General features: G+C 65.1%; 50 protein-coding genes and 4 tRNA genes (2 of these 54 only partly in view). 16 read left to right on the top strand and 38 right to left on the bottom strand.

Translation table 11 applies throughout. The annotated features are described in order from the left end of the window. On the top strand, window positions 1–739 hold the 3' portion of the coding sequence (gene xseA / locus H4O11_RS12030) for an exodeoxyribonuclease VII large subunit (protein WP_182339663.1). It extends 605 nt beyond the left edge of the window; 739 of the gene's 1344 nt are visible here — the last part of the coding sequence; the start codon falls outside the window, past its left edge; the stop codon is at window positions 737–739. Window positions 740–805: 66 nt separating this feature from the next. Here the strand turns inward: xseA and H4O11_RS12025 are convergent, their stop codons facing one another. Beyond that, on the bottom strand, window positions 806–1693 hold the full coding sequence (locus H4O11_RS12025) for a M48 family metallopeptidase (protein WP_182339662.1): 888 nt from the start codon (window positions 1691–1693) through the stop codon (window positions 806–808). Window positions 1694–1748: 55 nt separating this feature from the next. Beyond that, window positions 1749–3623, bottom strand: coding sequence for a formylglycine-generating enzyme family protein (locus tag H4O11_RS12020; protein WP_425506047.1), 1875 nt, complete (start codon window positions 3621–3623; stop codon window positions 1749–1751). An 84-nt stretch (window positions 3624–3707) separates the two neighbouring features. On the opposite strand from H4O11_RS12020, the gene rnd reads away from it, so the two are divergent. Beyond that, window positions 3708–4781 carry a ribonuclease D gene (gene rnd / locus H4O11_RS12015; RefSeq protein ID WP_182339661.1) on the top strand — a complete coding sequence of 358 codons (1074 nt, stop codon included), beginning with the start codon at window positions 3708–3710 and terminating at the stop codon, window positions 4779–4781. 61 nt (window positions 4782–4842) lie between these two features. Here the strand turns inward: rnd and H4O11_RS12010 are convergent, their stop codons facing one another. Further along, window positions 4843–7143 (bottom strand): TonB-dependent receptor, encoded by a 2301-nt coding sequence (locus H4O11_RS12010; RefSeq protein WP_182339660.1) that lies wholly within the window; start codon window positions 7141–7143, stop codon window positions 4843–4845. A gap of 172 nt (window positions 7144–7315) precedes the next feature. Between H4O11_RS12010 and H4O11_RS12005 the strand changes: the two genes are divergently transcribed. After that, window positions 7316–7391: transfer RNA gene (locus tag H4O11_RS12005), tRNA-Ala, on the top strand. A gap of 62 nt (window positions 7392–7453) precedes the next feature. Here the strand turns inward: H4O11_RS12005 and H4O11_RS12000 are convergent. Further along, complete coding sequence (locus H4O11_RS12000; protein ID WP_182339659.1) at window positions 7454–7624, bottom strand: hypothetical protein; 171 nt, start codon at window positions 7622–7624, stop codon at window positions 7454–7456. A gap of 171 nt (window positions 7625–7795) precedes the next feature. On the opposite strand from H4O11_RS12000, the gene H4O11_RS11995 reads away from it, so the two are divergent. Continuing rightward, window positions 7796–8245 carry a hypothetical protein gene (locus tag H4O11_RS11995; protein ID WP_182339658.1) on the top strand — a complete coding sequence of 150 codons (450 nt, stop codon included), beginning with the start codon at window positions 7796–7798 and terminating at the stop codon, window positions 8243–8245. Between the two features lie 19 nt (window positions 8246–8264). Here the strand turns inward: H4O11_RS11995 and H4O11_RS11990 are convergent, their stop codons facing one another. Continuing rightward, entirely contained in the window at window positions 8265–9293 is a 1029-nt protein-coding gene (locus H4O11_RS11990; RefSeq protein ID WP_182339657.1) for an NADP-dependent oxidoreductase, read from the bottom strand. Between the two features lie 282 nt (window positions 9294–9575). Here H4O11_RS11990 and H4O11_RS11985 point away from each other — a divergent pair. Next, a tRNA-Phe gene (locus tag H4O11_RS11985) sits at window positions 9576–9651 on the top strand. A gap of 167 nt (window positions 9652–9818) precedes the next feature. On the opposite strand, the gene H4O11_RS11980 is transcribed toward H4O11_RS11985, so the two are convergent. Continuing rightward, window positions 9819–10175 carry a YkgJ family cysteine cluster protein gene (locus H4O11_RS11980; RefSeq protein ID WP_182339656.1) on the bottom strand — a complete coding sequence of 119 codons (357 nt, stop codon included), beginning with the start codon at window positions 10173–10175 and terminating at the stop codon, window positions 9819–9821. A 241-nt stretch (window positions 10176–10416) separates the two neighbouring features. Between H4O11_RS11980 and H4O11_RS11975 the strand changes: the two genes are divergently transcribed. The 5 genes from H4O11_RS11975 (at window position 10417) to dxs (ending at window position 16716) form a co-directional block, all read left to right on the top strand. After that, complete coding sequence (locus H4O11_RS11975) at window positions 10417–10968, top strand: lipocalin family protein (protein WP_182339655.1); 552 nt, start codon at window positions 10417–10419, stop codon at window positions 10966–10968. Between the two features lie 192 nt (window positions 10969–11160). After that, a complete protein-coding gene (locus H4O11_RS11970) occupies window positions 11161–11637 on the top strand; it encodes an LEA/WHy family protein (protein WP_182339654.1) in 477 nt (158 codons plus the stop codon). Window positions 11638–11697: 60 nt separating this feature from the next. Beyond that, a complete protein-coding gene (locus H4O11_RS11965) occupies window positions 11698–13488 on the top strand; it encodes an acyl-CoA dehydrogenase C-terminal domain-containing protein (protein ID WP_182339653.1) in 1791 nt (596 codons plus the stop codon). A 550-nt stretch (window positions 13489–14038) separates the two neighbouring features. Continuing rightward, window positions 14039–14704 carry an HNH endonuclease gene (locus H4O11_RS11960; RefSeq protein WP_182339652.1) on the top strand — a complete coding sequence of 222 codons (666 nt, stop codon included), beginning with the start codon at window positions 14039–14041 and terminating at the stop codon, window positions 14702–14704. A gap of 104 nt (window positions 14705–14808) precedes the next feature. Beyond that, the gene (gene dxs / locus H4O11_RS11955) at window positions 14809–16716 is read left to right on the top strand and encodes a 1-deoxy-D-xylulose-5-phosphate synthase (RefSeq protein WP_182339732.1); all 1908 of its coding nucleotides are present in this window, start codon (window positions 14809–14811) and stop codon (window positions 16714–16716) included. 99 nt (window positions 16717–16815) lie between these two features. Here dxs and H4O11_RS11950 read toward each other — a convergent pair whose 3' ends face one another. Both H4O11_RS11950 and H4O11_RS11945 read right to left on the bottom strand, forming a co-directional pair. Beyond that, the gene (locus tag H4O11_RS11950; RefSeq protein ID WP_182339731.1) at window positions 16816–17376 is read right to left on the bottom strand and encodes a DUF3011 domain-containing protein; all 561 of its coding nucleotides are present in this window, start codon (window positions 17374–17376) and stop codon (window positions 16816–16818) included. 147 nt (window positions 17377–17523) lie between these two features. Then, the gene (locus tag H4O11_RS11945; protein ID WP_182339651.1) at window positions 17524–17727 is read right to left on the bottom strand and encodes a hypothetical protein; all 204 of its coding nucleotides are present in this window, start codon (window positions 17725–17727) and stop codon (window positions 17524–17526) included. A 457-nt stretch (window positions 17728–18184) separates the two neighbouring features. Here H4O11_RS11945 and H4O11_RS11940 point away from each other — a divergent pair, with 457 nt between their 5' ends. Beyond that, the gene (locus H4O11_RS11940; RefSeq protein WP_182339650.1) at window positions 18185–18418 is read left to right on the top strand and encodes a DUF1653 domain-containing protein; all 234 of its coding nucleotides are present in this window, start codon (window positions 18185–18187) and stop codon (window positions 18416–18418) included. 86 nt (window positions 18419–18504) lie between these two features. Beyond that, on the top strand, window positions 18505–18837 hold the full coding sequence (locus H4O11_RS11935) for an SMR family transporter (protein ID WP_182339649.1): 333 nt from the start codon (window positions 18505–18507) through the stop codon (window positions 18835–18837). A gap of 324 nt (window positions 18838–19161) precedes the next feature. Here the strand turns inward: H4O11_RS11935 and H4O11_RS11930 are convergent, their stop codons facing one another. The 10 genes from H4O11_RS11930 to thrS form a co-directional block, all read right to left on the bottom strand. Then, window positions 19162–20499, bottom strand: coding sequence for an MFS transporter (locus tag H4O11_RS11930; protein WP_182339648.1), 1338 nt, complete (start codon window positions 20497–20499; stop codon window positions 19162–19164). Window positions 20500–20833: 334 nt separating this feature from the next. Beyond that, window positions 20834–20910 (bottom strand) — tRNA-Pro (locus H4O11_RS11925). Between the two features lie 68 nt (window positions 20911–20978). Next, a complete protein-coding gene (locus tag H4O11_RS11920) occupies window positions 20979–21335 on the bottom strand; it encodes a MerR family transcriptional regulator (protein ID WP_182339647.1) in 357 nt (118 codons plus the stop codon). Further along, a complete protein-coding gene (locus H4O11_RS11915; RefSeq protein ID WP_182339646.1) occupies window positions 21316–21615 on the bottom strand; it encodes an integration host factor subunit alpha in 300 nt (99 codons plus the stop codon). The genes H4O11_RS11920 and H4O11_RS11915 overlap by 20 nt, the downstream gene beginning before the upstream one ends. Before the next feature lie 28 nt (window positions 21616–21643). Beyond that, window positions 21644–24025: a phenylalanine--tRNA ligase subunit beta gene (pheT, locus tag H4O11_RS11910; protein WP_182339645.1), complete on the bottom strand. Its 2382-nt coding sequence runs from the start codon at window positions 24023–24025 to the stop codon at window positions 21644–21646. A gap of 86 nt (window positions 24026–24111) precedes the next feature. Next, on the bottom strand, window positions 24112–25107 hold the full coding sequence (gene pheS, locus H4O11_RS11905) for a phenylalanine--tRNA ligase subunit alpha (RefSeq protein WP_182339644.1): 996 nt from the start codon (window positions 25105–25107) through the stop codon (window positions 24112–24114). A 192-nt stretch (window positions 25108–25299) separates the two neighbouring features. Then, on the bottom strand, window positions 25300–25659 hold the full coding sequence (gene rplT, locus H4O11_RS11900) for a 50S ribosomal protein L20 (RefSeq protein ID WP_182339643.1): 360 nt from the start codon (window positions 25657–25659) through the stop codon (window positions 25300–25302). A gap of 10 nt (window positions 25660–25669) precedes the next feature. Continuing rightward, the gene (rpmI, locus tag H4O11_RS11895) at window positions 25670–25867 is read right to left on the bottom strand and encodes a 50S ribosomal protein L35 (protein WP_002811096.1); all 198 of its coding nucleotides are present in this window, start codon (window positions 25865–25867) and stop codon (window positions 25670–25672) included. Window positions 25868–26221: 354 nt separating this feature from the next. Continuing rightward, complete coding sequence (gene infC, locus H4O11_RS11890) at window positions 26222–26764, bottom strand: translation initiation factor IF-3 (RefSeq protein ID WP_182339642.1); 543 nt, start codon at window positions 26762–26764, stop codon at window positions 26222–26224. Between the two features lie 48 nt (window positions 26765–26812). Continuing rightward, window positions 26813–28714 (bottom strand): threonine--tRNA ligase, encoded by a 1902-nt coding sequence (gene thrS, locus H4O11_RS11885; protein ID WP_182339641.1) that lies wholly within the window; start codon window positions 28712–28714, stop codon window positions 26813–26815. 395 nt (window positions 28715–29109) lie between these two features. Here thrS and H4O11_RS11880 point away from each other — a divergent pair, with 395 nt between their 5' ends. The 4 genes from H4O11_RS11880 to H4O11_RS11865 are packed head-to-tail and all read left to right on the top strand — an operon-like array spanning window position 29110 to window position 33424. Continuing rightward, a complete protein-coding gene (locus H4O11_RS11880; protein WP_182339640.1) occupies window positions 29110–31233 on the top strand; it encodes a TonB-dependent siderophore receptor in 2124 nt (707 codons plus the stop codon). A 22-nt stretch (window positions 31234–31255) separates the two neighbouring features. Next, window positions 31256–31570, top strand: a complete 315-nt coding sequence (locus H4O11_RS11875) for a hypothetical protein (protein ID WP_182339639.1) — start codon at window positions 31256–31258, stop codon at window positions 31568–31570. Next, complete coding sequence (locus tag H4O11_RS11870) at window positions 31570–31833, top strand: hypothetical protein (protein WP_182339638.1); 264 nt, start codon at window positions 31570–31572, stop codon at window positions 31831–31833. The genes H4O11_RS11875 and H4O11_RS11870 overlap by 1 nt, the downstream gene beginning before the upstream one ends. A gap of 10 nt (window positions 31834–31843) precedes the next feature. Further along, a complete protein-coding gene (locus tag H4O11_RS11865) occupies window positions 31844–33424 on the top strand; it encodes a PepSY-associated TM helix domain-containing protein (protein ID WP_182339637.1) in 1581 nt (526 codons plus the stop codon). A 69-nt stretch (window positions 33425–33493) separates the two neighbouring features. Here H4O11_RS11865 and H4O11_RS11860 read toward each other — a convergent pair whose 3' ends face one another. The 20 genes from H4O11_RS11860 to H4O11_RS11765 all read right to left on the bottom strand — a co-directional run. Beyond that, window positions 33494–34687: a glycoside hydrolase family 18 protein gene (locus H4O11_RS11860; RefSeq protein ID WP_182339636.1), complete on the bottom strand. Its 1194-nt coding sequence runs from the start codon at window positions 34685–34687 to the stop codon at window positions 33494–33496. A 138-nt stretch (window positions 34688–34825) separates the two neighbouring features. Beyond that, window positions 34826–36934: a polyribonucleotide nucleotidyltransferase gene (gene pnp, locus H4O11_RS11855; RefSeq protein ID WP_182339635.1), complete on the bottom strand. Its 2109-nt coding sequence runs from the start codon at window positions 36932–36934 to the stop codon at window positions 34826–34828. A gap of 147 nt (window positions 36935–37081) precedes the next feature. Then, a complete protein-coding gene (rpsO, locus tag H4O11_RS11850) occupies window positions 37082–37342 on the bottom strand; it encodes a 30S ribosomal protein S15 (protein WP_182339634.1) in 261 nt (86 codons plus the stop codon). A 170-nt stretch (window positions 37343–37512) separates the two neighbouring features. After that, on the bottom strand, window positions 37513–38421 hold the full coding sequence (gene truB, locus H4O11_RS11845) for a tRNA pseudouridine(55) synthase TruB (protein WP_182339633.1): 909 nt from the start codon (window positions 38419–38421) through the stop codon (window positions 37513–37515). Window positions 38422–38544: 123 nt separating this feature from the next. Then, a complete protein-coding gene (rbfA, locus tag H4O11_RS11840; RefSeq protein WP_182339632.1) occupies window positions 38545–38928 on the bottom strand; it encodes a 30S ribosome-binding factor RbfA in 384 nt (127 codons plus the stop codon). Between the two features lie 92 nt (window positions 38929–39020). After that, window positions 39021–41663, bottom strand: a complete 2643-nt coding sequence (gene infB, locus H4O11_RS11835) for a translation initiation factor IF-2 (RefSeq protein ID WP_182339631.1) — start codon at window positions 41661–41663, stop codon at window positions 39021–39023. Window positions 41664–41755: 92 nt separating this feature from the next. After that, window positions 41756–43267 carry a transcription termination factor NusA gene (nusA, locus tag H4O11_RS11830; RefSeq protein ID WP_182339630.1) on the bottom strand — a complete coding sequence of 504 codons (1512 nt, stop codon included), beginning with the start codon at window positions 43265–43267 and terminating at the stop codon, window positions 41756–41758. Window positions 43268–43271: 4 nt separating this feature from the next. Continuing rightward, entirely contained in the window at window positions 43272–43856 is a 585-nt protein-coding gene (gene rimP / locus H4O11_RS11825; protein WP_182339629.1) for a ribosome maturation factor RimP, read from the bottom strand. A 389-nt stretch (window positions 43857–44245) separates the two neighbouring features. After that, window positions 44246–44322: transfer RNA gene (locus H4O11_RS11820), tRNA-Met, on the bottom strand. Between the two features lie 123 nt (window positions 44323–44445). Next, window positions 44446–45906, bottom strand: coding sequence for an NADH-quinone oxidoreductase subunit NuoN (nuoN, locus tag H4O11_RS11815; RefSeq protein WP_182339628.1), 1461 nt, complete (start codon window positions 45904–45906; stop codon window positions 44446–44448). 36 nt (window positions 45907–45942) lie between these two features. Further along, a complete protein-coding gene (locus tag H4O11_RS11810; protein WP_182339627.1) occupies window positions 45943–47451 on the bottom strand; it encodes an NADH-quinone oxidoreductase subunit M in 1509 nt (502 codons plus the stop codon). 23 nt (window positions 47452–47474) lie between these two features. Then, the gene (nuoL, locus tag H4O11_RS11805) at window positions 47475–49673 is read right to left on the bottom strand and encodes an NADH-quinone oxidoreductase subunit L (RefSeq protein WP_182339626.1); all 2199 of its coding nucleotides are present in this window, start codon (window positions 49671–49673) and stop codon (window positions 47475–47477) included. Window positions 49674–49680: 7 nt separating this feature from the next. After that, entirely contained in the window at window positions 49681–49986 is a 306-nt protein-coding gene (nuoK, locus tag H4O11_RS11800) for an NADH-quinone oxidoreductase subunit NuoK (RefSeq protein WP_182339625.1), read from the bottom strand. Next, window positions 49983–50654 carry an NADH-quinone oxidoreductase subunit J gene (locus tag H4O11_RS11795; RefSeq protein WP_182339624.1) on the bottom strand — a complete coding sequence of 224 codons (672 nt, stop codon included), beginning with the start codon at window positions 50652–50654 and terminating at the stop codon, window positions 49983–49985. Before H4O11_RS11795 ends, nuoK begins: the two co-directional genes overlap by 4 nt. Window positions 50655–50663: 9 nt before the next feature. Next, on the bottom strand, window positions 50664–51152 hold the full coding sequence (gene nuoI, locus H4O11_RS11790; RefSeq protein ID WP_182339623.1) for an NADH-quinone oxidoreductase subunit NuoI: 489 nt from the start codon (window positions 51150–51152) through the stop codon (window positions 50664–50666). Window positions 51153–51156: 4 nt separating this feature from the next. Beyond that, a complete protein-coding gene (nuoH, locus tag H4O11_RS11785; protein ID WP_182339622.1) occupies window positions 51157–52251 on the bottom strand; it encodes an NADH-quinone oxidoreductase subunit NuoH in 1095 nt (364 codons plus the stop codon). Further along, window positions 52248–54482, bottom strand: coding sequence for an NADH-quinone oxidoreductase subunit NuoG (gene nuoG / locus H4O11_RS11780; protein WP_182339621.1), 2235 nt, complete (start codon window positions 54480–54482; stop codon window positions 52248–52250). Before nuoG ends, nuoH begins: the two co-directional genes overlap by 4 nt. Then, window positions 54479–55819 (bottom strand): NADH-quinone oxidoreductase subunit NuoF, encoded by a 1341-nt coding sequence (gene nuoF / locus H4O11_RS11775; protein ID WP_182339620.1) that lies wholly within the window; start codon window positions 55817–55819, stop codon window positions 54479–54481. The genes nuoG and nuoF overlap by 4 nt, the downstream gene beginning before the upstream one ends. Window positions 55820–55822: 3 nt before the next feature. After that, a complete protein-coding gene (nuoE, locus tag H4O11_RS11770) occupies window positions 55823–56350 on the bottom strand; it encodes an NADH-quinone oxidoreductase subunit NuoE (RefSeq protein WP_166924619.1) in 528 nt (175 codons plus the stop codon). Window positions 56351–56447: 97 nt separating this feature from the next. Next, window positions 56448–57413 carry the 3' portion of an NADH-quinone oxidoreductase subunit D gene (locus H4O11_RS11765; protein WP_182339619.1) on the bottom strand. Its footprint extends 342 nt past the window's final position, so only the last 966 of its 1308 coding nucleotides appear in the window; its start codon lies beyond the right edge, outside the window — the gene reads right to left on this strand; it ends in the stop codon at window positions 56448–56450.

The raw sequence follows: 57413 nt of genomic DNA, 5'->3' as shown, positions 1-57413 counted from the left end.
GACCCGTGGTGGTGGTTCGCTGGAAGACCTGTGGGCATTCAACGACGAAACCCTGGCCCGGGCCATCGCTGCCAGCCGCACGCCGGTGGTATCGGCAGTGGGCCACGAGACCGACTTCAGCCTGTCCGATTTCGCCGCCGACCTGCGCGCGCCCACGCCCTCGGTGGCGGCTGAACTCCTGGTGCCCGACCAGCAGGACCTGGCACGCCGCCTGCGCCGTGATGCGGCCCGGCTGCAGCAACTGCACCGGCATGCACTGGCCCAGGCCATGCAGCGCGCCGACCGCCTGCTGCTGCGGCTCAATGCCTGCAGCCCGCAGGCCCGGCTGCAGTTGCTGCTGCGCCGCCATGCGGATGTCGGCCGACGCCTGCAGGCAAGCTGGCAACAACAGCAACAGCAGCGCACGGCGCGGCTGCGACATGCCGCAGCCATGCTGCGCGGCGGCCACCCGCAGCGCCAGCTGGAGGCGCTGCAACGCCGGCTGCTGGGCCTGCGTGGCCGGCCGCAGGCCGCCATGCAACGCCAGTTGCAGCGTGATGCCCTGCGCCTGCGCGGATTGGCGCGCTCCATGGAAGCCGTCAGTCCGCTGGCAACGGTGGCACGCGGTTACAGCATCCTCACCCGCGCCGACGATGGCCAGCTGGTGCGCAGCGTGGCGCAGGCACGGCCGGGCGATGCGCTGCAGGCCCGCCTCGGCGATGGCGTGCTGGACGTACAGGTGACCAAGGCCACGCGGTAACGGCGGCGTGGTAGCGCCGGACCATGTCCGGCGACATCATTGCAGCTCGCCGGGCATGGCCCGGCGCTACCTGCAGAACGTCTGCCGGTATTGCATGGCTTTGGGCATCAAGGCCTGCAGGTTCTGGATGCGCGTGCCCGGGTTGGGGTGCGTGGACGAGAATTCCGGCTGCGCGCGCCCACCGCTGGCCTGCCCCATCCGTTCCCACAACGGTACCGCTTCACGCGGGTCGAAACATGCCGCCGCGGCAAGCATCAAGCCCACTTCATCGGCCTGGGTTTCGTGGCCGCGTGCATACGGCAGCAGGTAGCCGTATCCCATCGCCGCCATCACCATCTGCTGTTGCTGCGGGTCCATGCCACTGGCCGCCCCGGCCATCTGCCCGATCTGGGTCAGCTTCTGCTGCGCCATCCGCTGCGCACCATGACGCAGCAGCGCATGGGCGATCTCATGCCCCATCACCACCGCCATCGCATCACGCGTGCGCGCCACCGGCACCAGCCCGGTGTAGACGGCCATCTTGCCGCCCGGCAGGCAGAAGGCATTCGCCTGGTCGGACTCGATGACGTTGACTTCCCAATCGAAACCACGGGAAAAATGCGCGGGCTGCAAGCCGTGCTCCTTGGCCAGCGCGGCCTCCACCACGTCCACCTTGGCAATCAGCCGCTGGGCGATATCGCGTACGTCGCGCGATACCTGTGCGTTGGGATCCAGCGGCCGCTCCTGCGCCAGTATCTGCTGGTAAGCCTGCAGGCCCAGCGCTTTTTCCTGCGCTGCATCCAGCGAGCTGTCGATCAGCACCGATTCGCCGGTATACGGATCCACCGCACGGTTGGAGAACCAGTAGTAGGCGGCATAGCCGGCGAATGCCAGCAGCACCCACCAGCGGATGTTGCCGAACAGGCCGCGACGCGGACGCTGCTGCGGGGAACGGGAGAATGGGTCGTTGCGCATCGGCATGCGTCCTGGCCAGGCCCGCCGGGGCAGGCAGGCACGCCGCCATCCTAGCTCAGATACCACGCACCAGGCGGAAGCCGATGCGCCCGCTGGTGGTATCCGAATCCTGCGATTGCCGCCATGCCGCACGGGTCTGTTCCGGGGCGTTGGCCCAGTTGCCGCCACGGATCACCCGTCCCCGGCAGCCGGGGTTGAACCATGCCACGCCGTCGCTCGGCGCCCGCCGGTAACTGGCATGCCAGCAATCGGCCACCCATTCGCTCAGGTTGCCGCTCATGTCGTGCAACCCCCAGGCATTGGGCCTGAAGCTGCCGACCGGCGCAGCTCCCCAATACCCATCGCCATAACCGATGAAGGCATTCGCCCAGTGCCGGCCGGACGGCGATACATCCTGGCTGCCGGTGAAATTGCCCGAGTCTTCCGGCGGCAGGCCGGCATCGCCCCACGGAAACCGCCCTGAAGATCCGGCCCGCAGCGCATACTCGAATTCGGCTTCACTGGGCAGCCGATACGAGCGCCCTGTCTGCTCGGACAACCAGTTGGCATACGCCTCGGCATCGCGCACGCTGACATGCATCACGGGATGGTTGGCCAGTGCACGCCCACCGTCGTAATCCGATTGCCAATCCACGCCGCTGCGGCGGATGAAGTTGCCGCTGCGCTCGTCATACACGATGGAATGGCCACGCCGGGTCGCACGCGGTCGCGCGTTGGCGGATTTCACGAAGCGGGCGAAGTCCGCCACTGTCACCTCGGTGATCGCCATCGCAAAGCCGCGCTCGAAGCGGACATAGTGCGATGGCCGCTCAGCGTCGCTGGCACCCGGCTCGGAGGGACCTGCGCCCATCTGGAAACCACCGTGGGGTACCACGGTCATCTGCGGGCCACGGCCCCCATCGCGCAGTGCATCGCTGAATACCTGGCCGGGCCGGAAGCTGCCGTAATGGGTAGCCAGTTCGATGCGCCCACGCAGCAGTGCGACCGCCGCATCGCCCGGCAAGGCGATGCGCATGGCCGCTTCCAGCTTCTCGCGAGCAGCCTTCAAGCCCTGTGGCGTGGCCAGGTCGCGCAGTCCCTGGTCGCGCAGGCGTGCCAGCGTCGCGGTGCGGACCGCCTCGATCCGCTCGAAGGCATCGGCAATGGTGGGCGATGCATCGCGTACCTTGCTGGCTTCGGCCAGCCAGGTGCCGGCGGTGGCGAAATCACCCGCGCGCGCGGCATTCTCCGCGCGCGCGATCAACCCGCTTTCGGCCGCCGCCAGGCCTTGCCGCGCACGTGCATTGTCCGGGTCCAGCGCCAGTGCCTCACGGAAATTATCAAGCGCGCCATCGCCCTCCTCGCCGATACGCCCGGCGCGCAGGTCGTCCTCGCCTGCACGGTTGAATGCCACGGCGCGCTGCGCGGTTTCCACCTGGCGTTGCAGGCGGCGCACCTGCTCGTCTTCCGGCGCGATCGTCAACAGCACCAGCGCGATCCCGGCGGCCTCGGCCAGTGCCTGGCGCTGCTGCAACTGCTGCTGCAGCAATGCATCGGCCTGCGCAAGCAACGCCGTGCGTGCCTGCCGCAATCCAGCGCGCGCGCGCTGGTCCCTTGGATCCTGCTCCAGCAACGCCAGCCAGATCGGGATGGCATCATCGCCGGTGGCATACAGCCGGCCTTCGCGCAGCGCCGCCTGCGCAGCACGCCGGGCCTGCGCACGCTGGTCGGGATCGATCTGCACCGAAGGTGGCGTCCAGCGCTGGACCGTCTCGGCCTCGTCCTGGCCCTCGATGGTCACCGTTCCCTCCCCGGGCTCTCCAGCCGGTTGCCGCGGCGTGGCGGAGGGACTGGACGGTACCGGTGCCGGCGGCTCGGCGGGCGCACCGCAGCCGGTCACCCCCAGCAACCACAGGGCGGGCAACAGCAGGTACAGGCGCGGCAGACGCAAAACCGACTCCTTCAGGCCGGGGGGTGCCGGCCGACGTTAGGCTATTCTCCCCTTCCTGAGCAAACGCGAGAAGTCAGACGCCCCGTGGCAACCTGGATCAACACCCCCGCAGAACTGCAGGCGTACCATCAGCTGCGCCCCACCCGCATCGGCCTGGACACCGAGTTCATCCGCGAGCGCACCTTCTGGCCGCAACTGGCCCTGGTGCAGATGGCCGTCGGCGAAGACGTCCTGCTGATCGATCCACTGGCACCGGGCATGGCGCAGGCACTGGCACCGTGGCTGGCCGATACCTCCATCATCAAGGTCATGCACAGCGCCAGCGAGGACCTGGTGGCGTTCAAGCACACCTGCGGCGAGCTGCCGCGCCCCTTGTTCGATACCCAGATCGGCGCCTCGCTGGCCGGCATCGGCGGCGGCATGGGATACCAGAAGCTGGTGCAGGAAATCACCGGCGTGGCGTTGGCCAAGGGCGAAACACGCTCGGACTGGATGCGGCGCCCGTTGTCCGACTCCCAGCTGCAGTATGCCGCCGATGACGTGGAGCACCTGTTCGCCCTGCACGATGCCATCGACATGCGGCTGCGGGAACAGGGACGCCAGCAGTGGCTGGCCGACGATGCCGGGCGCCTGCTGGCCAGCGTTGCCAATGATGAAGATCGCTGGCCGCACCTGGGCATGCGATCGGCACAGTTCCTCGACAGCAGCGCACAGCTGCGCCTGTTGCGCCTGTTGCGCTGGCGCGACCAGCAGGCGCGGGCCAGCGACCGGCCACGCAGCTGGATCCTCGACAACGAACTTGCCGTTACCCTGGCGCGCACGCCGCCCGCTGACGCGGCGGCGCTGGGAAAGCTGCTCGAACGCTTCCCCAAGGCACCGCGCAAGCTGGCCGACGCTCTCTGGCAGGCGCTGGACACGCCACTGGAAGACGAGGACCAGGCACCGCAGATGCTGCCAGCCACCGATGCGAACAAGCAGGCGCTGAAGAAGCTGCAGGATGCGGTGGCGCAGTGCAGCCGCGACCTGGCGCTGCCCGATGGCGTGCTGGCCTCGCGCAAGCACCTGGAGAACTACCTGGAAAGCCGGCGCTGGCCGGCAGCATTGGCCGGTTGGCGGCAGCCGCTGCTGGAACCGAAGCTGCAGCCGCTGCTGCCCTAGGCCGCCGATGGTGCCAGGGCCTTGCCCCGCAGTGACGGACCAGGTCCGTCACTGCCGGCCATCACCAGTTCATGTCCAGGGAAATGCCAATGGTGCGCGGCTCGTTGTAGACCGCTGCCATATAGTTCTCGATCACGCCCTTGAGGTTTTTCTCGTTGGTGATGTTGCGTGCGAACAACGCCACTTCGTAGGCGCCATAGTTGCCTGAGTAACCCACCTTCAGGCCACCTTCGAAATCGCCCTTGGCGTTGAACTCGGCCGAATCGTAAAGCACGAAGCTGGTGTAGCCCTGCTTGTTCCAGTCGGTGGAAATGAACATCGTGCCTGCATCGTTGATCGGGAAATCGTAACGGGCAGCCAGGTTGATGTTGTACTTCGGCGCGTTCGGCAACGGGTTGCCGTCGATCTGTGCGAAGGTGTTCGCGCCGACCATGATGGTCGGATCGGTCACCGTGCAGACCACGGCGCCATTCAACGCACAGACCTGCGCATACACGCGGTCATCCTGCACTTCGCTGTGCAACAGGCTGAGGCCCGCGCTCAGGCTCAGGTTCGGGACCGGGCGCAGTTCCATGTCCGCTTCCAGGCCGTAGGCGCGTGCCTTGTCGGCGTTGAACAGCACGCCATTGCCATCGGAATCGTTACCGTTGAGCTGGATGTCACTCACCGCATAGGTGAATGCCGTCGCGTTCAAGCGCAGGCGATTGTCCCACAGCGTGCTTTTCACGCCCGCTTCCCAGGACAGGATGGTTTCCGAATCGGCCGTGGTGAAGTCCGAATTGAACACTGCAGAACGGCCCTGGATGGTCGGGCCACGGAAACCGCGCGCGACCTTGGCATACACCCCGACCTGGTCGTTGACCTGGTACATCGCGCTGAGGTCCCAGCTCGGCGTGGTGTCGCTCATCTCCACGTCGGTGCGGCCGCGGTAGGTCACCGCGCCGGCAGCGGTATCGGCGGTCTTCAGCAGGCGGGTACGCTTCTCATCGCGGGTCTGGCGCAGGCCTGCGGTGACGGTCAGCTTGTCCGTCACCGCATAGCTGAGCTGGCCGAACCCGGCCCACGACGTATTGGTGTTGCGCAGGCGTACCCAGTTGTTCGGGTTGCGCCCAGCGCCCTGCAGGAACCACGCGCGCTGGTAGAAATCGGTGGTATCGCGGCCATCGAAGTAGAACGCGCCAAGCTGCCACTTCAGGCGGTCCTCGCCGGTGCTGGCCAGCCGGAACTCCTGCGTCCACTGGTCCAGGTCGCGTACCTGGCCCATCGATTGGCCGTAGCCATTCGGTACGCCATTGACCGGAAAGTCGAGCGCCGCGCCGCCGTCGGTATCCCCGCGGCTGTAGCCTGAGGTGGTCTCGTAGGCGGTGATCGAGGTCAGTTCGGTAGCGCCGAAATCGTAGGTCGCCTTCACCGAACCGCCATAGGTCTTGTAGGCCTGCGGATTGTTGGCGGCCTCGTCGTAGGACACCCGGTCGCGCGGTGCATTGGGCCGGTTGGATCCCTTGGTGATGGCGTTGCGCAGGAACAGCGTGGAAGTCCCCTCATAGTCGCGCGCATGCGCCGACGCCAGCACCGAGAACGCATCGGTGGGCGTCAGCAGCAGTTGTGCGCGCACGTTGCGGTCGTCGAAACCGCCCATCGCATTGCTGCGCGGGGCGACCGTGCCGTCGGCGCTGGGACCGTCGTAGGTGTTGTCGACGTAATCGTCGCGATGCTGGTACAGGGCCGAAACACGGAACGCGGCGATATCGTTGATCGGCGCGCCAAAGCCTGCATCCACTGCGACGCTGCCATGGGTGCCATAGCTGGCGCTGACCCGGCCGCCCGGATCCTGGCTCGGCTTGATGCTGTCGAACTTGACGATGCCCGCCGTGGTGTTGCGGCCGAACAGCGTGCCCTGCGGGCCGCGCAGCACTTCGATCTGGTCGACGTCATAGACCGGATTGGACTTCAGCACCACGTGCTCCAGCACCACGTCGTCCTGGATGATCGACACCGGCTGCGAGGCCCCCAGGTAGAAGTCGATGTTGCCCAGGCCACGGATATAGAAGCGCGGGAAGATGCGCCCGGTGGTGGTCTCGGCGTAGAAGCTGGGCACCTTGCCGGACAGCGCCAGCAAGGTGTCGTCGCCACCGGCGGTGTAGTCGCGGATCTTCCCACCCTGCACCACGCCGACCGAAACCGGCACCTCCTGCAGGTTCTGCTCGCGTCGTTCGGCGGTCACGGTGATGGCATCCAGCGCAACGGCGTCGGGTGTTCCAGCCGTTTGCTGGGCAAGGCCAGGGCCAGCCAGGCAGAGCGACATCGCGGCACAGGCCAGCGCCAGCGGATGGCGACGGAGAACTGGGGATCGAGGGGGCATAGGGTCGACTCGGGAAGCGTCCGTGCGGCCTGCGCGAGCCGGGCGGAGAGGAAACAAAAGCGCGCAGCGGCACAGTATGGATGCAGCGTTTCAGTTTGGTGGCAGCCACCCGGCCCTCTCCCGGCGAGGGTTGGCAATGCATTTCCGGTTGGATAGACTATTCCCCTGCCGTGGGGCCATAGCTCAGCTGGGAGAGCGCGTCGTTCGCAATGACGAGGTCGGGAGTTCGATCCTCCCTGGCTCCACCACGACATGAATGAAAAGGCCCCGGGAGCGATCCCGGGGCCTTTTCATTCCAGCATTCGCCGGCTCAGGCCGGCTCGCCGCTACCGTCCTTGCGCGGCGGCTTCCTGGTATGCGCATCGTGCACCTCCTGGTCCCGCTGGTCCTGGCGCTGCCTGGCCACGTCGTCCTGGTGTTTGTCCTGCCGGCTTTCCTGCACGCCGGCGGTCTCGTCCTGGTTCTTGCGCTCGTCCACCATGATGGCTGCCTGTCGTCCGCTGCGGCGGCACCGCGCCACCACCCACGACCCACGCTAGCGGCAGGGCCGTGATGTACGGATCACGAAAGCGCCATCGCGGCGGCCAGTACGGTTGGCACTGCAACACTGCGCAGGCCAGAATGGGAGGCCGCCATCGAACAAGGATGTCCCATGCGCATTGCCCTGCTGTTCCCTGCCCTGCTGCTGTGCGCCGGTTGCGTGCATCGTGCGGCCGTTGTCCCGCCGATGGTTCCCGGCTGGATTTCCCCGCCCGAAGCAGTCCACGCCGCCAACGACGATCCCCACCGTGGCATCCGTGGCAGCTTCGTGGTCACCGTACAGGCGGTGGGCGAGGATGAGCGTCGCATCTACCTCAATACCGAACGCGACTATCGCCACCAGTTGAACCTGACCATTGCCCTGGACCGCAGCCTGCGCGATGCCCTGCAGGCGCAGCTGGGCTTGCCGCTGGAACAACTGCACAACCATCGCCTGCTGGTACAGGGCACCGCGCGCCGGGTCAGGATCGACTTCACTCCCGATGGCAGGCCGTCCGGCAAGTACTATTTCCAGACGCACGTGGACGTGACCGACCCACGGCAGGTGCGCCTGGCGCCCTGACCGCGCGGCACGGCATCGTTCAGCCCAGGTCGACCACCAGCTTGCCGAAGTTGCGGCCCTGCAACAGGCCGAAGAATGCGTCAGGCGCAGCATCCAGCCCCTGCACGATGTCTTCGCGGTACTGCACGCTGCCGTCGGCCATCCACTGTGCCATCTGCTGTTCGAAACGCGGGAACAAGGCAATGAAATCCGACTGGATGAAGCCACGCACGTCCAGGCGCTGGCGCAACACCTGGCTGAAGAAGGCCGGCAGCCGATCAGGCCCGGGCAACTGCGCACCGCGCGCGTTGTAGGTGGCGATGGTGCCGCAGACAGGGATGCGCGCAAAATCATTGAGCAACGGCAACACGGCATCGAACACCTTGCCGCCTACGTTCTCGAAATAGACATCGATGCCGTCGGGGACGGCCGCCTGCAACTGCCCGGCGAAGTCCTCGGCACGATGGTCCAGCGCCACATCCGCGCCAAGAGACCGCACGTAGGCACGCTTGGCCTCACCACCGGCGATGCCGACCACGCGCGCGCCCTGCATCTTCGCGATCTGCACCACCGTGGCGCCGACCGGCCCGCTGGCTGCGGCTACCACCAGGGTTTCACCACGCTGCACGCGGCCAATCTCATGCAGGCCGGCATAGGCGGTGAAACCGGGCATGCCATGCACCCCCAGCGCCGTGCTCAGCGGCGGACCATCGGGATCCAGCGTGCGGGTAATTGCCACCGCATCCACTACCGCATGGGTCTGCCAGCCGCCTGGAGCCACCACCAGCGTGCCGGGCGGCAGCGCGTCATGGCGCGATGCCACCACTTCACTCACCGTGCGCCCTTCCATCACTGCGCCGATCGCCACGGCAGGCGCATACGAAGGGCCCTCATCCATGCGGCCGCGCATATACGGATCGAGCGACAGATAGCGGTTCCGCAGCATTACCTGGCCTGGCTGGAGCGCGGGCAGATCCACCTGCTCGCGGCGGAAGTTGCCTGCAACCGGTGCACCCTGCGGGCGCGAAGCCAGCACGATGCGATCAGTGGTGACGGGGGTGTCGCTCATGGGGCGGTTTCCAGAAAGAGACGGAGAAGACCATCGACGGTACGCGCTTCACCCTCGCAACGGGGCGCATGAAAACAGTGTTCCGCGGATAGGCGGATGCACTGATCCCTCCCTCGCCCCGCAGTGCGCGAGGCGTTCGCGGACGGAAGATCAAGCACTTGCACAGACCCTTCCACCGCGGAGACACAAATGTGAAGTTTTTTTAGCGAAATGCTTGCCGAACCGGGATGACCTCCGTAATATGCGCGTCCTTGGCAGCGACATCGCTGCAACGAAACAAGTGGCCGAGTAGCTCAGTTGGTAGAGCAGGGGATTGAAAATCCCCGTGTCGGCGGTTCGATTCCGTCCTCGGCCACCATTTCAGAAGGGTCTGCATGCTTGCAGGCCCTTTCTTTTTTAAAGTTGCACGGATTCTGCACGGCCTGGCCTCATCCGCCCTGCGCGATCCCGCCACGCGGCATCCTCGGCACCGGGCAGGGCGCAAGCCGACGCGCCACCGCCTGGCATCCCGCCGCGACGCCTCTCCTAGAGAAGCACCTGCCGGGTGCTGCGAAGGAAACGATGGATTTCCTCCTCGGCATCAGTGTCGATCATGTAGACCGGTCGCTGGCCGTTGGGGCACAGCATCCTTGGCGTGGTGCCAAAAAGACGGCAGATCAACGGGCGCTCCTGATACACCTCACAACCGTCCTTCCCCAGGTACGGGCAACTGAGCTCGGCCAGGGCCGCAGCGTGCTCAGCTTCCGTCTTGACCGGCAGTCGGGCCATTTCCTCTGTCGCCACGGTGACCGGGCCACAACAATCATGGCAACCGACGATGCAGCGGAAGGAAGGAATGCGCCTGCGCAACGCCTCCATCGTGTCGATATTCGTATAAGGCATTGCGATAGCTGTACTTGGCAAGGAATCCTGCGGTGGCCGTCATTTTACGGCCCATCGCCCCTCAAGGGGTCCAATCCCACGGGCCGGGTGATGCCCCGGACGTTCGATTCCTGCGATACCTGCGTGGCGGGGGAGTCCACGGCCGCAGCTGTCGCCTTGCACACCGGCCTGCGCACCGCAGGTGCGCATTCGTGCGCCAGCGCCTAAGCTCGACGCCTGCCCACTGCTGGAGGCACATGCCATGCCTGCCTTCCCCACCCTGCTTCGCCCGCTCGCGTTCGGCCTGCTGCTGGGCGCATCGGCTGCCGGACATGCCGCCGGACCGGTGCGTGCAGTGGATGCCCTGGACATGGACCGCTACGCCGGCCAATGGCATGAAATCGCCCATCTCCCCGTGTCGTTCCAGAAGAAGTGCGTGGGCGACATCACCGCCACCTACAGCCTGCGCAGCGATGGACGGATCAGCGTGCTCAACCGTTGCCGCATCCAGGACGGCAGCCGCCTCCAGGCCGAAGGTGTCGCACGGCCGGTAAGCGGCCAGCCAGGCCAGTTGCAGGTGCGTTTCGCACCGGACTGGTTGTCATGGGTTCCGCTGGTCTGGGCCGACTACTGGGTGATCGCACTGGATCCGGAATACCAGTGGGCGATGGTCGGCGAACCTGACCGCAGGTACCTGTGGATCCTGTCGCGCTCACCGAGCATGCCGCGCGCGCAGCTGGAAACGCTGAAGACACAGGCCGAAGCCATGGGGTACGACCTGGCCCCGCTGCGGGTGATGGCGCCGGTCGACTGATCGGCACCTGCAACAGGGCATGGCCCTGCCCTGCCGGTCGTTTCCCGCCCCCCCCCCCTGACGGCACCCCACGGCCAGCCAGCGGTCATCTCGCCACGTTAATCTTGGCGTTCAGGCAACCCGCCTGTTCACGACACCATACGCCGTAGTATCTTTCATCCCACGCACTCTCTTCCGCGAGGAACTGCGCCCATGCTCCGCCGCTTCCGCTCTGCCCTGATCGTCCTGTCCGTCCTCGCCCTGGCTGCCTGCGGCGAAGGCGTGGTCAAGCGCGTTTCCGAACCCGCCACCAGCCTGCAACAGCTCACCGTCAACGCCGACGGCAGCTGGAAGGTGGCACTGCGGCTGCAGAACTTCAGCTCGATGCCGATGCGTTTCGACGACCTGGCGCTGACCCTGACCATCGGCGATGCCGCCGCCGGCACCCTGGCCGCCAAGCCGGGCGTGTCCATCAGCGGCGTATCGGCCGATGTGATCGAACTGCAACTGCAGCCCAGCGCCGAGGCCCGCCTGGTGGTTGCCGGCGCACTGGCTGACAACCACACCCTGGCCTATACGCTGGAAGGCTCGGTGTCGGCAACGCCGGAAGACAAGAAGCAACGCACCTTCCAGGTCAAGAACCGCAGCAACCTCAACCATGCCCCGGGCCTGCCCGGCGTGCTGCGCTGAGGCGCACCCACCGCCGGCCTTGCCCGTCGCCCTCCCCGCCCCTGATCGAGACGCTTCACGATGAGCAGCTATTCCGCCCCGCTTTCCGACCTGCGCTTCGCCCTGCATGACGTGCTGAAGGTCGAACCGTTGTTCGCCCGCCTGGGCTTCACCGATGCCACGGCCGACGTGGTCGATGCCGTGCTGGAAGAAGCTGGCCGCTTCAGCGCATCGGTGCTGGCGCCACTGAACAGTGTCGGCGACGAAGTCGGCTGCGTGCTGGACCAGGCCAGCGGCGAGGTCACCACCCCGCCCGGCTTCAAACAGGCCTACGAGCAGTTCGTCGAAGGCGGCTGGACCGGCCTGACCGCTGCGCCGGAGGTCGGCGGACAGGGGCTGCCGCACACCCTCGGCGTGCCGCTCAATGAAATGATCAATGCCGCCAACCTGGCCTGGGGCAACTTTCCGCTGCTGTCGCACGGCGCCATCGAGGCCCTGAAGCAGCACGGCGAGGCCTGGCAGCACGAAGCGTTCCTCAAGCCGCTGATCGACGGCCGCTGGACCGGGACCATGTGCCTGACCGAACCGCACTGCGGCACCGACCTGGGGCTGCTGAAGACCAAGGCCGAGCCAAATCCCGACGGCAGCCATTCCATCACCGGCACCAAGATCTTCATCACCGCTGGCGAGCATGACCTCACCGACAACATCGTCCACCTGGTGCTGGCCAAACTGCCCGATGCGCCGCCGGGAGCGAAGGGCATCTCGCTGTTCGTGACCCCGAAGTTCAAGGTCGACCGCGAAGGCAAGGTAGGCGAGCGCAATGCGCTGCGCTGCGGATCCATCGAGCACAAGATGGGCATCAAGGGCTCGGTCACCTGCGTGATGAACTTCGATGGCGCCGAAGGCTACCTGGTTGGCCAGCCACACAAGGGCCTGCAGGCCATGTTCACCATGATGAATACCGCGCGCCTGGGTGTCGGCCTGCAGGGCATCGGCCTGTCCGAACGCGCTTACCAGAACGCGCTGGCGTATTCCCGAGAGCGGCTGCAGTCGCGCTCGCTCAGCGGCGCGAAGTTCCCCGACAAGCCGGCCGACCCGATCCTGGTGCATCCGGACGTACGTCGCATGCTGCTGACCATCAAGTCGCTGGTCGAAGGCAGCCGCCTGCTTGCCCTGCATGCGGCCACGCTGATCGATATCGCGCACGCCTCCACCGACGCGGCCGAGCGTGAGCGCGCCGACACCCTGGTGAGCTTCCTGACCCCGATCTCCAAGGCCTGCCAGACCGAGTGGGGTATCGAGAACACCTACAACGCCCTCCAGTGCTTTGGCGGCCACGGCTACATCCGCGAACACGGCATGGAGCAGCTGGCGCGCGATGCCCGCATCACCACCCTGTATGAAGGCACCACGGGCATCCAGGCGCTGGACCTGATAGGCCGCAAGACCGCCTCCAGCCAGGGCGCCGGGCTGAAGCTGCTGCTGGCCGAGATCGAGGCGTTCGCCAAGGCCCACGAAGGCGAAGAAGGGCTGTCCGAATTCATCGTCCCGCTGCGCGCCAAGGCCGCCGAGTGGGGCAAGCTGACCCTGGACGTGCTGCAACGCGCAGCCGGCAACCCGGACGAACTGGGCGCGGCCAGCCATGACTACCTGTTCTATTCCGGCTACGTGGTCCTGGCGTACTGGTGGGCACGCAGCGTGGCCGCGGCCGATGCCAGCGCGCAGACGGCTGCATTCAAGCAGGCCAAGCGGGAGACGGCGCGCTTCTACTTCGCCCGCGTGCTGCCGCGCACGCTGGCCCATGCGGCCGCCATCCAGGCCGGCGCCGGATCGCTGATGGCGATGGACGACGCCCGCTTCGGCGCCTAAGCCGGGCTGCGCCCGGCACCCGCAGGGGCAACAGCTGGAGCAATAGCAACAGCTGGCTTCCTGCGGGATGGCGGGGGATTAGGAAGAATGTGCGGACCTGAATCATTGCGATTCGGGTGTCGCCGCCTTTGGCGATACCCACCCAGATCCCTCTGGAGAAAAGCCCCCTTGTTGTTCAAGGGGGCGCGCCGAAGGCGCGGGGATAAGGAAGAATGCGCGGACCTGAATCATTGCGATTCGGGTGTCGCCGCCTTTGGCGATACCCACCCAGATCCTTCTGGAGAAAAGCCCCCTTGTTGTTCAAGGGGGCGCGCCGAAGGCGCGGGGATAAGGTGGAATGCGCGGACCTGAATCATTGTGATTTGGGTGTCGCCGCCTTTGGCGATACCCACCCAGATCCCTCTGGAGAAAAGCCCCCTTGTTGTTCAAGGGGGCGCGCCGAAGGCGCGGGGATAAGGTGGAATGCGCGGACCTGAATCATTGCGATTCGGGTGTCGCCGCCTTTGGCGATACCCAAATCGCAATGATTCAGGTATAAGCTGTTTTCCCGATGGAGACAGACACTACACGCTTGGGTCTGATCGATACCGGAGCTGCGCCATCTGCTCTGGACGCCATATCGTCGCCCTTTGCCAGCCCGCTGCATCGTCCCGGCACTGTCCGGCTGCTGTCACTGGACGCCCACGGTCGCGTCCTGGACTGGATCAACTGGCAGGACGCTTCCTGCCTGTATGCACGCGGTGCGGTGGCCTGGACCCTCGGCGACCCTTGCCTGCATATCCACGGTGGAACCAACCGCGCCAGCGGCCTGCGCAGCGGCCTGGACCTGCACCCGATCATCGCCACGCGTGGCCACGCCCGTTCACGGGCCCCGGACCCTACCCCGAACCTGACCAACGCCGCGCTGTTCGCGCGCGATGCGCACCTGTGCCTGTACTGCGGGCAACAGTTTTCCCGCCCGGTCCTGACCCGGGATCATGTCAAACCGCTGTCCAAAGGCGGGCTGGACTGCTGGGAAAACGTGGTCACCGCCTGCTTCCACTGCAACTCGCGCAAGAGCAACCGCACCCCGCAGCAGGCCGGCATGCCCTTGCTGGCCGTGCCTTTCCGCCCAAGCTGGATCGAACACCTGATCCTGTCCAACCGCAACATCCTGGCCGACCAGATGGCCTTCCTGAAGGCGCAATTGCCGAAACGTTCCAAGCTTTCGGCCTGATCCCGCTGCCGCGCACGATCACCGCGCGATCACGCGTGTCGGGGTCTGCTTGCTCCACCCCGCATTGGGCGCGAAAATAGACGGTCAGCACAAGTACGAACATGATGATCGATCCTGCCCGCTATCCTCGCCTCTCGCGCATCCAGACACCGGATGAACTGCGCACGTTCGACGAATCCGAACTGGGGGCGGTCGCCGATGAACTGCGCGCCTACCTGATTGAATCGGTCGGCCGCAGCGGTGGTCACTTTGCCGCAGGCCTGGGCGTGATCGAACTCACCGTCGCGCTGCACTATCTTTACCAGACCCCGCACGACCAGCTGGTGTGGGACGTGGGCCACCAGACCTACCCGCACAAGATCCTGACCGGCCGTCGCGACGAAATCCATTCGGTCAAGCAGAAGGACGGCGTGGCGCCCTTCCCCAAGCGCGAGGAAAGCGCGTACGACACCTTCGGCGTAGGCCATTCGTCCACGTCCATTTCCGCCGCGCTGGGCATGGCCATGGCCCGCCAGCGCGAGGGCGACGACCGCCGCATCGTCGCGGTGATCGGCGACGGAGCGATGACTGCCGGCATGGCGTTCGAGGCATTGATGCACGCCGGCGGCATGGAACCGGAACCGAACCTGCTGGTGATCCTCAACGACAACAACATGTCGATCTCCGAGGCCGTCGGCGGACTGACCAAGGTGCTGGGCCGCGCTACCGGCAGTCGCACCCTGAACGCACTGCGCGAGGGCGGGAAGAAGATCCTCGGTGACAAGAAGAACAATCCCGCACGCTTCGTCAAACGGTGGGAAGAACATTGGAAAGGCATGTTCGTGCCCTCCACCATGTTCGAAGAAATGGGGTTCCATTACACCGGCCCCATCGATGGCCACGACATGCCCGCACTGCTGTCCACGCTGAAGACCCTGCGCACGCTGAAGGGCCCCAAGCTGCTGCATGTACTGACCACCAAGGGCAAGGGCTACGAGCCAGCCGAGGATGACCAGATCGGCTACCACGCCGTTGGCCCGTTCGACCCTGTGAAGGGACTGGTGGCCAAGGGAGGCGCGAAAAAACCGACCTACACCGATGTCTTCGGTGACTGGTTGTGCGATGCCGCTGCGGCCGAGCCACGCCTGCATGGCATCACCCCGGCAATGCGCGAAGGCTCCGGCCTGGTGCGCTTCAGCCGTGAATATCCCGAACGTTATTCCGACGTGGCCATCGCCGAGCAGCACGCGGTGACCCTGGCCGCAGGCATGGCCACGCAGGGGGCCAAACCGGTGGTGGCGATCTATTCCACCTTCCTGCAGCGCGCCTACGACCAGTTGGTGCACGACGTGGCGATCCAGGGCCTGGATGTCCTGTTCGCCATCGACCGTGCCGGCGTGGTCGGGCCGGACGGGGCGACCCATGCCGGCAACCTGGACCTGAGCTACCTGCGCTGCGTCCCCAACATGCTGGTGATGGCACCGTCCAACGAGGCCGAGTGCCGACAGATGCTCAGCACCGGCCTGCAGCATCCGGGTCCGGCAGCGGTGCGCTATCCACGTGGCAGCGGCACCGGCATGGCGGCCGGCACCGACCTGTCCACCTTGCCGATCGGCAAGGCCGAAGTTCGCGTGCAAGGTACCCGCGTGGCACTGCTGGCCTTCGGCAGCACCGTTCCAGCCGCCGAAGAGGTGGGGCGCGCACTGGGCCTGACCGTGGTCAACATGCGCTTCATCAAGCCGCTGGACCGCACGCTGGTACTGGAGCTGGCGGCGCGCCACGATGCCCTGGTGACCATCGAAGACAACGTGGTGGCCGGTGGCGCCGGTTCGGGCGTGGCAGAGCTGTTGAGTGCAGAGGACGTGCTGAAGCCATTCCTGCACCTGGGCCTGCCCGATGCCTTCCAGCACCATGCCAGCCGCGAGGACCTGCTCAGTGAAGCCGGCATCGATGCCGCCGGCATCCGCGCGGCAGTGCTGAAGCGGTGGCCGAAACTGCTGCCGGGTGACACCGCGCTCAGCGCCACGGGCTGATCGTCCGGGTAGTGACGGGCCATGCCCGTCACCGCCGCCCGCGCACTGCAAGGCACGAAGTGGCACGAAACAGCCACCCATGCCTCCCGGCGGAATGGATCAACGCACCTGAAACTGCCCACGGCAGCCGTTGCTGACCCATAGCCCGTTGCGGTCCCAACCCCAGCTCTGGCCTTCGATGCAGGGCGAACCGGACTTCTGCCGGACCAGGCGCGCATCGCGGCGAATGGTGACGTTGCAGCGACGCTGGCGGCGGTCGTTGGAGTCACAGTCCACCACCTGGCCCGTTGACCCCCAGCCATTACCGCCGCCGTGGACGGGGCGCGACGGACGGCCACGCTGTTCCCCGACGAACTCCGCGCGGCAACCATGGTTGACCCATACGCCATCACGCGACTGCCCCCAACTGCGTCCTTCCACGCACGCCGCACCGGAAAGCTGCCGCACCAATCGCGCGCGCCCATCAAGGCGGCATTCCTTGCTGCGGTTGCGGATGGATTCGCAGCGCACGGTGTGGATGCCGCCGCTGTAACCATTGTCATGGTGGCGGCCATCGCCACGCGACTGGGCCTGGGCGGATCCGGCCAGGCCAGCGCCAAGCAGCAGTGGAAGGCACAGCGCGGACAGCCAGAGCGGGCGGTGCGACAAGAGGGAGTCCATGGTCATCGTCAGTCTTCCTGAGGGTGCGGGATGCGCCGAGCATCGCCTATCCAGGCACGTTCGCCCAGCAGGGAAACCCTCTGGCAGTCGTCCGGGATTCAACTACCCTTGCCGTTGCTGAATGGGCACTACCCTCCCGCCGTGGGATCAGCCATAGCTGACCGTATCGACGAAGGCGTCACTGACCTCGACCCGCACGCCACAGGGTTCACCGGTACGGGCATGGAATTCGCGCGCCAGCGCGTCGGCAAAATCGAACGCCGCGTTACCGTCATGGAAGGCGATGCTCTCGGCCTGGTCGGGATGCAGCACGCGCCAATGGCGCTCTTCGCTCTGCACGCGGATAAACATAGCAACTCTCTCCATGAGATGGCGGAATGCCACGAAGATGGTCACGCCGGACAGCAACCCTGCCGCCCGCGCTTTGCCCACCCTCTGGCTTCAATGGCCCCCGCCCTCGCTGAAAGTAGAGGAAGTTGCGTCAACGCTCCATCAGGGTTTTCTGATTTTTCACGCGCCGGCACAGCCTGGGCGGCATCGACTTCATCACATCGCTGAGTCGATTTACCCCCCACATTCCGTGACGCTTGTCACGAAGCCACTTCCATTTCACACTATGTACACCTAAGGGGGCCCCTTCCACATGCGCACCTTCCTGTACCGGCGACCTTCGCTGATCAAATTTTACTTCGTCGCCAGTTACGTGATCCTCGTTGAGGAAGTGATCCGCGCTGCAATGTTCTGACAATACGCCCCACGTACCGGACAATGGCTGCTGCCCAGTCCCTTTGCCCGCCGCGTGATGCCCATGTCCGACCTGCCCGCCCTGCCCGTCCTGCCACCTGGCCGTTACCGCCACTTCAAGGGCGGCCTGTATGAAGTGCTCGACGTGGTGCGCAGCAGCGAGACCCTGCAGCCGATGGTCCTGTACCGGGCGCTGTATGGCGAAGGAGGGCTGTGGGTTCGTCCATATGCCATGTTCGTCGAACCGATCGCCGCCACCGATGGCGTGCGCCCACGCTTTGCCCCCGTCGAAGACTGACATGACCGGCACTCGATGAGCCCTGGCGGCACGCCATTCACTAACGGGCATGGCCCGTCACCACATTCAATGATGGGCGGATCCGGATGAACCCTTATGTCTACCTCGCTGCCGCGATCATGCTGGAGGTCATCGGCACCTCGCTGCTGAAGGCGTCCGATGGCATGACCCGCTGGCTGCCGGCAACCGGCTCGCTGCTCAGCTATGCCGTGTGCTTCTACCTGCTGTCGATCACCATGAAGTCGATACCGACCGGCATCGCCTACGCCATCTGGTCGGGGGTCGGCATCGTGCTGATCTCACTGATAGGCCTGTTCGTCTTCAAGCAGCGCCTGGACGCACCCGCATTGATTGGCATCGCGCTGATCTGTGCTGGCGTGCTGGTCATCAACCTGTTCTCCAAGGCGAGCACGCACTAAGCCCGGCATGCAGCTGCCTGGCCAGCGTCACCACGGCGCGAACAGGGTGATCAGTACGATCGCCAGCACCACGGCCAGCGCGATCAGCAGGTAATGGCGCTGGCGCCAGCTCGGTTTCGGCTTGCCGGGTGTGTTCATGCGTGCTCCAGTCGGTTCGAATCGGCCGCATGGGGCTGCGGGCCCTGACAGAATGCGCGGTTACCAGCATCGGCAAGGTGCAGGCCGCGTGGAAGGCGCGTCAGCATCATGGGCAAACATGCGCCGGAAACGACAAGGCCCGCGCATCGCTGCGCGGGCCCTGCGTCCAAACCGATCGCGGATGGATCAGCTGCGCGTGCCATCGAGCCAGTTCGGCCCCTTGTTCTTCAGGAAGAAGATGTACACGAACAGCGATACGGCGATGACTGCCGTGATGTAGATGACGAACTGATCGACCCGGCCGGTTGCCAGCGCCCCCTGGTACAGCAGCGGTGCGGTGCCGCCGAACAACGAGTTCGCCAGCGCGTAGCCCAGGCCCACGCCGAGCGCGCGTACATGCGCGGGGAACAGTTCGGCCTTGACCACGGCATTGATGGACGTATAGCCGGTCAGGAAGACGAAGCCGATGGCGAGGATCAGGAACGCCGACCAGGCGCTGGTCGCCTTGGGCAGGGCGTCGATCAGGTACCAGGTATAGAGCACTCCGCCCACGCCGAAGAACACCAGCAGGCTCTTGCGTCCGATACGATCAGAGATCAGCCCTCCCAAAGGCTGCAGCAGCACCAGGAAGGTCAGCACGCCCAGGTTGATCAGCGTGCCGGTGATCACGTCATCGCCCGCAAAGGCGGTCTGGATCATCTTCGGTCCGTTGATGGTGTAGGTGTAGAACGCCACCGTACCGCCGGCAGTGATCAGGAAGCACAACAGCAGCGGACGCCACTGGTTGACGAACAGCTCGCGCAGCGAGCCGCTGGCCTTGGCCTTGCCTTCCTTCGCCGCTTCGATCGAATCTTCGCTCAGTGATTCGTCCATCGTGCGTCGCAGCCAGAACACCACCAGCGCGCCGACACCGCCGATGCCGAAGGCGACACGCCAGCCCCATTCGGCCACGTGCGTGGCATCCCAGGACAGCAGCATCACCAGCAGCACCGCCTGCGCCAGCACATGGCCGCCGACCAGCGTGACGTAATGGAACGACGACAGGAAACCGCGCCACCCCGGCACGGCCGCCTCGGACATGTAGGTGGCGCTGGCTCCATACTCGCCGCCGGTCGCAAACCCCTGCACCAGGCGTGCGATCAGCAGGACCACGGCGGCCCAGATGCCGATGGACGCCGCAGTCGGCGTGATGGCAACCATGAACGAACAGGCGGCCATCACGCTGACCGACACCGTCAGTGCCAGTCGTCGACCGTAACGGTCGGCGAAGCGGCCGAAATACCAGGCGCCGATGGGGCGCATCAGGAAAGTCGCGGCGAAGATGCCCCAGATATACATCGTGGAGTTCTTGTCATCGGCCGAAAAGAACTGCGATTCAAAATATTTCGCAAACACCGAATAGACGTAGACGTCATACCACTCGACAAGGTTGCCGGCGGATCCTTTCAGGGTGTTGGACACCGAACGCCGCAGATCGGCGGGGACCGTGGCGCGCGGCGCCGCGGAGGTGTGAGGATTGCTCATGGGGGACCGTGCTCTCAGGTTGTGACGCTGGTGGTACGTTTCAGCCGGTGCGTCGCCGCGTCCAGGGACGGCAGCGCGCAACCTGCTCTGACGGCGTACCTTACCGCACGGACGTGACTGCTGTCCGATGAAGAATGAGACTTGCGCTGCGCCGCCGCATGCTGCAAAGAGGCAAGTGCAATCCAGCCCGGCACCCTGAGTCGCATCCGGCACTCTTCTCCGCGCTGGTTACGGCCGTATTCTTCGCCGGAGCATGCCCGGATGCAGGCCGCACCGAAAGCTGGAACGAAAAAGGCCCGCGCATTGCTGCACGAGCCTTGATCGTTGATCACAGTGGTCGGGACGGCCGGATTCGAACCGACGACCCTCTGCCCCCCAGGCAGATGCGCTACCAGGCTGCGCTACGCCCCGAATGACTGCGATATTGCCCCGCCGTTGAAGCGGGCCGTGAAGTATAGCGGATCAACGCGAAAAAAGGATCAGCGACGAAGCAGTTGCAGCACTTCTTCCAGTTCCATGCGCACCTGCTTGACGATCTGCTGGCTCAGCGCGGCTTCCTCGCGCGCATCCGGCCCATCCAACCGCAGCCGTGCCCCGCCGATGGTGTAACCCTGTTCGTACAGCAGGCTGCGGATCTGCCGGATCATCAGCACGTCGTGGCGTTGGTAGTAGCGTCGGTTGCCACGGCGCTTGGCCGGCTCAAGGCTGGGGAATTCGGTTTCCCAGTAGCGCAGCACGTGCGGCTTGACGTCGCACAGCTCGCTTACCTCACCGATGGTGAAGTATCGCTTGGCCGGAATCGGCGGTAGTTCTCGGTTACTGCCCGGATCCAGCATATGCCTCCACCCTTTCCTTGAGCTTCTGGCCCGGGCGGAAAGTGACCACCGTACGGGCCGAAATCGGGATTTCCTCACCGGTCTTCGGATTGCGTCCCGGGCGCTGGTTCTTGCGCCGCAGGTCGAAATTACCAAAGCCGGACAGCTTCACCTGGCGTCCCTGCTCCAGGGCATCCCGCAGCACATCGAAGAACGCATCGACGAATTCCTTGGCTTCACGCTTGTTCAGCCCTACTTCGTCGAACAGTTTTTCGGCCATCTCGGCCTTGGTCAGTGCCATCGCCTGCTTATCCCTGGGTGCTGCCTGCTCAACCGCGGATTCGGGCGTGGTGTTCACGCCCGATGGCGGCAACCACCTCGGTCACCACCGCATCCACGTCGCGGTCCGTCAGAGTGCGCGACTTGTCCTGCAAAATCAAGCCCATAGCGAGACTCTTGAAGCCAGGCTCGACCCCTTGGCCGACATAACGGTCAAACAGGTTCAGCTCGCGCAGCAGCGGCCCGGCGGCCAGGCGCACGCTCGCAGCCAGGTCGGCCCAGGCCACCGCGTCCGGGGCCAGCACGGCCAGATCGCGACGTACCGCCGGGTAACGCGACAGTTCGGTGGCGCGCGGCAGCTCGCGGGCAGCCAGCGGTGCCAGGTCCAGCTCCAGGCCGTACACGTCCACGTCGATCTCCATGGCCTTGGCCAGGCGCGGATGGATCTGGCCGATCCAGCCCAAGCGGACCTCGCCGCGATAGACATCGGCCGAACGGGCCGGGTGGCCGAAGGGCTGGCTGGAGGGACGGAACGCTAGTATCGCGCCACTGGCGGCCGCCAGCGCCTCAAGATCACCCTTGAGGTCATGGAAGTCGACCTTGCGCGCACCCACGCCCCACTGTTCGGCATCTGCATCGCCACACACCACCGCCGCCACGCGCTGGGTTTCCAGCGGCGCCGGCGCACCCTCACCGGCCTGCGCGGAGAAGGCGCGGCCGATCTCGAACAGCCGCACGCGGCCGGCCTGCCGGGCCACGTTGCGGCCCAGCGTGGCGACCAGGCCCGGCAGCAGCGCCGGGCGCATCACCGCCAGTTCGGCCGACAGCGGATTGGCCAGCGGCACCAGGTTGTCGTTGAGCTGCCACTGCTGCAGCAACTGCGCATCGACGAAGGCGAAATTGAGGGTTTCCTGCAGTTCGCGCGCCAGCAACTGGCGACGCACGCTCAGCTCTTCCAGGCGGGTTTCGCTGGGCATCGCCACGCGCGCGGCCCCGCCCGGCAGCGTCGTCGGGATCCGGTCATAACCGTGGATGCGCGCCAGCTCCTCGATCAGGTCCTCCTCGATGGCGATGTCGAAGCGGCGGCTCGGCGCGGTGACCTGCCAGCCCGCGTCAGCGGACGCCACCTGCATGCCCAGCGCGCCCAGGATGCGCTCGATTTCAGCATCGTCGATCTGGATGCCAAGCACGCGGCTGATGCGCGCACGGCGCAGGCCGATGACGGCCGGCTGCGGCAGGTCGCCGGCACGCACCGCCTCGGTCACCGGCGCAGGCGTACCGCCGGCCAGCTCCAGTACCAGGGCCGTTGCATGTTCGATGGCCGCCCGCGGCAGCGCCGGGTCCACGCCACGTTCGAAGCGGTGGCCGGCATCGGTATGCAGGCCCAGCTTGCGGCCCCGGCCCATGATCGCCGCAGGCGCGAAGTGCGCGGCCTCCAGGAACACGTCGGTGGTGGCATCGGTGACACGGGTGTCGAAGCCCCCCATCAGGCCAGCCAGCCCGATCGGACGATCGGCATCGGTGACCATCAGGAAACTGTCGTCCAGCACGGCATCGCGACCATCCAGCAGCTTCAGTGCCTCATCGCCGCGCGAACGGCGCACGCCGACCGGGCCCTGCAGCGTGCCCAGGTCATAGGCATGCATGGGCTGGCCCAGCTCCAGCATCACGTACTGGGTGATGTCCACCAGCAACGACACCGGGCGCACGCCACTGCGGCGCAGGCGCTCGGCCATCCACAGCGGGGTCTTCGCGGCAGCATCGACGCCTTCGATGACACGCCCGAGGTAACGCGGTGCCTCGGCCCCGGCATTGAGTTCAATGGCCAGTTCCCGCGTGCCCACGGCAGCCACGGCTTCGGCGGCGAATGGCACCACATCGCTGCGGGTGGCGGCAGCCACGTCGAAGGCGATGCCGCGCACGCTGAAACAGTCGGCGCGGTTGGGGGTCAGCTTGATCTCGATGCTGGCGTCGGGCAGGCCCAGGTAGTCGACCAGCGACTGACCGACCGGTGCATCGTCCGGCAGCTCGAACAGGCCGGAAGCATCACTGTCCAGGCCCAGCTCCTTGGCCGAGCACAGCATGCCGTTGGAGTCCACGCCGCGCAGCTTGGCCGGCGCGATCTTCAGCGTGCCGATCTGCGCGCCCACCAGGGCGAGCGGTGCGACCAGGCCCGGGCGGGCGTTCGGCGCACCGCAGACGATCTGCAGGTGTCCGCCCTGCCCTGCGTCGACCTGGCAGATCTGCAGGCGGTCGGCTTCGGGATGGCGCTGCGCCGAAACGATCCGCGCCACCACCACCTGTTCCAGGCCCGCGCCAAGCGCGTCGACCTCTTCCACTTCCAGGCCGATCGCGGTCAGCACCGCGCTGAGTTCATCGCGCGAAGCGGTGGTTGGGACGTGGCTGCGCAGCCAGTTTTCGGAGAATTTCATTTTGGGTCACCCTGGTGAGGCCGGCGCATGCGCCTGGGCCTTGATGATCGAAGCCGCCGGGCAGGGCCCGACGCTACAGCCGGTACTTATGCGAACTGGCGCAGGAAGCGCACGTCGTTTTCAAAGAATGCGCGCAGGTCGTTGACGCCGTAACGCAGCATCGCAAAACGCTCCACGCCCAGCCCGAAGGCAAAGCCGGTGTAACGCTCCGGATCGATGCCAACGCTGCGCAGCACGTTCGGATGCACCATGCCGCAGCCCAGCACTTCCAGCCAGCGAGTGCTGCCATCGGGCTGCTGCCAGGCGATGTCCACTTCCGCGCCGGGTTCGACGAACGGGAAGTAGCTGGGACGGAAACGCATTTCGAAATCGCGCTCGAAGAATGCACGCACGAACTCGGACAGCGTGCCCTTGAGATCGGCGAAATTGGAATGCTCGTCCACCAGCAGGCCTTCGACCTGGTGGAACATCGGTGAATGGGTCTGGTCGCTGTCGCTGCGATAGACCTTGCCGGCGGCGATCATGCGCAGCGGCGGCGCGTGTTCGCCCATGTAGCGCACCTGCACGCCAGAGGTATGCGTGCGCAGCAAGCGGCCGTCACCGAAATAGAAGGTGTCATGCATCGCGCGCGCAGGGTGGTGCGGCGGGAAGTTCAACGCCTCGAAGTTGTGCCAGTCGTCTTCGATCTCCGGGCCTTCGGACAATTCGTAACCGAGGCGGCCGAAGATCTCGGTGATGCGCTCCAGGGTACGGGTCACCGGGTGCAGGCCGCCGCGTCCACCACGACGCCCCGGCAGGGTGATGTCGATGGCTTCGGCAGCCAGGCGCGCGTCCAGGGCCGCATCTTCCAGCACCGCCTTGCGTTCGGCCAGCGCGCTGGTCAGCGCGTCACGGGCACGGTTGATCGCTTCACCGGCTGCCTTGCGCTGGTCAGCCGGCAAGGCGCCGAGCTGCTTCAGCTGCGAGGTGATGCTGCCACTTTTGCCCAGCAGAGCCACGCGCAGCTGCTCCAGCACGTCGGGACTCTGCGCGGCGGCCACGTCGGCCAGTGCCTGGGCGGTCAGGGATTGGATGTCACTCATCGGTCGACGAAACCTCAGGTCGGGTTTGCCATCGCGATGCGCGAAGGGCCGACCCCCGTCGCCACCGCTGTCCGGCCGCCGCGCCTCGCGCTGGCCACCGCACAAAAAAGAATGGGGAAGGACTTGCGCCCTTCCCCATGCATGCCTTACCCACAGCCGTTGCGCGTGAACGGCAACGGCAGGGGATTGGACTTATGCCGCCAGTGCGCCCTTGGCCTTCTCGGCCAGCGCGGCAAAACCGGCCGCGTCGTGCACGGCAATGTCTGCCAGCACCTTGCGGTCCAGGGTGATGCCAGCCTTCAGCAGGCCGTTCATGAAACGGCTGTAGCTCAGGCCGTTGATGCGGGCGGCCGCATTGATGCGGACGATCCACAGCGAACGGAAATTACGCTTCTTCTGCTTACGACCGATATAGGCGTACTGCTGTGCCTTGATGACGGCCTGCTTGGCAACGCGGAAGACCTTGCGACGGGCATTGTAGTAGCCCTTCGCCAGAGTCAGGATTTTCTTGTGGCGGCGACGCGCCTGTACGCCACGCTTTACTCGTGCCATGGTTCAGTCCTCAGAGGTAAGGGAGCATGCGGTCCAGACGGCCGGCGTCTTCTGCACGGACGTGATTCGTCTGGCGCAGGTTACGCTTCCGCTTGGTCGCTTTCTTCGTGAGGATGTGGCTACGGTTGGCGTGGCCGCACTTATACTTGCCCGAGGCGGTCTTGCGGAAACGCTTGGCCGCCGCCCGGTTGGTCTTGATCTTGGGCATTGCAATGTCCTTGATGGGATTTGACCCTGGTTTCTGACTGATCTGGCGGTGGCCTGGGCCACGCTTTCCGTCCTGCCATGATCGGCTTACGACCCGTCCTGGGTGGGTCGAGCCGGAAATCATACAGGGGAAACCGCCGCCAGGCAACGCTCCCTGGCCCATCGTCCCCTCTGCGGCGCCGGGCCATGCCGTGTAGCGCCGGGCCATGCCCGGCGGCTTCTACCGCTACAGGGCGCACGCCGGACATGGCCCGATCCTGCACCGGATGCCGGAAAAGCAGAAAGGCGCCCTGGGCGCCCCTCTACCGTGACAGGTTCAGCCGCCAGGCGCCCACGAAGGGCAGCCCGTCAGGCCTTATGTCTTCTTCTTCGGTGCAATCATCATCACCATCTGGCGGCCTTCCAGGCGCGGACGGGATTCGATCACGATGTCTTCGCCCAGATCGGCTTCGATCCGGCCGGCCATTTCGCGGCCCAGCTCCTGATGGCTCATTTCACGGCCACGGAAGCGGATGTTGACCTTGATCTTGTCGCCCTCTTCGAGGAAACCGCGCATCTTGCGCAGCTTGATCTGGTAGTCGCCCTCGTCCGTGACCGGACGGAACTTCACTTCCTTGATCTCGACCTGCTTGCTCTTCTTCTTGGCCTCGCTGGCCTTCTTCTGCGCTTCGAACTTGAACTTGCCGAAGTCCATGATCTTGCACACCGGCGGATCGGCCTGCGGCTGGATCTCTACCAGGTCCAGGCCCTCGTCTTCGGCCATGGACAACGCTTCGTCTCGCGTCAACACGCCAATCATTTCACCATCGCTGCCGATCACGCGGACGCGCGGCACACGGATTTCCTGATTCTTGCGGTTCTGTTTGTTGTCAGGGGTACTGATATTGCAATCTCCCAAGGGTGTCGAACCGGCCCGGGCGCCTTTGCGCACGGGCCGGACCTTTGATTACGCGCCCTCGGCCTGCAGCCGTTCAATGAAGGCCTGGAGACTCATGCTGCCCAGGTCTTCGCCGGAACGCGTACGCACCGCCACGGCGCCGTTTTCCTTTTCGCGGTCACCGATGACCAACAGGTACGGCACGCGTTGAAGCGTGTGCTCGCGAATCTTATAACCGATCTTCTCGTTACGCAAATCGGCGCTGACCCGGAAGCCTTGATCCGCAAGGGATTTCCGGACTTCGCTGACATATTCAGCCTGGGCGTCGGTGATATTGGCCACCACCACCTGGGTTGGCGCCAGCCACGTCGGGAACTGGCCGGCGTGGTGTTCGATCAGGATGCCGATGAAACGCTCCATCGAGCCGACGATGGCCCGGTGCAGCATGACCGGATGCTTCTTCTGGCTGTTCTCGTCCACGTACTCGGCACCGAGGCGACCGGGCATCATGAAGTCCACCTGCATGGTGCCCAGCTGCCAGGTACGGCCGATGGCATCCTTCAGGTGGTATTCGATTTTCGGGCCATAGAACGCACCTTCACCCGGCAGTTCCTGCCATTCCACGCCGCAGCTGGACAGCGCCGAACGCAGCGCCGCTTCGGCCTTGTCCCAGGTCGCATCGTCACCCAGGCGCGATTCCGGGCGCAGCGCGATCTTGATCTGGATGTCTTCGAAACCAAAGTGCTGGTACACCGCCAGCGCCTGCTGGTGGAACGCGGTCACTTCCGCTTCGATCTGGCCTTCGGTACAGAACACGTGGCCGTCGTCCTGGGTGAACCCGCGCACGCGCAGGATGCCGTGCAGCGCGCCGGACGGCTCATTGCGGTGGCACGAGCCGAATTCGCCGTAACGGATGGGCAGGTCGCGGTAGCTGTGCAGGCCCTGGTTGAACACCTGGACGTGGCCCGGGCAGTTCATCGGCTTGACCGCGTAGGTGCGCTTCTCCGACTCGGTGAAGAACATGTTTTCCTTGTAGTTGTCCCAGTGACCGGACTTCTGCCACAGCGACACGTCCAGGATCTGCGGGCAGCGCACTTCGCCGTAGCCGCTGTCGCGGTACACGCGGCGCATGTACTGCTCCACCACCTGCCACAACGCCCAGCCCTTGGGGTGCCAGAACACCAGGCCCGGCGCTTCTTCCTGCAGGTGGAACAGGTCCTGCTGCCTGCCGATGCGGCGGTGGTCGCGCATTTCAGCTTCTTCGATACGCTTGATGTACGCATCGAGCTGCTTCTTGTCGGCCCAGGCGGTGCCGTAGATACGCTGCAGCTGTTCGTTCTGTGCATCGCCACGCCAGTAGGCGCCGGAGATGCGGGTCAGCTTGAATGCCTTGAGGAAGCGCGTGTTCGGCACGTGCGGGCCACGGCACATGTCCACGTATTCCTGGTGGTAATACATGCCCATTGCCTGGATGTCGTCGGACATGTCATCGATCAGGCGCAGCTTGTAGTCCTCGCCACGCGCCTTGAATATCTCGATGACCTCCGCGCGCGGGGTCACCTTCTTGACCACGTCGTAGTCCTGGGCGATCAGCTCGCCCATGCGCTTTTCAATCGCCACCATGTCCTCGGGCGTAAACGGGCGCTCGGAGTAGATGTCGTAGTAGAAGCCTTCGGCGATGACCGGGCCGATCACCATCTTGACGTCCGGGTACAACTGCTTGACCGCGTGGCCGACCAGGTGGGCGGCGGAGTGGCGGATGATCTCCACGCCCTCCTCGTCCTTGGCGGTGATGATGCGCAGGCTCGCGTCATGGTCGATGACATCGCTGGCATCGACCAGCACGCCATCGACGGAACCCGCGATGGTGGCCTTGGCCAGGCCGGCGCCGATCGACTGGGCGACGTCCATGACACTGACGGGATTTTCGAACTCACGGCGGCTGCCGTCGGGGAGGGTGATCGTGATCATCGCTGTGGGCTTTGTGCAGAGGCCTGCGCGGGCAGGCTGGGAAGCGGATCCGGGGCGGCGCCCGGGCAATAAAAAAGCGCCGCGAGGCGCCTTGGTCAAGGGCCTTCGGGGACGGTCAGCAGTGGGCGGTGGTAGTGCTCATGTCACACGCTCGGCCGGCGCACGGCGCGGGCCACCTTGTTCCGTACAGATAAGGCTTCCGATAGTAAACCAACCTCAGGCAAAGCCCAAGGTTCCTCCGGCACGGGGCATCGGGCGGCCGGGAGGGCCCCTCTCTTACGGCCACCGGCCGCAGGTGAATGGCCGGCGCTGGCGGCCACAAATGGCAATGATTACCATACTCAGATGAAACCGTGCCGTGGTGCGCGGAAGTGCCCTCCTTCCAGGATGACGTGATGACCGCCCTCCCTTCCCCGGCCCCGTCCGACCGCGTGAACACAGCGCGCTCGCTGCTGGCCCTCGCGCTGGCTGTCGCCCTGCCTGCCGTCGCCCATGCGCAGGATGCCCGCACACTGGACGCCGTACAGGTAACCGCTCCCATCGCCACCGACAGTGGCAGTGCGACCAAGACCGCGACGGCGCTGCGCGAGATCCCGCAGTCGATCTCGGTCATCACCGACCGCCAGATGCGCGACCGCGGCATCCATGGCGTGGAGGAAGCGGTGTGGTACACCGCCGGTGCCCAGGGCGGCCAGTATGGCGACGACACGCGCAGCGACTGGCTGCTGGTACGCGGCTTCAAACCAGCGCGCTACCTGGACGGCCTGGCCTCCGTGGAAGGCACCTGGACCGGCGAGTCGCGGATCGAACCGTATGGTCTTGAACGCATCGACGTGCTGAAGGGCCCAGCCTCGGTGAACTACGGTGCGATGCCACCGGGTGGGCTGGTCAACTTCGTCAGCAAGCGCCCACGCGCCGACCAGGCACAGGAAGTGGAACTGCAGGTCGGCAGCGATGCCCTGCGACAGGCCGCGTTCGACCTCGGCGGCAGGCTCAACGACAGCGGTACCGTGCTGTACCGCCTGACTGGCCTGGCCCGCAACAGCGACAACGTCATCGACCATGTCCACGATGACCGCTACTACTTCGCCCCGGCCATCACCTGGACGCCGGACGAAGCCAATACGCTGACCGTGCTGGCCCGCTATCAGAAGAACGATACCGTGGAAGCCGGCGGCTTCCTGCCTTACGAGGGCACCGTGGTACCGGGTGCCAACGGCCGCTACATCTCCCGCCACTTCTTTGGTGGCGAGCCGGGTGTGAACGACTACACCAAGGAAACCTCGTCGCTGGGCTATGAGTTCGGCCATGACTTCGGCGATGGCACCGTGTTCCGCCAGAACGTGCGCTATACCTGGGCCGAGGTGGACGCCAGCGCCGGCACCCTGGGCCTGTTCGGCCTGGCCGCCGCGGACAGTACGGAACTGGTGCGTTACTACTACCCACGCATGAACAAGTCCGAAAGCTTCGCCATCGACAACAACCTGACGTTCCAGTTCAACACCGGCATCGCCCAGCACACCCTGCTGGCCGGGCTGGACTACCGCCGTTCCCGCGACGATTACGCTTCGGCGTTCCTGTTCGGCGCACCGCCTATCGATGCGTACGACCCGGTCTACGGCGCCCCGGTGGAGATCCCGGATTACACCTCGCGCCAGTTGCAGACCCAGGGCACGTTGGGCGTATACCTGCAGGACCAGATCCGCCTGGACCGCTGGCTGGTCACCCTGGCTGGCCGCCAGGACTGGGTAGGCACCGATACCCGAGAACGGTATTCCGGTTCATTCCAGCATCAGAGCGATGACAGGTTCTCCGGCCGCGTCGGCGTGAACTATCTGTTCGACAACGGCGTGACCCCATATGTGAGCTGGTCGCAATCGTTCCAGACCACCATCGGCACCGACTTCAACGGCAGTGCCTTCAAGCCGACCACCGGCGAGCAGCTGGAGGCAGGGGTGAAGTACCAGCCCGCCAACGGTAATGTGCTGTTGACTGCGGCGGTTTACCAGATCGACCAGGAAAACAACCTGACCGTCGATCCCGAACACGCCCTGTATTCGATCCAGCAGGGACAGACCCGCGTGCGTGGCGGCGAACTGGAAGGCCGCTGGAACATCGGCCAGGGCCTGAGCGTGTATGGCTCCTACACATACCTGGATGCCAAGGTGCGGCAGAGCACCGACCTGGCGTCACTGGGCAAGCGCGTGGCGCTGGTGCCGGAGCAGATCGCATCGCTGGGCGCGGACTACACCATCACCCGGGGCCTGCTGGCCGGCCTGGGTTTCGGCGCTGGCGTGCGCTACAACGGCGGCATCTACGGTGACATCTATAACGAGTGGTACACGCCCTCGTTCACCCTGGTCGACGCCGTGGTGCATTACGACCATGGCCCGTGGCGCCTGCAGCTCAACGCCAGCAACCTTGCCGGCAAGGAATACATCTCCGCGTGCAACAGCGCCACCTGGTGCTATTACGGCTATCCGCGCACGGTGACCGCCAGCGCACGGTACCAGTGGTGAGCCCGGTGCGGGTGCCTGTGCGATGACCGTTCCCACCATCGGCCTGTCCTCATTGGGCTTCTGCACGCTGGCCCTGCTGGCCACGCTGCTGTCGGCCATTGCCTTCTATGCGGCCTCGCCGCATTGCCGCTGGCCACGCCTGCGCCGCGCTGGCCGGCTGGGGCGTGAGGTCGGCACCGTTGCCGCAGCCGCCTCGCTGTGGCTTTGGATGGCCAATCTCGGCGTGGGTGCGGGGCTGGTGGTGATGCTGTGCAGTTGGATGGCCGCAGCGATGCTGCTGCCGTGCCTGGCCGCATGGCATCGGCCGCTCACCGCGCCGGCGCGGGAGCGACGCTGATGTGGTCGCGCGCGCTTGCCGGCCTGGTGGCAGGCTTCCTGCTGGCTGCCGCGGCCACCGGCCTGGTGGCCTGGTTGCCGCCCGGCCCATGGCCTACCGCCCTGGTGCCGAGCCTGATCGCTTTCATCCCGTTCTGGATGCTGGCCGCGGTGTGGGCTTTCAGCTTCCGCAACGGCCTGCGTGCCTGGGCCGGCATGGGCGCCAGTGCACTGGGGGGCTTCCTGTTGTTATGGCTGCTGCGCCTGTCCGGCGCAGTGCAATGAGATCGCCCGCATGAAATTTTCCTCGCAGACCCTGCGCACCTTCACCACGCTGCATACGTGGGTCGGCCTGGTGGCCGGCTTCGCGCTGTTCGTCGCCTTCTATGCCGGCGCCCTGACCGTGTTCCATCACGATGTGCCGCTGTGGCAGACGCCGCAGGCCGTGGACGCGGCACCGGCCACGCTGGCCGATGCGCAGCGCCTGCTGGACGGTGTCCTGGAACGCCATCCCGCCGCGCGCAACCACCTCGGCATGACCTTCCCCGGTGGCGACCATCCACAGCCCATCGCGTACTGGCAGGACGCCGCCAGCATCTGGCAGTACGCCTGGCTGGACCACTACGATGGCAGCGTGACGCCTCCGCAGGCGGGCCTGGCCGAACTGGTCAACGAACTGCATTACACGCTTGGGCTGCCGGTGGCCGGCATCTACCTGATGGGCATCGTCAGCCTGCTGTATGGCGTGGCGCTGCTGAGCGGGCTGGTGATCCACCTGCCGAAGCTGGCCGGCGATCTGTTCGCGCTGCGCCCGGGACGCAACCTCAAGCAGTTCTGGCAGGACGCACACAACGTGGTCGGCGTGCTCAGCCTGCCGTTCCACCTGATGTTCGCCGTCACCGGTGCGCTGCTGTGCCTGGTATTCATCCAGATGGCGCTGCTCAATCCACTGGTATACGACGGCAAGCTGATGCAGGCGGTGCCAGCGGCGATGGACACCGCGCCGGTGCGCGCGGCCACCGGTGTCGCGGGCAATCCGGTGAACCTGGCCGAACTGCACGCCCGCTCGCTGCAGGTAGCCCGCGACCAAGGCATACAAGGCTTCGAACCGGCGTACCTGAAACTGGCCAATGCCGGCGACGCCAACGCCACCATCGAGATTACCGGCGAATCGGAAGGCACCCTCGGACCGGCTGGCGCGGTGGCGTTCGACGTGGGCAGCGGCGCGCTGCTGGCCAGCCAGTTGCCGGGCCAGCGCGACGCCAACCATGCCACGCTCAGCGCCGCCTATGCGTTGCATTTCGGCGAGTTCGGCAACGGCGTGGTGGCCTGGCTGTATTTCCTGCTGGGCCTGGGCGGTGCCTTCCTGTTCTATTCCGGCAACCTGCTGTGGATCGAATCACGCCGCAAGCGGCGACAGGTGCAGCAGGGGCGCGCGCAGGTGAACATGGCGCGGGCCACGGTCGGCGTATGCATCGGCCTGGTGGTGGCGATCTCGGCGGCATTCGTCGCCGCCCAGGTGCTGGAACGGTTCGCTCCCCAGGCGGTCGATGCCGGCATCCGCTGGGTGTGTTTCCTCGCCTGGGGCGGGTGCGCCCTGTGGGCCGCCCTTCGACGCCCCGCACAGGCGGCGCGCGAGCTGCTGTGGGCTGCGGCAATGGTCACCGCACTGGTGCCGGTGGCGCATGGCGCACTCACCGGCTACTGGTGGTGGACCAGCGCTGGCCACGGTTACTGGCCACTGTTCTGGGTGGATGCGGTAGCGCTGGCGATGGCATTCGGCTTTGCGGTACTGGCGCGCGCCACCGCGCGGCGCGCGCGCGACGGTGACCCCCACAGCGTCTGGGCCGACCCAAAAGGGGACGGAGGGGATTAAGTCGCTTTCCCCCTGCCCTGCCCGCCCGTACCCACACACATCTGGCCTGCGATCCAGGCCGGAAACGACTTAATCCCCTCCGTCCCCTTTTGGGTCGTAGGGGGACAGCATGGCGTCCAGCAGGCTGGCCTGTTCGTCATCTCCGGTCAGTTCCCACATGAACACACCGCGCAGGCCTTCGCTGTGGGCGTAGTGCGAGCGGATGGCGATCGAACGCGGGTCTTCGTAGCTGATGAAGACCTTCTCGCCGGCGTTGTACAGCCACGGGCTCTGCGCCTGCGGCTGCCAATGGCTGGCCCAACCCGGCTGGCCCAGGTAACGCGCCTTGATCAACCGCCAGTCGCCGGCGTCGGCCGGTGCGCTGTACGCCTGGAACAGGCCGTCGGGCGCATCACCGGCCACCTTGAAACCACGCCCATAGAACGGCACGCCCAGCACCAGCTTGTCGGTCGGGACACCATGCCCGCGGTAATACTGCACGGCACCGGCGACGTTGTTCCAGCGCCGCAAGGATGGCTCCAGTGGATCACCGTCGACCGCGTTGAGCGGCGCGTTGAAGGTGGACACGGAGGAGAAGCCGGTGCCCATGTCGTAGCTCATCAGGTTGATGAAATCGAACACCTTGGCCAGTGCCGGCAGGTCATAGCTTGCCGCCGGGTCATACGGGCCACCCGTCTGCAGGCGACCGGCAGCCAACGCTGCTGTCAGCAGCATTGGCTGCCCGACCTTGCGGCCACGTGCATCCAGCGCAGCACGGAAGTCCTGCGCCAGACGGGTCAGGTTGTCGCGGTCCTGCGGGCGATGGACGATCTCCTCCGGCCCACCGCTGACGGGGAATTCCCAGTCGATGTCCACGCCGTCGAACGTGCCGGCATGGTGGTCGAAAAACAGCGCCATGCACGAATCGACGAAACGCTTGCGGCTGGCCTCGGTCAGTGCAGCATCGGAAAAGCCGCCGGCACCCCAGCCCCCTATGGAGATCAGCGTACGCAGGTGTGGGTGCGCATGCTTCAGCTCGGCCAGCGCGGTGAAGTTCGCCGGCGCTTCGTCACCGACGATGCAGCGCCCGTCCTTGATGGTGGAAAAGGCATAGAACAGATGGGTCAACCGGTCGGCTGGAATTGCCGAGACGGGGTAGCGCGGGGCAGAACCGCCCGGATAGTAGGCGCCCAGCACGGTAGGCGCCCTTTCCGCAGCCGTCGCGGCAAGGGGCACGACGCTGGCAAGCAGCACGACGAGTACAGCCGCAGTCTGACGGAACATGGGAGCTTCCCGGTTGAAGGCCCGGCCACGTTAGCAAAAGTCGCCGGACATGGCCCGGCGCTGCCAGCGCATTGCAACGAGGCAAAGAAAAAGCGGGCACAAGGCCCGCTTCTTCATTCCAGCATGGGCAGCAGCCGATTACTCGGCAACCACGCCCTCGCCTTCTTCGACGGCCTTCATCGACAGGCGGATACGGCCCTGCTTGTCGACTTCCAGCACCTTGACCTTGACTACATCGCCTTCCTTCAGCTTGTCGCCGACCTTTTCCACGCGCTCGCTGGAAATCTGCGAGACGTGCACCAGGCCGTCCTTGCCCGGCAGGATGGTCACGAACGCACCGAAGTCCATGATCTTGGCGACCTTGCCTTCGTAGATGCGGCCCGGCTCGACGTCCGAGGTGATCTGCTCGATGCGGGCCTTGGCAGCCTGCGCAGCGATGGCATTGACCGAAGCGATGACGATGGTGCCGTCATCCTGGATGTCGATCTGGGTGCCGGTTTCCTTGGTGATGGCCTGGATGGTCGAGCCGCCCTTGCCGATCACTTCGCGGATCTTGTCCGGGTGGATCTTGATGGTCAGCAGGCGCGGGGCATAATCCGAGAGTTCCTGGCGCGGCGCGGACAGGCCGTTGGCCATTTCGCCCAGGATGTGCAGACGGCCAGCCTTGGCCTGCTGCAGTGCCTGCTTCATGATCTCTTCGGTGATGCCTTCGATCTTGATGTCCATCTGCAGGGCGGAGATGCCCTCGGCAGTACCGGCCACCTTGAAGTCCATGTCGCCCAGGTGGTCTTCGTCACCCAGGATGTCGGACAGGACGACGAAACGCTCGCCTTCCTTGACCAGGCCCATGGCGATACCGGCCACCGGCGACTTGACCGGCACGCCGGCGTCCATCAGGGCCAGCGAGGAACCGCAGACCGAGGCCATCGACGAGGAGCCGTTCGACTCGGTGATTTCCGACACGACGCGGATGGTGTACGGGAAGGCTTCCAGCGACGGCATCACGGCCAGCACGCCGCGCTTGGCCAGGCGGCCGTGGCCGATTTCGCGGCGCTTCGGTCCCATCATGCGGCCACACTCACCCACCGAATAGGGGGGGAAGTTGTAATGGAACAGGAAATTTTCCTTGTACTCACCGGACACGGCATCGATCACCTGGCCGTCGCGGGCGGTACCCAGCGTGATGGTCACGATGGCCTGCGTTTCACCGCGGGTGAACAGCGAAGAACCGTGGGTACGCGGCAGGATGCCGGTCTTCACGGAGATCGGGCGGACGGTGTCCAGCGCACGGCCATCGATGCGGACCTTGGTGTCCAGCACCGAGTTGCGCATGGTGCTGTACTCCAGCTCGCCGAACTCCTTCGACAGCTCGGCCGGGTTCCAGCCTTCGGCGGCAACACGGCCCGCCAGGGACTCGACCACGTCCTTCTTGATCGCCGAAATGGCGTCGCGACGCTGCAGCTTGTCACGCACCTGGAAAGCCTCGCCCAGGCGCGGGCCGACGGCTTCCTGCAGGGCGCTGATCAGCACATCGTTCTTCGCCGGGGCCACCCAGGTCGACGGCTTGGTGCCGGCTTCGGTGACCAGCTCGTTGATGATGTGGATGACCTTCTGCATCTCGCGGTGACCGAAGGTCACGGCGCCCAGCATCACGTCTTCGGACAGCAGCGCGGCTTCGGATTCAACCATCAGCACGGCATTGGAGGTACCGGCGACAACCAGTTCCAGCTCCGAATCCTTCAGTTCGGTCACGGTCGGGTTGAGGAGGTACTCACCGTTCTTGTAACCCACCTTGGCGGCGGCGATCGGACCCTTGAACGGGGTGCCGGCCAGGGCCAGCGCGGCGGAGGCACCGATCAGTGCCGGGATGTCGCCGTCGATGTCCGGGTTCAACGACATGACGGTGGCGATGATCTGCACTTCGTTCTTGTAGTCTTCCGGGAACAGCGGACGGATCGGACGATCGATCAGGCGCGAGATCAGCGTTTCCTTCTCGGTCGCGCGGCCTTCACGCTTGAAGAAGCCACCCGGGATACGGCCACCGGCGTAGAACTTCTCCTGATAATCGACGGTCAGCGGGAAGAAGTCCTGGCCCTCACGCGCGCTCCTTGCGGCAACGGCGGAGACCAGCAGCACGGTGTCGTCGAACTTGACGATCACGGCACCGCCGGCCTGGCGGGCGATTTCGCCGGTCTCAAGCGTGACGGTGTGTTTGCCGTACTGGAAGGTTTTGGTGATTTTTGCCACGGAGGGTGTCCTTGGAGATGCTGTTCGCGAATGGACCAACGTCGACCCGTGCCGCCGTTGGGTGACCGGTCGTTCCGGTCCGGATGCGTATTACGGTGCTACAAAACAAAACCGCGGCGCATCGCTGCGCCGCGGGGGATTCGTTGCTTAGCGACGCAGGCCAAGCTTTTCGATCAAGCCTTTGTAACGCACGACGTCCTTCTTCTTCAGGTAGTCGAGCAGGCTGCGGCGACGGTTGACCATCTGCAGCAGGCCACGGCGGCTGTGGTGATCCTTCTTGTGGGTCTTGAAGTGGCCGGTCAGCAGTTCGATGCGGGCGGTCAGCAGGGCGACCTGGACTTCCGGGGAACCGGTGTCGGCGGCGCTGCGCTTGTTATCTTCAATGACCTTCTGGGTGTCGATCGACATATCTTTTCTCTTGAGATGCGGGGCCAGCAGGAACGCATGCACGCACCGCTTGGCTCGCCGTAGGCTGATGATGGACCTGCAGGGCGCAGGTTACCCCTGAAAGGGCCGCAAAATTGTAACGGGAGCAGCCTCCAGGAACAAGGACCGGGACTGAACAGTCCCGGGGGACGTCACAGGTTGAACCGCCGCTGGGACGCCAGCAGGCCGCTTTCGTCGACCCGGCCCAGGCCGCGCACGCCACCGGCCGCGTCGTATACCGCCACCACCCCGGCCGGCCAGGACGAATCGCGCAGCCGTTGGCCCATGCAGAAGCGCTCGGCCTGCCCGGCATCCAGATCTACCCGCGGGTAGCCGACCAGGCCAGCGGCCAGCGGCAGCAGCAGCCGGTCCATGCCATTTTCGTCACCTGCTTCGGCCAGGGCACGCAGCTGGTCCAGGCTGACCATCGCCGGTTCAGCAAATGGCTCCACCCACAGCCTGCGCAGGGCGCTGATATGCGCGCCACACCCAAGTGCCTCGCCAAGATCCCGGGCGATGCTGCGGATATAGGTTCCCGAGCCACAGGTAACCCGCAGCCGCAGGCGTTCGGGCTGCTGCTCCAGGACCTCGATGGCCTGCACGTGGACCTCACGTTCGGGGGCCTCGATGGCATCGCCGCGGCGCGCCTTCACGTAGAGCGGCTCGCCGCCCTGCTTGAGTGCCGAATAGATCGGCGCACGCTGGCGGATGCGGCCGGTCAGGGCGGCCAGCGCAGCCTGCAACGCATCGGCAGCGATGGCCGGCACCGGACGCTGCATCAGCACCTGGCCTTCGGCATCATCGGTGTCGGTGGTCTGGCCCAGCACGATGTCCGCGTCATAGGCCTTGGCCGATCCCAGCAACAGGCCGGCGATCTTGGTCGCTTCGCCAAAGCACAGCGGCAACAGGCCGGTGGCCAGCGGGTCCAGGCTGCCGGTATGTCCCCCCTTCTCGGCGCGGAACAGGCGTCGTGCCACCTGCAGGGCAGCGTTGGAACTCATGCCGGTCGGCTTGTCGAGCAGCAGGATGCCGTCCAGGCGACGGAATTGGATACGGGTCATGGTAATAAGTATCGGCGGATACCGCCGGTAGCGCCGGGCCATGCCCGGCGAGCGCGCAGCGCGGCCTGCATCAGGCATCGCGTTGCCGGAATGGAAAGACGCCGGGCATGGCCCGGCGCTACCTTATTCTTCGTCGCTCTCGCGACGCTTCTCGGCGGCCACGGTATCGGGCAGCTCGCGCAGCAGGTTGTCGATGCGCTCGCCGCGGTCCACCGAATCGTCGTAATGGAAATGCAGCTCCGGTACGTGGCGCAGCTTCATCGCCCGCGCCAGTTCCATGCGCAGGTTCCAGGCCAGTTCCTTCAGGCCCTTCATCGCCTCGTCGGAACGTTCTGGCATCAGCGCGGTGACGAAGATCTTGGCATGGGCCATGTCGCGGGTGATTTCCACATCGGACACGCTCACCGAGGGCAACCCGTGTTCACGCACGGCGTTGTGCACCAGGGTGCCGAGTTCGCGGCGGATCTGGGCGGATACACGGTCGGTTCGATGGAAAGTCTTGGGCACGCGGTCTGGCTCTTTTATTTGGGGTGGCGACAGCAGTCTGGCGGGGAAGCCTGAAAGCAGGACCGGGCCTTTCGGCCCGGTCCCTTGCAGCGTTACAGGGTGCGCGGCACTTCGATACGCTCGAAGCACTCGATCTGGTCACCCGGCTTGACGTCGTTGTAGGCCTTCACGCCGATACCGCATTCGGTACCGTTGCGGACTTCCTCGACGTTCTCCTTGAAGCGGCGCAGCGATTCCAGCTCGCCCTCGAACACCACGACGCTGTCGCGGAGCACGCGGATCGGCTTGTTACGCTTGACGACGCCTTCCACGATCATGCAGCCGGCAACGGCACCGAACTTCGAGCTGCGGAAGACATCGCGGACATCGGCGATACCGATGATCTCTTCGCGGATCTCCACGCCCAGCAGGCCGGACGCCACCTGCTTCACCTGATCGATCACGTCATAGATGATCGAGAAGTAACGCAGGTCCACGCCGTTGGATTCAATGATGCGACGGGCCGAAGCATCCGCACGTACGTTGAAACCGATGACGGTGGCCTTCGAAGCGACCGCCGAATTGGCGTCCGATTCGGTGATGCCGCCCACGCCGGAGTGGATCACGTTGATGCGGATGTCATCGTTGGACAGGCCGACCAGCGCCTGGCTGAGCGCCTGCACCGAACCCTGCACGTCAGCCTTGATGACCAGGTTGAGCACCTGCTGGCCCTCGCCCTTGCCCAGCTGGGCCATGATGTCTTCCATGCGGCTGCCAGCGGACTGCACCAGGCGCGATTCACGGCGCTTGGTTTCGCGCTGCTGCGCAACGTCCTTGGCCAGGCGCTCGTCTTCGACCACGACGAAGTCATCGCCTGCTTCCGGCACGCCGGAAAGACCCAGCACCTGCACCGGGATGGACGGACCCGCCTGGTCAGGCTGCTTGCCGGTTTCATCGAACAGTGCGCGCACGCGACCGTACTGGATACCGCAGACCAGGTAGTCGCCCTTCTTCAGCGAGCCCTGCTGCACCAGTACCGTTGCGACCGGGCCACGGCCCTTGTCCAGCGACGATTCGATCACCACGCCGCTGGCGCGGCCATCGGCCACCGCCTTCAGCTCCAGCAGCTCGGCCTGGATGGAAATGGCGTCCAGCAGGTTGTCGATGCCGGTACCGGCCTTGGCCGAGATCTCCACCATCTGGATGTCGCCACCGAAGTCTTCGGAGACGACCTGCTCACCGAGCAGCTCGTTCTTGACCCGCATCGGATCGGCGCCGGACTTGTCGATCTTGTTGATCGCCACGATCAGCGGCACGTTCGCCGAACGCGCGTGCTGGATCGCTTCCTTGGTCTGCGGCATGACGCCGTCATCGGCGGCCACGACCAGCACCACGATGTCGGTCAGCTTGGCGCCACGGGCACGCATCGAGGTGAAGGCAGCATGGCCCGGGGTATCCAGGAAGCTGATCACGCCCTTCGGCGTCTCGACGTGGTACGCGCCGATGTGCTGGGTGATGCCGCCGGCTTCGCCGGTGGCGACCTTGGTGCGGCGGATGTAATCCAGCAGCGAGGTCTTGCCGTGGTCGACGTGACCCATGATGGTGACCACCGGCGGGCGCGCCACAGCCTCGCTGCGCTCTTCGCCAGTGGCGGCCAGCAGCGCTTCTTCGACGTCGTCATTGCCGGCACGGACCACGACATGGCCGAGCTCTTCGGTGACCAGCGCCGCTGTGTCGTGGTCGATGGTCTGGGTGATGGTGGCCATCACGCCCATCTTGAACAGCGCCTTCACCACCTCGCCGCCCTTCAGCGCGAGTTTCTGCGCCAGGTCCGCGACGGTGATGGTTTCGCCGATCGCCACTTCACGCACGACCGGTGCGGTCGGCCGCTCGAAGGCATGCGGACCACTGTTGTTGCTGCCGCGCATGTCACGGCGGCCGGACTGCGGACGGCTGCCCGGACGGCCACGGTTGTTGCTGTTGCTGTTGCCACGACGCGCACGGTCGGCTGCCGACAGGTGCATCTGACCGGCGAAACGATCGCCACCGGGGCGATCGGTGCGCGCGGCACCGCGGTTGTTGCGGTCGTCGGAACGCGGCGGCGCAGCGCCCCGCGGCGGTGCAGCGGGACCACCGGCCGGCGGCCGTGCGGCGCGCGGCGCGGCCGGTGCAGCAGCGTCGGCGGGGCGTGCGGCCGGACGGCTTGCAGCAGCGGCTTCGGCTGCCTTGGCAGCCACGGCAGCTTCTTCTGCAGCCTTCTTCTCGGCTTCAGCGCGTTCCTTGGCAGCGATTTCCTCTTCGCGCTTGCGCACGATGGCTTCGTCGCGCAGGCGATCCTTCTCCGCCAATGCCGCCTGCTCGTCAAGATTGCGCTGGCGGGATTCCTCCAGCTTGCGCAGGATGTCGGCACGCTCCTCATCCGGGGTCATGCGCGAAGCCGCCTTGTCGTAGGTGCGCTTCTGGCGCACTTCCACGTTCACGGTGGTCTTGCTGCGACCCGCGTTCACCGTCACTTCCTGGTGCTTGCGACGGTTCAGGGTGATCTTCTTGGCAGCCGATTCGGCTTCCTCGACGACCTGCTCGGACTTGCCATGGGCACGGCGAAGGAAGCCAAGCAGCTTCACTTTCTCGGTGCTGGTCACGACCTGGTCGGGACCGCTGAACTTCATGCCGGCACCTGCCAGCTGTTCAAGCAGTTTTTCAACCGGTGTATTGACCAGTTCGGCAAGCTTGCGGATGGTGGTTTGCTGCGACATTCGGATCCTATGATCTTGAGGGCGCCCCCCCGCATATGGAGGTGGCGCGGATTCTACGCCCTGATCGGCTCAGGGCCCTGTTCATTGCCGGCTCATTCGCCGCGTTCCAGTCGGGCGATTTCCTCGGCGCGCGCGGCCAGGATCAGCGCTGCGGCGCGCTCCTGGTCCAGCCCTTCGATGCCGAGCTCCACCACCTCGTCGGCGGCCAGGTCCGACAGGTCCTCACCGGTGCGCACACCATGGCTGGCCAGGGCGTAGGCAGTGACCTCGTCCATGCCTTCCAGGGCCAGCAGGTCGTCGGCGGGGACGCCGTCTTCCAGGCCTTCCTCGACGGCCAGCGCCTCGTTGAGCAGCGCGTCGCGGGCACGAGCGCGCAGTTCTTCGACGATGTCCTCGTCGAAGCCTTCGACGGCCAGCAGTTCGCCAACCGGTACATATGCGATTTCCTCGACCGTGCCGAAGCCTTCGCTGACCAGGATGCCGGCGATCTCCTCGTCCACTTCCAGCTTGTCCATGAACAGCTGGCGTGCGGAGCTCTGCTCGGCCTCGGACTTGGCGGTCACCTGGTCCTGGGTCATCACGTTGAGCTGCCAGCCGGTCAGGCGACTGGCCAGGCGCACGTTCTGGCCCCCCTTGCCGATCGCCTGGGCCAGGCGGTCTTCCGCCACGGCCAGGTCCATCGAGTGCTTGTCTTCATCGACGATGATCGACTGCACTTCCGCCGGCGCCATCGCGTTGATGACGAAGTTTGCCGGGTTGTCGTTCCACAGCACGATGTCCACGCGCTCGCCATTGAGCTCGTTGGACACGGCCTGCACGCGCGAACCGCGCATGCCGATGCAGGCACCGATCGGATCGGTGCGGGTATCGTGGGCCAGCACGGCGATCTTGGCGCGGTCGCCCGGGTCACGGGCGCAGGCCTTGATTTCCACCAGGCCCTGGCCGACTTCCGGCACTTCCAGCTTGAACAGCTCGATCATGAACTCCGGCGCGGCGCGGCTGATGAACAGCTGCGGACCACGCGGCTCGGAGCGCACTTCGGCCAGGTAGCCGCGCACACGGTCGCCGGCACGCAGCACGTCGCGCGGAATGCCCTTGTCCTTCGGGATGAAGCCTTCGGCATTGCCACCGAGGTCCACGTAGATGTTGCCGCGCTCGGCACGCTTGACCACGCCGGTGATCAGCTCGCCCACGCGATCCTTCCAGGCATCGACCACCTGCTGGCGCTCGGCTTCGCGCACGCGCTGCACGATGACCTGCTTCGCCGCCTGGGCGGCGATGCGGCCAAAATCAGGGTTTTCGATCTGCTCTTCGACGAAATCGCCGACTTCGACACCTTCGGCCTCGTCGATGGCATCCATCAGGCGGATCTGGCGGTCCGGGGACTCCATGACCACGTCGTCAGCCACCACTTCCCAGCGGCGGAACGTTTCGTAGGTGCCGTCCTTGTGGTCGATGGCCACCCGCGCCAGCACTTCCTCATCGGGATAACGCTTCTTCGCGGCCGAAGCCAGCGCGGCCTCGATCGCGTCGAAAATAACTTCGCGGGGCACGCCTTTTTCGTTGGCGACCGCGTCAACTACCAGCAGAAGTTCCTTGCTCATTGGCTCACTCCGCGCGCGGCTTCTTGGCCGCAGGCTCGTTGGATGGATTCTTGTTCGGCTTCGGACGCTTGGCCGGACCGGTGGGCTTGCTCGGGGCCAGCCCCAGCGCCACCCAGTCGGGCATGATGCGTGCCTTGTCGATGTTGTCGGCCGACACCACCAGCGTGGCGTTGTCGACCGTGAAGCTGATCGTGCCCTGTTCCGCATCGACCGCGTCGATACGACCCTGCAGGCGGCGACGGTTTTCCTGCGGAAGCTTCAACTGCACCTTGGCGTTCTGCCCCAGGTGCTGGCCGAACTGCTGCAGGTTGAACAGCGGGCGATCCACGCCGGGCGAAGAGACCTCCAGCGTGTAATTGCCGCTGATCGGATCTTCCACGTCCATCTGCGCGGACACTTCGCGGCTCACGCGCTCACAGTCTTCGACGTTGATGATGCGCTCGTCCTGCTCGGCGATCAGTACGTCGATGTACAGACGCAGCGTAGCGCCGCCGGGTGCAGGCAGATACTCGACGCCCAGCAGCTCCAGGCCCAGCGCATCGACGGTGGGGCCGAGCAGATTCGCGATTTCAGTTGCCTTGTCGCTCACAGCCTGCCTTGTTTCTGTAGAGCCGGGCCATGCCCGGCTGGGTTTCTGTAGAGCCGGGCCAAGCCCGGCTGGAAAACAAAGTGATCGAGCCAGTACGCCGACCCCTTTCCGGAAACGAAAAAGGGCCCGCTGGGCCCCTTGTCCGGTAGAAATCCGGTCATTGGATTCCGGCCGCAGGGCGCGCTGACGCGATCCCCTGCGAAGCCCAGCTTCTGGTCGAAGCCGGTGGCGGGATGATCGCACTCGATACAGAGCCAACCATCAGATATACCGCCAGCCCGCTGATGATAGACCTTGCACCGGGTTGGTGCAAGGTGCGCGGCACCCGCCCGGGCAGCAACGAAAAAAGCGACCCCGTTTCCGGAATCGCCTTTCGTCTGATGCCTAGTTGGTAGCGGGGGCAGGATTTGAACCTGCGACCTTCGGGTTATGAGCCCGACGAGCTGCCAGACTGCTCCACCCCGCATCAGAAGTGGTTGAATTGCTGCCTCCGCCAGGGAGGCCTCTTGCAACGATGTTCTGGCAGAACCGCTGCAGTCACAACTCAGGAAACGAATATTACACGAATTGCGCAGGTTTGTATCGTTTTTTACGAAATATGTGCAAACGCCTGCTGGCACCACACCATGATCGGGTTCCAGGCCACGCCCAGCGCCAGCAGCGCCAGCGCATTCACGCCCAGCACCACGCCCAGTACACGATCGTCGTTGCGCGGCAGTGGCTCCCCGACCGGCTCATCGAAGTACATGACCTTGATCACGCGCAGGTAGTAGAACGCACCCACCACGGCACACAGCACGCCCAGGATCGCCAGCCACAGCATGCCGCCATTGACCGCAGCACCCAGCACCGCCAGTTTGGTCCAGAAGCCCAGGAACGGCGGGATGCCGGCCATCGACGCCATGATGCACAGGATCAGCGCAGCCATCCACGGGTTACGGGCGTTCAGGCCCTTGTAGTCGTCGATGTTCTCCGCCTCGAAGCCATGGCGGGACATGGCGATGATCGCACCGAAGGCCGCGGTGGACATGATCGCGTAGCTGAGCGCGTAGAACAGCGCGGCCGCATAACCCTGCTCGCCGCCGCCGGCGATGCCCATCAGCAGGAAGCCGATGTGCGATACGGTGGAGAACGCCAGCATGCGCTTGAGGTTGTGCTGGGCAATGGCCATCAGGTTGCCGATCACCAGTGACAGCGCGGCAAGCGCGCCAACCAGCAGCTTCCACTCATCCGACAGCGGACCCACGCCGACTTCCAGCAGGCGGTAGGCCATGCCGAATGCCGCCAGCTTCGGTGCCGAACTGATGAACAGGGCGATCGGTGCCGGGGCGCCCTGGTACACGTCGGGCAGCCACATATGGAACGGGGCAGCGCCAAGCTTGAAGGCCACGCCGGCGATCATGAACACCGCGCCGGTCAGCAGCAGCATGCGCTCTTCCGAATGCGGAATGGCGGCATTGATGACGTCCAGGTGCAGCGAACCGGTAGCGCCATAGATCAACGACATGCCGTACAGCAGCAGGCCGGAAGCTAGCGAGCCCAGCACGATGTACTTCATCGCCGCTTCCGACGCCAGGCCATTCTCACGGTTGCTGGCCACCAGGGCGTAGGAGCACAGGGCCAGCAGTTCCAGCCCCAGGTAGACCATCAGCAGGCTGCCGGCGGATACCAGGATCATCATGCCGGCGGTGGCGAACAGCACCAGTACCGGAATCTCGCCCTGGAACAGATCGCGCTCGCGCAGGTAGCTCCAGCCATAGACCAGGCTGAGCCCGCTGCACAGTACGATCACCACCTTCATCACATCGGCGGCGGTGTCACGCACGAACATGCCGTGGAAGACCTCGCCCTGCCCGCCCGTGCCGGTCGCCAGCATGACCAGCACTACGGCCAGCGCAGCCAGCGAGAACAGGTGGGTGATGAGTTTGTTCTGCTTGCTGACAAACAGATCGAGGATCATCAGGGCGAAGGCGCTCGCAACCAGCACCAGCTCGGGGGCGAGCGGCGGCAGGTCGGCAGCGGTCAGTGGCAGCAACGGCGAGGTGGTCATTATCAAATCCTGGAATCAGTTCGCTCGGCGGGCCGATCAGAGCAGCTTGCTGGAGGCGATCTGCATCGCCAGCTTGGCGATCGACGGCTCCATCAGGTCGGTCAGCGGCTTGGGGTAGATGCCCAGGGCCAGTACGCCAATGGCGAACACGCCCAGCACCAGCCATTCGCGGCCGTTGATGTCCTTCAGTTCGGCGACGTGTGCATTGGCCACTTCGCCGAAGAAGATACGCTTGTACAGCCACAGGGTGTACGCAGCGCCGATGATCAGCGTGGTGGCGGCGCCCAGGGCGATCCACGGATTACGCTGGAACGCGGCCATGATGATCATGAACTCGCCGGCGAAACCCGAGGTGCCCGGCAGGCCCGCATTGGCCATGAAGAACAGCATGGCGAAGGTGGCGAACCAAGGCATCACATTGACCACGCCGCCGTAATCGGCGATGCGGCGGCTGTGCATGCGGTCGTACAGCACACCCACGCAGGAGAACATCGCACCGGACACGAAACCGTGCGAAATCATCTGCACCATCGCACCCTGCAGGCCCAGGCGGGCCGCATCGACGTTGCCGGCTTCACGCACCAGCCACAGGGCGATGAAGGTGCCCAGGGTGACAAAGCCCATGTGCGCGATCGACGAATAAGCAATCAGCTTCTTCATGTCGTCCTGCACCAGGGCGACCAGGCCGACGTAGATCACCGCGATCAGCGACAGCGCGATCACCAGCCACGCCCACTCCTGCGACGCGTCAGGGACGATCGGCAGGTTGAAGCGCAGGAAACCGTAGCCACCGATCTTCAGCGCGATGGCAGCCAGGATCACCGAACCGGCGGTCGGCGCTTCCACGTGCGCGTCCGGCAGCCAGGTATGCACCGGGAACATCGGTACCTTGACCGCGAAGGCGATCAGGAAGGCGAAGAAGATCCAGGTCTGCTCGGTGGCGCTCAGCTGCAGCGCGTACAGATCGGCCAGCTGGAAGCTGCCGCCCTTCAGGTACAGGTACACCAGCGCCACCAGCATCAGCACCGAGCCGAGGAAGGTGTAGAGGAAGAACTTCAGCGCGGCATAGATGCGGCGCGGGCCGCCCCATACACCGATGATCAGGAACATCGGGATCAGCATCGCTTCGAAGAACACGTAGAACAGCATCGCGTCGGTCGCGGCGAAGATGCCGACGGTGACGCCTTCCAGGATCAGGAAGGCCGCCACGTACTGGTTCACCCGCTTGTCGATGGCACTCCAGGCACCGATCAGGGCAAGCACGCTGACCAGCGTGGTCAACGCGATCAACGCGATGGCGATGCCGTCCACGCCCAGGTTGTAGCCGATGTCGTACGCCGGGATCCAGGCGCGGGTTTCGACGAACTGCAATGCGTCGATGCCCGGGTCGTAACCGGTGAGCAGCGGGATGCTCAGGGCGAAGGTCAGCAGCGCAACGCCCAGCGACGCCCAACGGGCGGTCTGCGCATCACGGATGGCAAGGACCAGGGCACCACCGATGATCGGCAGCCAGATGAGGACACTAAGTAGGGGCCAGTTCGACACGTTTTCTTATTCCGTACAGGTCATCAACGCAGGTAATGCATCAGCAGGCCCAGAAGGGCAATCAGGCCGATGATCATCGCGAAGGCGTAGTGATAGAGGAAACCGGATTGGGTACGACGCAGCAGGTTGGCTGCCACATCGGCCCCACGTGCGACCAGGTTGACCGTACCGTCGACGATGTTGCTGTCGATCCAGCGCGATACCTTGCCCAGCTTGACGCCGCCGCCGGCGAAACCGTCGATCCACAGCGTATCGAAGCCGTACTTGTTCTCCAGCACCGACACCAGCGGCGCCAGCGCCTTGCGTGCCTTGCCGGACAGGTCCGGCTTCCACAGGTAGAACAGCGCCGCCAGCAGGAAGCCTGCCAGGGTCAGCCAGAAAGGCGGCAGGGTCATGCCATGCAGCGCGAACGCCACGGGACCATGGAAGTGCTCGCTCAGGAAGCCGACGGTGTTCTTTGCCGGGTCGTAGAAATCCACGATGCCGGTGAAGAAGTTGGTCGCCTGGCCCTTGATGGCCTCATGTACGTGGTGGCCGGCCCAGTCGGTACCGTGCAGCATCGGACCGATGCTGAAGAAACCGATGGCGATCGACGGGATGGCCAGCAGGATCAACGGCAGGGTCACCACCCACGGCGACTCGCGCGGCTCGACCGGGCCGTGGCCATGGCCATGGTCGTCATGTGCATCGGCCGCATGTGCGCCATGCTGCGCCTCGACAGCGTGGCCATCATGTCCGTGGCTGTCATGGCCGTCGCCGTGCGCGTCATGGGCCACCTCACGGAAGCGCTCCTTGCCATGGAAGGTCAGGAACAGCAGGCGGAAGCTGTAGAAGCTGGTGATCAGCACGCCACCCAGCACGGCCCAGTAGCCATACGTGGCCACCCAGCTGTGCGACATGTGGGCATGGATCTCGGCCGCCTCGATGATGGTGTCCTTCGAGTAGAAGCCGGAGAAGAACGGAGTACCGACCAGCGCCAGCGTACCGATCCACATGGTGACGAAGGTGATCGGCATGTACTTGCGCAGGCCACCCATCTTCCGCATGTCCTGCTCGTGGTGCATGGCGATGATCACCGAGCCCGCGCCGAGGAACAGCAACGCCTTGAAGAAGGCATGGGTCATCAGGTGGAACACCGCGCCCGAATAGGCCGACACACCGAGCGCCACGGTCATGTAACCGAGCTGGGACAGCGTGGAATAGGCCACCACGCGCTTGATGTCGTTCTGCACGATACCGATCAGGCCGGTGAAGAACGCCGTGGTGGCACCGATGAACAGCACGAAGTTCAATGCGGTCTGCGACAGCTCGAACAACGGCGACATGCGGGTCACCATGAAGATGCCGGCGGTGACCATGGTCGCGGCGTGGATCAGTGCCGAGATCGGGGTCGGGCCTTCCATCGAGTCCGGCAGCCAGACGTGCAGCGGCACCTGCGCCGACTTGCCCATCGCGCCGATGAACAGGCAGATGCAGATCACCGTGGCGCTGGCCCAGATGACCGGCTGGTCCAGCACCTGCAGGTGCATGCCGAACAGGCCGAGCGAACCGGACCACACCTGGATGGCACCGTTGGCCAGCGACGGATCCATGATCTTGGCGAACACGGTGGCGTAATCCAGGGTGCCGAACACCCACATCACGCCGCCGATGCCGAGCAGGAAGCCGAAGTCACCGACACGGTTGACCAGGAACGCCTTCATGTTGGCGAAGATCGCCGTCGGCTTCTTGAAATAGAAACCGATCAGCAGGTACGACACCAGGCCCACCGCTTCCCAGCCGAAGAACAGCTGCAGGAAGTTGTTGCTCATCACCAGGGTGAGCATCGAGAAGGTGAACAGCGAGATGTAGCTGAAGAAGCGCTGGTAACCCGAATCATCGGACATGTAGCCGATGGAGTAGATGTGCACCAGCAGCGACACGAAGGTCACCACGACCATCATCATCGCGGTCAGCTTGTCGATCATGAAACCGACGTGGGCGGTGTACTGGCCGACCTCGAAGAAGGTGTACAGGTTCTGGTTGAACGGCTGCGCCCCGCCCCACAACAACTGGTACAGCGTGTGGACCGACAGCGCGCAGCTGAGCGCCACGCCGGCGATGGTGATGGTCTGGGCACCGCGGCGCCCGACCTGGCGACCGAACAGGCCGGCGATGATGCTGCCGAACAGCGGTGCAAGCACCACTGCGATCAACAGACTCTTGGAGAGTGTGATTTCCATCTGTGGATCAGCCCTTCAACGAATCGACTTCGCCGACATTGATCGTGCGGCGTGTGCGGAACAGGGTCACCAGGATCGCCAGGCCGATAGCGGCCTCGGCGGCTGCCACGGTCAGGATGAAGAACACGAACAGCTGTCCGGCCGTGTCACCCAGTTCGCGCGAAAACCCGACGAAATTGATGTTCACCGAGAGCAGCATGAGCTCCACGGACATCAACAGGACGATGACGTTCTTCCGGTTGAGGAAGATGCCTGCCAGGCTGATGCAGAACAGCACCGCGCCCAGCCCCAGAATATGGCCCAACGTAATCATGGCTTGGCCTCCTCGCCGTCGGCAGGCGTGCCATCGGCCGCCTTGGTGTTGCTGTGCACGAACGGCTGGTCGACGTCCATCTTGACCACGCGCAGGCGGTCGCCCGACTTGACCATGGTCTGCAGCCCCGGGCTCTGCGTCTTGATGCCGGTGCGACGGCGCAGCGTCAGCATGACCGCAGCCACCACGGCCACGGTCAGGATCACCGCCGCGAACTCGAACGGCAGCAGGTATTCGGTGAACAGGCTGCGGGCCAGCCAGGTGATGTTGGAGGTATCGGCGGCCAATGCAGCCGCGTTGTCGGCCGGGAACGGATTGACCGCCCTGCCCTTCACCCCGATCAGCGTGACGATCTGCACCAGCATCACCACCGCCACGACCAGGCCGACCGGCAGGTAACGCACCCAGCCTTCGCGCAGGTTGTCCGGATGGATGTCCAGCATCATCACCACGAACAGGAACAGCACCATCACCGCGCCCACGTAGACCAGCACCAGCGCCACGCCGAGGAACTCAGCACCGATCAGCAGCCAGATGCAGGCGACCGAAAAGAAGGTCAGCACCAGCCAAAGCACGGCGTTGACCGGGTTGCGCACGCTGATCACCGCCGCCGCCGAAACACCGGCTGCGATGGCGAAAATCCAGAAAACGATATTTACCCAATCCATTTCTCGACCTCAGCGGTATGCGGCGTCGGCGGCACGGCGCTCGGCGATCTCGGCTTCAAGCCGATCCCCCAGGGCCAGCAGCTGCGGCTTGGTTACGATGTTCTCGCCACGATTCTCGAAGTGGTACTCGAGGATATGGGTCTCGACGATCGAGTCCACCGGGCAGCTTTCCTCGCAGAAGCCACAGAAGATGCACTTGAACAGATCGATGTCGTAGCGGGTGGTACGGCGGGTGCCGTCCTCCCGCTTGGCCGAATCGATGGTGATGGCCAGCGCCGGGCAGACCGCCTCGCACAGCTTGCAGGCGATGCAGCGCTCTTCGCCGTTGGGATAGCGGCGCAGCGCATGCAGGCCGCGGAAGCGCGGGGACTGCGGGAACTTCTCCATCGGGTACATCATCGTGTACTTCGGCTTGAAGCTGTACTTCAGCGTCAGCCACAGCCCGGCCAACAGCTCGAGCAGCAGCAGGCTCTTGAAGTAATGGGTAATCCTGTTCATCACTTTAGACGCCCTTTTGAATCACGCCGAAGAACACCATCACGGCGGTGACCGCGATCCACAGAATGGTCAGCGGAATGAAGACCTTCCAGCCCAGCCGCATGATCTGGTCATAACGGAAGCGCGGGAAGCTGGCACGGAACCAGATGTAGGCACTGGCGAAGAAGAACACCTTGAGGAACAGCCACGGCCAGCCGCCCTTCCAGATCCAGTCGATGAACGGCGAGATCTCGCCCGGGTCCACCCAGCCCTGGATCGGGCTCAGCCAGCCACCGAGGAAGAAGATCGAGATCAGGAAGCTGATCAGGATCATGTTCGCGTACTCGGCCAGGAAGAACAGTGCGAATGCACCGCCGGAATACTCGACCATGTGGCCGGCGACGATTTCCGATTCACCTTCCACCACGTCGAACGGCGCGCGGTTGGTTTCGGCCACGCCGGACACCCAGTACACGACGAACAGCGGGAACAGCGGCAGCAGGAACCAGTCGAACAGGCCCGAGTTGCCGGCCTGCGCCATCACGATGCCGGTCAGGTTGAGGCTTCCCGAAGCGATCATCACGCCGACCAGGGCGAAACCCATCGCGATTTCGTAGCTGATCATCTGCGCCGAAGCGCGCATGGCACCGAGAAAGGCGTACTTGGAGTTGGAGGCCCAACCAGCAAGGATCACGCCATATATGCCCAGCGAGGTCATCGCCAGCAGGTACAGCAGGCCGGCATTGGCGTTGGACAACACCAGCTGCGCATCGAACGGCACCACCGACCAGGCGGCGAATGCCGGTGCCAGGGTGATCAGCGGTGCCAGCAGGAACATCACCTTGTGCGCGTTGGCCGGCTGCAGGACTTCCTTGAACAGCAGCTTGAAGACGTCGGCGAAGGCCTGGAAGATGCCCATGCCCACGTACATCGGGCCATGGCGGACATGCATCCAGCCAATCAGCTTGCGCTCCCAGACCACGTAGAAGGCCACCGAGATGATCACCGGCACGGTGATCACCAGGATCTTCAGGATGATCCAGGCCAGCGCACCGATCTCACCGAGGCCAAGCAGCCACTGGTGCAGCGGATCGACCGCGTTCAACAGCAATTCGTTCATGCAGCCACCACCGATACGCGAGCGGCACCCAGCGGTGCGGTTGCACCGTGGCCCGATTCAATCCAGACCGCACCCGCGGCGACGCGGGCATCGACCACCACCGGCAGCGTGGCGCGACCGGCATCGGTGCCGACCTTGGCCATCTGCCCTTCCTGCAGCTGCAGGCGGGCCGCGTCATCGGCATTGAGCACGATGCGTGGAGCCGTGTTCAGCGGATGCGACTGCAGCGCCGGCGCACGGCGGACCACCGCATCGGTACGGTAGATCGCCGCGGTCGAGGCGACTTCCCAGCCATCGCTGGCACTGGCCGCCGCAGCCGAAGCGGCGATGGCCACGTCCACGGGCGCCAGGCTGGCGCGCAGGCCGGCCAGGTCGGTGAAAGCAAAACCCGCCAGCGCCATCTCGCCACCGAGCGCGCGCAGCACGCGCCAGCCTTCACGGGCCTCGCCCGGCAGCTTGCCGCCGGCACGCGCCGACTGTTCGCGGCCATCGAGGTTGGTCAGGGTGGCGTCGATCTCCGGCAGTGCGCCGATCGGCAGGATCACGTCGGCGACATCGCGGGTCGAGGCGCAGGCGAATTGGCTGAACGCCACTACCTGCGCGCCGGCCAGCGCCTTGCGGGCGGCTGGGGCGTCGGCGAAATCCAGGCCTGGCTCCAGGCCGTAGACCACGTAGGCCTGGCGCGGCTGCGCCAGCATGCTGGCCACGTCCTTGCCGGCCGGCAGCACGCCGGCACGGGCCAAGCCGATGGCATTGGCGCCCTGCGGGATGCGGCACAGCTTTGCACCGGTGGCGGCGGCGAACTCACGCGCCGCGGCACGGATGGCGGCCGCCTGCGGGTGGTTCTCGGCGATGCCACCGACGATCAGCACGGTGTTGTTGCCACCCTGCACGGCCGAGCGCAGCTCGGCGCTGGCCAGCGCATCGGCGAACTTCGACGGCGCGACGATCTGCTTGCCGGCGATGCTGAAGGCAAAGTCGAAGTCGACCGGGTTGACCACGTGGATCTTCGCGCCATTGCTGGTCTGCGCCTTGCGCAGGCGGGCATGCAGCAGCGGCAGCTCGTGGCGGATGTTGCTGCCCAGAACGACGATGCGATCGGCGCCTTCGATTTCAGCCAGCGGCAGGCCGAACACTTCGGCAGTGGCGGCGTCGGAGAAGTCGCGGTTGTTGATCCGGTGGTCGATGTTGGTGCTGCCCAGGCCCGATGCCAGGCGGGCCAGCAGTGCGCCCTCCTCGTTCGAGGTGGACGGGTGCACCAGCACGCCCAGGTTGTCGCCCTGGTTCGCCTTGAGGATCCCGGCGGCCGCGGCCAGGCCTTCGGCCCAGCTCACTTCCTTCCATTCGCCATCGACCTTGCGCAGCGGCTTGACCGCACGGTCTTCGCTGTACAGGCCCTGGTGCGAATAGCGGTCACGGTCGGACAGCCAGCATTCGTTGACCAGCTCGTTGTCGCGCGGCACCGTGCGCAGCACTTCGCCGCGACGCACGTGCAGGAACAGGTTCGATCCCATCGCGTCGTGGTAACCCAGCGATTCGCGTGCGTTCAGTTCCCACGGACGGGCGCGGAACTGGAATACCTTGTTGGTCAGCGCGCCCACCGGGCACACGTCGACCACGTTGCCCGACAGCTCGGTGGTCAACGGCTTGCCGTCGTAGGTACCGATCTGCAGGTTCTCGCCGCGGTACATGCCACCCAGTTCGTAAGTACCGGCGACATCGGCGGTGAAGCGGACGCAACGGGTGCACTGGATGCAACGGGTCATCTCGGTGGCGACCAGTGGCCCCATGTCCTCGTCGACCACCACGCGCTTGCGCTCGTTGAAGCGGCTGACCGAACGGCCATAGCCCAGCGATACGTCCTGCAGCTCGCACTCGCCGCCCTGGTCGCAGACCGGGCAATCCAGCGGGTGGTTGATGAGCAGGAACTCCATCACCGAACGCTGGAACTTGAGCGCCTTCTCACTGCGGGTGGCGACCTTCATGCCATCCATGACCGGCGTGGCGCAGGCAGGTGCCGGCTTCGGCGACTTCTCCACGTCCACCAGGCACATGCGGCAGTTGGCGGCGATCGGCAGCTTCTCGTGGTAGCAGAAGCGCGGAATCGGGATGCCGGCCTTGTCGGCGGCCTGGATGATCATCGAACCCTTGGGCACCACCAGGGACTGGCCGTCGATTTCGACGGTCACGTGGTCCGGTGGCACGTTGGGATTTACCGGTTGCGCGCTCATGCGGCAGCAGCCTCCACCTTCTTGCCGTCAACCATCGAATGACCGTTGACGATGTAGTACTCGAATTCGTCCCAGAACTGGCGCAGGAAGCCCTGGATGGGCCATGCCGCCGCTTCACCGAACGCGCAGATGGTGTGGCCTTCGATCTGGCCGGCCACCGCCTTCAACTGGTGCAGGTCTTCCATCGTCGCCTTGCCGGCGACGATGCGCTCCAGCACCCGGTGCATCCAGCCGGTACCTTCGCGGCACGGGGTGCACTGGCCACAGGATTCCTTGTGGAAGAACTGGCTGATGCGGCAGGCGAACTTGACGCAGCACACGCTGTCATCCAGCACCACGATGGCACCCGACCCCAGTCCGGTGCCGAGGGCACGCAGGGTGTCGTAGTCCATCTGCAGGCCCTTGAGCTCTTCGGCCTTCAGCACCGGCATCGAGACGCCGCCCGGGACCGCGCCCTTGAGCTTGCGGCCCGGCTTCAGGCCACCGGCCATTTCCAGCAGCTCGTCGAAGGTGGTGCCCAGCGGCACTTCGAAATTGCCGCCCTTCTGCACGCAACCGGAGACCGAAAAGATCTTCGGGCCGCCGTTCTTGGTCAGCGACAGGCTCTGGAACCATTCCGGGCCGTTGCGGATGATCGCCGGCACCGAGGCATAGGTTTCAGTGTTGTTGATCGTGCTGGGCTTGCCGTACAGGCCGAAATTGGCGGGGAACGGCGGCTTGTAGCGCGGCTGGCCCTTCTTGCCCTCCAGCGACTCCATCAGCGCGGTTTCTTCGCCGCAGATGTAGGCGCCGGCGCCCAGCGCACCGTAGATATCGATGTCCACGCCGCTGCCGAGGATGTCCTTGCCCAGCCATCCATTCGCATAGGCGTCCGCCAGGGCCTGCTCGAAGTTCTCGAACGGCTCATGGTGGAATTCGCCGCGCAGGTAGTTGTAGCCCACGGTGGAACCGGTGGCATAGCAGGCGATCGCCATGCCCTCCACCACCGAATGCGGGTTGTAGCGCAGGATGTCGCGGTCCTTGCAGGTACCCGGCTCGGATTCATCCGAATTGCACAGGATGTATTTCTGCATGGCGCCCTTGGGCATGAAGGACCACTTCAGGCCGGTCGGGAAGCCCGCGCCGCCACGGCCGCGCAGGTTCGACTGCTTGACCATCTCGATGACCTGCTCCGGCGGGATCTTCTCTTCGAGGATCCTGCGCAGGGCGGCATAACCACCGGTCTTGAGGTAGCTCTCGTACGACCACGGGGTGTCGTAATGCAGGGTGGTGTAGACCACCTGGTGCGGCAACGGTGCGGGGCCGACCGGTCCACTGGATGCGTGATGATGTGCCATGGCTTACTCCAACCCGTCCAGCAGCTCGTCGACTTTCTCGACAGTCAGGCGCTCGTGGTAATGGCCGTTGATGACCATCATCGGTGCACCGGCACAACCGGCCAGGCACTCTTCTTCGCGCTTGAGGTAGATGCGGCCGTCAGCGGTGGACTGGCCGGTCCTGCAGCCGAGCTTCTTCTCGGCGTGCGCGACCAGGTCCTCGGCACCGTTCAACCAGCAGCTGATGTTGGTGCAGAACGCCACGTTGTGGCGGCCAACCTTCTCCAGCTCGAACATGGAGTAGAAGCTGGCGACCTCGTAGGCCCACACCGGCGGCAGGTCCAGGTACCTGGCCACGCCGGCGATCAGTTCGTCGGTCAGCCAGCCACCGTTCTGCTCCTGCGCGGCGTGCAGGCCCTGCAGCACCGCCGAACGCTTGCGGTCCGGCGGGAACTTGGACAGCCAGTGATCGATGTGAGCACGGGTCTTGTCGCTCAGCACCACCATCGGGTCGACGTCGCGCGCCGCCTCGAAATTACCTGTCGCCTTCATCGGCCGACCTCAGCGAAATGCATGACTTGAAATTCCAGGTGCTGCGGCGCCGGCTTGCGCCGGCTGCCTGCAGGAAAGGTGGGAAGGTCGATCCGCATTACCGGTCGACCTCGCCGAATACCAGGTCGTAGGTGCCGATCATCGCCACCACGTCGGCCAGCATGTGGCCGCGCACGATCGAATCGATCGAGGACAGGTGCGCGAAGCCCGGTGCACGCAGGTGCACGCGGAACGGCTTGTTCGCACCATCGGACATCAGGTAGCAGCCGAACTCGCCCTTCGGCGCCTCTACGGCGGCGTAGGTCTCGCCGGCCGGCACGCAGTAGCCTTCACTGAACAGCTTGAAGTGGTGGATCAGCGCTTCCATGTCGTCCTTCATGGCCTCGCGGCTGGGCGGCGCGACCTTGAAGTTGTTGACGATCACCGGGCCCGGGTTGGCCTTCAGCCATGCCACGCACTGCTTGATGATCCGGTTGGACTCGCGCATCTCGGCGACACGGACCAGGTAACGGTCGTAGCAGTCGCCTTCCTTGCCCAGCGGGATATCGAAATCGACGGCATCGTACTTGGCATACGGACGCTTCTTGCGCAGGTCCCAGGCGATGCCCGAGCCGCGCAGCATCACGCCGGTCATGCCCCACGCATGGGCCTGTTCCGGGGTAACCACGCCGATGCCGACGGTACGCTGCTTCCAGATACGGTTGTCGGTGAGCAGGGTTTCATACTCGTCGACACGTCCCGGGAACTCATTGGTGAAGTTCTCCAGGAAGTCCAGCAGCGAACCTTCGCGCGCGGCATTGAGCTGCTTGAGCGCCTTGCCCTTGTGCCAGCGCGACTCCCTGTACTTCGGCATGTGGTCCGGCAGGTCGCGGTAGACGCCACCCGGACGGTAGTACGCCGCGTGCATGCGCGCGCCGGAAACCGCCTCATAGCAGTCCATCAGCTCTTCGCGTTCGCGGAAGGCGTACAGCATCACGGCCATCGCCCCCAGGTCCAGGCCGTTGGAACCCAGCCACATCAGGTGGTTCAGGATGCGGGTGATCTCGTCGAACATGGTGCGGAT

Origin of the sequence: Stenotrophomonas tumulicola (assembly GCF_014117215.1) — a bacterium.
Taxonomy (GTDB): Bacteria; Pseudomonadota; Gammaproteobacteria; order Xanthomonadales; family Xanthomonadaceae; genus Stenotrophomonas; species Stenotrophomonas tumulicola.
This window is presented reverse-complemented; position numbering and strand designations above follow the sequence as displayed.

What these genes read in the sequence shown, in the direction of transcription:
- H4O11_RS12025 (WP_182339662.1), bottom strand. Translation starts at nt 1,693, where the DNA reads ATGCGCAACGACCCATTCTCCCGTTCCCCGCAGCAGCGTCCGCGTCGC.
- H4O11_RS12010 (WP_182339660.1), bottom strand. Translation starts at nt 7,143, where the DNA reads ATGCCCCCTCGATCCCCAGTTCTCCGTCGCCATCCGCTGGCGCTGGCC.
- H4O11_RS12000 (WP_182339659.1), bottom strand. Translation starts at nt 7,624, where the DNA reads ATGGTGGACGAGCGCAAGAACCAGGACGAGACCGCCGGCGTGCAGGAA.
- H4O11_RS11995 (WP_182339658.1), top strand. Translation starts at nt 7,796, where the DNA reads ATGCGCATTGCCCTGCTGTTCCCTGCCCTGCTGCTGTGCGCCGGTTGC.
- H4O11_RS11990 (WP_182339657.1), bottom strand. Translation starts at nt 9,293, where the DNA reads ATGAGCGACACCCCCGTCACCACTGATCGCATCGTGCTGGCTTCGCGC.
- H4O11_RS11980 (WP_182339656.1), bottom strand. Translation starts at nt 10,175, where the DNA reads ATGCCTTATACGAATATCGACACGATGGAGGCGTTGCGCAGGCGCATT.
- H4O11_RS11975 (WP_182339655.1), top strand. Translation starts at nt 10,417, where the DNA reads ATGCCTGCCTTCCCCACCCTGCTTCGCCCGCTCGCGTTCGGCCTGCTG.
- H4O11_RS11970 (WP_182339654.1), top strand. Translation starts at nt 11,161, where the DNA reads ATGCTCCGCCGCTTCCGCTCTGCCCTGATCGTCCTGTCCGTCCTCGCC.
- H4O11_RS11965 (WP_182339653.1), top strand. Translation starts at nt 11,698, where the DNA reads ATGAGCAGCTATTCCGCCCCGCTTTCCGACCTGCGCTTCGCCCTGCAT.
- H4O11_RS11960 (WP_182339652.1), top strand. Translation starts at nt 14,039, where the DNA reads ATGGAGACAGACACTACACGCTTGGGTCTGATCGATACCGGAGCTGCG.
- dxs (WP_182339732.1), top strand. Translation starts at nt 14,809, where the DNA reads ATGATCGATCCTGCCCGCTATCCTCGCCTCTCGCGCATCCAGACACCG.
- H4O11_RS11950 (WP_182339731.1), bottom strand. Translation starts at nt 17,376, where the DNA reads ATGGACTCCCTCTTGTCGCACCGCCCGCTCTGGCTGTCCGCGCTGTGC.
- H4O11_RS11945 (WP_182339651.1), bottom strand. Translation starts at nt 17,727, where the DNA reads ATGTTTATCCGCGTGCAGAGCGAAGAGCGCCATTGGCGCGTGCTGCAT.
- H4O11_RS11940 (WP_182339650.1), top strand. Translation starts at nt 18,185, where the DNA reads ATGTCCGACCTGCCCGCCCTGCCCGTCCTGCCACCTGGCCGTTACCGC.
- H4O11_RS11935 (WP_182339649.1), top strand. Translation starts at nt 18,505, where the DNA reads ATGAACCCTTATGTCTACCTCGCTGCCGCGATCATGCTGGAGGTCATC.
- H4O11_RS11930 (WP_182339648.1), bottom strand. Translation starts at nt 20,499, where the DNA reads ATGAGCAATCCTCACACCTCCGCGGCGCCGCGCGCCACGGTCCCCGCC.
- H4O11_RS11920 (WP_182339647.1), bottom strand. Translation starts at nt 21,335, where the DNA reads ATGCTGGATCCGGGCAGTAACCGAGAACTACCGCCGATTCCGGCCAAG.
- H4O11_RS11915 (WP_182339646.1), bottom strand. Translation starts at nt 21,615, where the DNA reads ATGGCACTGACCAAGGCCGAGATGGCCGAAAAACTGTTCGACGAAGTA.
- pheT (WP_182339645.1), bottom strand. Translation starts at nt 24,025, where the DNA reads ATGAAATTCTCCGAAAACTGGCTGCGCAGCCACGTCCCAACCACCGCT.
- pheS (WP_182339644.1), bottom strand. Translation starts at nt 25,107, where the DNA reads ATGAGTGACATCCAATCCCTGACCGCCCAGGCACTGGCCGACGTGGCC.
- rplT (WP_182339643.1), bottom strand. Translation starts at nt 25,659, where the DNA reads ATGGCACGAGTAAAGCGTGGCGTACAGGCGCGTCGCCGCCACAAGAAA.
- rpmI (WP_002811096.1), bottom strand. Translation starts at nt 25,867, where the DNA reads ATGCCCAAGATCAAGACCAACCGGGCGGCGGCCAAGCGTTTCCGCAAG.
- thrS (WP_182339641.1), bottom strand. Translation starts at nt 28,714, where the DNA reads ATGATCACGATCACCCTCCCCGACGGCAGCCGCCGTGAGTTCGAAAAT.
- H4O11_RS11880 (WP_182339640.1), top strand. Translation starts at nt 29,110, where the DNA reads ATGACCGCCCTCCCTTCCCCGGCCCCGTCCGACCGCGTGAACACAGCG.
- H4O11_RS11875 (WP_182339639.1), top strand. Translation starts at nt 31,256, where the DNA reads ATGACCGTTCCCACCATCGGCCTGTCCTCATTGGGCTTCTGCACGCTG.
- H4O11_RS11870 (WP_182339638.1), top strand. Translation starts at nt 31,570, where the DNA reads ATGTGGTCGCGCGCGCTTGCCGGCCTGGTGGCAGGCTTCCTGCTGGCT.
- H4O11_RS11865 (WP_182339637.1), top strand. Translation starts at nt 31,844, where the DNA reads ATGAAATTTTCCTCGCAGACCCTGCGCACCTTCACCACGCTGCATACG.
- H4O11_RS11860 (WP_182339636.1), bottom strand. Translation starts at nt 34,687, where the DNA reads ATGTTCCGTCAGACTGCGGCTGTACTCGTCGTGCTGCTTGCCAGCGTC.
- rpsO (WP_182339634.1), bottom strand. Translation starts at nt 37,342, where the DNA reads ATGTCGATCGACACCCAGAAGGTCATTGAAGATAACAAGCGCAGCGCC.
- truB (WP_182339633.1), bottom strand. Translation starts at nt 38,421, where the DNA reads ATGACCCGTATCCAATTCCGTCGCCTGGACGGCATCCTGCTGCTCGAC.
- infB (WP_182339631.1), bottom strand. Translation starts at nt 41,663, where the DNA reads ATGTCGCAGCAAACCACCATCCGCAAGCTTGCCGAACTGGTCAATACA.
- nusA (WP_182339630.1), bottom strand. Translation starts at nt 43,267, where the DNA reads ATGAGCAAGGAACTTCTGCTGGTAGTTGACGCGGTCGCCAACGAAAAA.
- nuoN (WP_182339628.1), bottom strand. Translation starts at nt 45,906, where the DNA reads ATGACCACCTCGCCGTTGCTGCCACTGACCGCTGCCGACCTGCCGCCG.
- nuoL (WP_182339626.1), bottom strand. Translation starts at nt 49,673, where the DNA reads ATGGAAATCACACTCTCCAAGAGTCTGTTGATCGCAGTGGTGCTTGCA.
- nuoK (WP_182339625.1), bottom strand. Translation starts at nt 49,986, where the DNA reads ATGATTACGTTGGGCCATATTCTGGGGCTGGGCGCGGTGCTGTTCTGC.
- H4O11_RS11795 (WP_182339624.1), bottom strand. Translation starts at nt 50,654, where the DNA reads ATGGATTGGGTAAATATCGTTTTCTGGATTTTCGCCATCGCAGCCGGT.
- nuoI (WP_182339623.1), bottom strand. Translation starts at nt 51,152, where the DNA reads ATGAACAGGATTACCCATTACTTCAAGAGCCTGCTGCTGCTCGAGCTG.
- nuoH (WP_182339622.1), bottom strand. Translation starts at nt 52,251, where the DNA reads ATGAACGAATTGCTGTTGAACGCGGTCGATCCGCTGCACCAGTGGCTG.
- nuoG (WP_182339621.1), bottom strand. Translation starts at nt 54,482, where the DNA reads ATGAGCGCGCAACCGGTAAATCCCAACGTGCCACCGGACCACGTGACC.
- nuoF (WP_182339620.1), bottom strand. Translation starts at nt 55,819, where the DNA reads ATGGCACATCATCACGCATCCAGTGGACCGGTCGGCCCCGCACCGTTG.
- nuoE (WP_166924619.1), bottom strand. Translation starts at nt 56,350, where the DNA reads ATGAAGGCGACAGGTAATTTCGAGGCGGCGCGCGACGTCGACCCGATG.